This window comes from Mycobacterium paraffinicum (genome assembly GCF_025822865.1).
Classification (GTDB): Bacteria; Actinomycetota; Actinomycetes; order Mycobacteriales; family Mycobacteriaceae; genus Mycobacterium; species Mycobacterium paraffinicum.
The window spans coordinates 114,162-164,411 of the sequence record NZ_JACKUR010000039.1 but is presented as its reverse complement, the minus strand read 5'-3'; the positions used below and the strand labels follow the sequence as shown (position 1 = coordinate 164,411).

At 66.7% G+C, this 50,250-nt stretch carries 49 protein-coding genes (1 of these 49 cut by a window edge); 13 read left to right on the top strand and 36 right to left on the bottom strand.

Going from position 1 to position 50,250, the window contains the following annotated elements; translation table 11 throughout:
- Positions 1–140 precede the first annotated feature (140 nt).
- The 6 genes from H7J89_RS24510 to H7J89_RS24485 all read right to left on the bottom strand — a co-directional run bounded on the left by H7J89_RS24510 (position 141) and on the right by H7J89_RS24485 (position 6,391).
- A complete protein-coding gene (locus tag H7J89_RS24510; protein WP_264047551.1) occupies positions 141–1,172 on the bottom strand; it encodes a sulfotransferase family protein in 1,032 nt (343 codons plus the stop codon).
- Between the two features lie 408 nt (positions 1,173–1,580).
- Positions 1,581–2,816: a polysaccharide pyruvyl transferase family protein gene (locus H7J89_RS24505; protein ID WP_264047550.1), complete on the bottom strand. Its 1,236-nt coding sequence runs from the start codon at positions 2,814–2,816 to the stop codon at positions 1,581–1,583.
- A gap of 59 nt (positions 2,817–2,875) precedes the next feature.
- A complete protein-coding gene (locus tag H7J89_RS24500; protein WP_264047549.1) occupies positions 2,876–3,664 on the bottom strand; it encodes a glycosyltransferase in 789 nt (262 codons plus the stop codon).
- Positions 3,665–3,915: 251 nt separating this feature from the next.
- A complete protein-coding gene (locus H7J89_RS24495) occupies positions 3,916–4,707 on the bottom strand; it encodes an ABC transporter permease (protein ID WP_264047548.1) in 792 nt (263 codons plus the stop codon).
- Positions 4,707–5,447: an ABC transporter permease gene (locus tag H7J89_RS24490; protein ID WP_264047546.1), complete on the bottom strand. Its 741-nt coding sequence runs from the start codon at positions 5,445–5,447 to the stop codon at positions 4,707–4,709. Before H7J89_RS24490 ends, H7J89_RS24495 begins: the two co-directional genes overlap by 1 nt.
- Positions 5,444–6,391, bottom strand: coding sequence for an ATP-binding cassette domain-containing protein (locus tag H7J89_RS24485; RefSeq protein ID WP_264047544.1), 948 nt, complete (start codon positions 6,389–6,391; stop codon positions 5,444–5,446). Before H7J89_RS24485 ends, H7J89_RS24490 begins: the two co-directional genes overlap by 4 nt.
- 511 nt (positions 6,392–6,902) lie before the next feature.
- Here H7J89_RS24485 and H7J89_RS24480 point away from each other — a divergent pair.
- A complete protein-coding gene (locus H7J89_RS24480; protein WP_264047542.1) occupies positions 6,903–7,616 on the top strand; it encodes a class I SAM-dependent methyltransferase in 714 nt (237 codons plus the stop codon).
- 66 nt (positions 7,617–7,682) lie between these two features.
- Here the strand turns inward: H7J89_RS24480 and H7J89_RS24475 are convergent, their stop codons facing one another.
- The 6 genes from H7J89_RS24475 to mutA all read right to left on the bottom strand — a co-directional run bounded on the left by H7J89_RS24475 (position 7,683) and on the right by mutA (position 17,124).
- Positions 7,683–8,342 (bottom strand): class I SAM-dependent methyltransferase, encoded by a 660-nt coding sequence (locus H7J89_RS24475; RefSeq protein ID WP_264047540.1) that lies wholly within the window; start codon positions 8,340–8,342, stop codon positions 7,683–7,685.
- Positions 8,343–8,746: 404 nt separating this feature from the next.
- Complete coding sequence (locus H7J89_RS24470) at positions 8,747–10,429, bottom strand: glycosyltransferase family 2 protein (RefSeq protein WP_264047521.1); 1,683 nt, start codon at positions 10,427–10,429, stop codon at positions 8,747–8,749.
- 220 nt (positions 10,430–10,649) lie between these two features.
- The gene (lipL, locus tag H7J89_RS24465; RefSeq protein ID WP_264047518.1) at positions 10,650–11,936 is read right to left on the bottom strand and encodes an esterase/beta-lactamase LipL; all 1,287 of its coding nucleotides are present in this window, start codon (positions 11,934–11,936) and stop codon (positions 10,650–10,652) included.
- A gap of 62 nt (positions 11,937–11,998) precedes the next feature.
- Positions 11,999–12,988, bottom strand: a complete 990-nt coding sequence (meaB, locus tag H7J89_RS24460) for a methylmalonyl Co-A mutase-associated GTPase MeaB (RefSeq protein WP_264047516.1) — start codon at positions 12,986–12,988, stop codon at positions 11,999–12,001.
- Positions 12,989–15,241: a methylmalonyl-CoA mutase gene (scpA, locus tag H7J89_RS24455; RefSeq protein WP_264047514.1), complete on the bottom strand. Its 2,253-nt coding sequence runs from the start codon at positions 15,239–15,241 to the stop codon at positions 12,989–12,991.
- A gap of 5 nt (positions 15,242–15,246) precedes the next feature.
- Positions 15,247–17,124, bottom strand: a complete 1,878-nt coding sequence (gene mutA / locus H7J89_RS24450; RefSeq protein WP_264047512.1) for a methylmalonyl-CoA mutase small subunit — start codon at positions 17,122–17,124, stop codon at positions 15,247–15,249.
- A gap of 169 nt (positions 17,125–17,293) precedes the next feature.
- Between mutA and H7J89_RS24445 the strand changes: the two genes are divergently transcribed.
- From H7J89_RS24445 to H7J89_RS24435, 3 genes are all read left to right on the top strand, one after another.
- A complete protein-coding gene (locus H7J89_RS24445; protein WP_264047510.1) occupies positions 17,294–18,061 on the top strand; it encodes a TVP38/TMEM64 family protein in 768 nt (255 codons plus the stop codon).
- 134 nt (positions 18,062–18,195) lie between these two features.
- Positions 18,196–18,987 carry a S1 family peptidase gene (locus H7J89_RS24440; RefSeq protein WP_264047508.1) on the top strand — a complete coding sequence of 264 codons (792 nt, stop codon included), beginning with the start codon at positions 18,196–18,198 and terminating at the stop codon, positions 18,985–18,987.
- 126 nt (positions 18,988–19,113) lie between these two features.
- On the top strand, positions 19,114–19,350 hold the full coding sequence (locus tag H7J89_RS24435; RefSeq protein WP_264047506.1) for a hypothetical protein: 237 nt from the start codon (positions 19,114–19,116) through the stop codon (positions 19,348–19,350).
- A gap of 32 nt (positions 19,351–19,382) precedes the next feature.
- Here the strand turns inward: H7J89_RS24435 and H7J89_RS24430 are convergent, their stop codons facing one another.
- Together H7J89_RS24430 and H7J89_RS24425 are read right to left on the bottom strand one after the other, a co-directional pair.
- Entirely contained in the window at positions 19,383–20,891 is a 1,509-nt protein-coding gene (locus tag H7J89_RS24430) for a sensor histidine kinase (RefSeq protein WP_264047504.1), read from the bottom strand.
- Positions 20,888–21,601: a response regulator transcription factor gene (locus H7J89_RS24425; RefSeq protein ID WP_372513836.1), complete on the bottom strand. Its 714-nt coding sequence runs from the start codon at positions 21,599–21,601 to the stop codon at positions 20,888–20,890. The genes H7J89_RS24430 and H7J89_RS24425 overlap by 4 nt, the downstream gene beginning before the upstream one ends.
- 253 nt (positions 21,602–21,854) lie before the next feature.
- On the opposite strand from H7J89_RS24425, the gene H7J89_RS24420 reads away from it, so the two are divergent.
- The 3 genes from H7J89_RS24420 (at position 21,855) to H7J89_RS24410 (ending at position 23,080) form a co-directional block, all read left to right on the top strand.
- On the top strand, positions 21,855–22,235 hold the full coding sequence (locus H7J89_RS24420) for a hypothetical protein (protein ID WP_264047500.1): 381 nt from the start codon (positions 21,855–21,857) through the stop codon (positions 22,233–22,235).
- 96 nt (positions 22,236–22,331) lie between these two features.
- Complete coding sequence (locus tag H7J89_RS24415) at positions 22,332–22,598, top strand: hypothetical protein (RefSeq protein ID WP_264047498.1); 267 nt, start codon at positions 22,332–22,334, stop codon at positions 22,596–22,598.
- 65 nt (positions 22,599–22,663) lie between these two features.
- Positions 22,664–23,080: a nitroreductase family deazaflavin-dependent oxidoreductase gene (locus H7J89_RS24410; protein ID WP_264047565.1), complete on the top strand. Its 417-nt coding sequence runs from the start codon at positions 22,664–22,666 to the stop codon at positions 23,078–23,080.
- On the opposite strand, the gene H7J89_RS24405 is transcribed toward H7J89_RS24410, so the two are convergent.
- The 3 genes from H7J89_RS24405 to H7J89_RS24395 are packed head-to-tail and all read right to left on the bottom strand — an operon-like array spanning position 23,077 to position 25,078.
- Positions 23,077–23,433, bottom strand: coding sequence for a DoxX family protein (locus H7J89_RS24405; RefSeq protein WP_067202409.1), 357 nt, complete (start codon positions 23,431–23,433; stop codon positions 23,077–23,079). The genes H7J89_RS24410 and H7J89_RS24405 overlap by 4 nt on opposite strands.
- A 9-nt stretch (positions 23,434–23,442) precedes the next feature.
- Entirely contained in the window at positions 23,443–24,591 is a 1,149-nt protein-coding gene (locus H7J89_RS24400; protein WP_264047496.1) for an SPFH domain-containing protein, read from the bottom strand.
- Positions 24,592–24,640: 49 nt separating this feature from the next.
- Complete coding sequence (locus tag H7J89_RS24395) at positions 24,641–25,078, bottom strand: NfeD family protein (RefSeq protein ID WP_264047495.1); 438 nt, start codon at positions 25,076–25,078, stop codon at positions 24,641–24,643.
- 57 nt (positions 25,079–25,135) lie between these two features.
- Between H7J89_RS24395 and H7J89_RS24390 the strand changes: the two genes are divergently transcribed.
- Complete coding sequence (locus H7J89_RS24390) at positions 25,136–26,062, top strand: Rv1486c family protein (RefSeq protein ID WP_264047493.1); 927 nt, start codon at positions 25,136–25,138, stop codon at positions 26,060–26,062.
- Positions 26,063–26,081: 19 nt separating this feature from the next.
- Here the strand turns inward: H7J89_RS24390 and H7J89_RS24385 are convergent, their stop codons facing one another.
- The 9 genes from H7J89_RS24385 to H7J89_RS24345 all read right to left on the bottom strand — a co-directional run bounded on the left by H7J89_RS24385 (position 26,082) and on the right by H7J89_RS24345 (position 35,110).
- Positions 26,082–27,092, bottom strand: coding sequence for a ferrochelatase (locus H7J89_RS24385; RefSeq protein WP_264047491.1), 1,011 nt, complete (start codon positions 27,090–27,092; stop codon positions 26,082–26,084).
- A gap of 6 nt (positions 27,093–27,098) precedes the next feature.
- Complete coding sequence (gene inhA / locus H7J89_RS24380; RefSeq protein WP_066958259.1) at positions 27,099–27,908, bottom strand: NADH-dependent enoyl-ACP reductase InhA; 810 nt, start codon at positions 27,906–27,908, stop codon at positions 27,099–27,101.
- A 34-nt stretch (positions 27,909–27,942) separates the two neighbouring features.
- On the bottom strand, positions 27,943–28,710 hold the full coding sequence (fabG1, locus tag H7J89_RS24375) for a 3-oxoacyl-ACP reductase FabG1 (protein ID WP_264047488.1): 768 nt from the start codon (positions 28,708–28,710) through the stop codon (positions 27,943–27,945).
- A gap of 180 nt (positions 28,711–28,890) precedes the next feature.
- A complete protein-coding gene (locus tag H7J89_RS24370) occupies positions 28,891–29,898 on the bottom strand; it encodes a VWA domain-containing protein (protein ID WP_264047485.1) in 1,008 nt (335 codons plus the stop codon).
- A complete protein-coding gene (locus tag H7J89_RS24365; protein WP_067741820.1) occupies positions 29,895–30,806 on the bottom strand; it encodes a DUF58 domain-containing protein in 912 nt (303 codons plus the stop codon). The genes H7J89_RS24370 and H7J89_RS24365 overlap by 4 nt, the downstream gene beginning before the upstream one ends.
- A gap of 38 nt (positions 30,807–30,844) precedes the next feature.
- Positions 30,845–31,978, bottom strand: coding sequence for a chaperone MoxR1 (moxR1, locus tag H7J89_RS24360; protein WP_264047481.1), 1,134 nt, complete (start codon positions 31,976–31,978; stop codon positions 30,845–30,847).
- A gap of 152 nt (positions 31,979–32,130) precedes the next feature.
- Positions 32,131–32,865 carry an NlpC/P60 family peptidoglycan endopeptidase RipB gene (ripB, locus tag H7J89_RS24355; protein ID WP_264047563.1) on the bottom strand — a complete coding sequence of 245 codons (735 nt, stop codon included), beginning with the start codon at positions 32,863–32,865 and terminating at the stop codon, positions 32,131–32,133.
- A gap of 25 nt (positions 32,866–32,890) precedes the next feature.
- Positions 32,891–34,327, bottom strand: a complete 1,437-nt coding sequence (gene ripA / locus H7J89_RS24350) for an NlpC/P60 family peptidoglycan endopeptidase RipA (protein ID WP_264047479.1) — start codon at positions 34,325–34,327, stop codon at positions 32,891–32,893.
- Positions 34,328–34,567: 240 nt separating this feature from the next.
- Positions 34,568–35,110, bottom strand: a complete 543-nt coding sequence (locus tag H7J89_RS24345; RefSeq protein WP_264047477.1) for an Rv1476 family membrane protein — start codon at positions 35,108–35,110, stop codon at positions 34,568–34,570.
- Between the two features lie 189 nt (positions 35,111–35,299).
- Here H7J89_RS24345 and H7J89_RS24340 point away from each other — a divergent pair, with 189 nt between their 5' ends.
- Positions 35,300–38,119, top strand: coding sequence for an aconitate hydratase (locus H7J89_RS24340; RefSeq protein ID WP_264047475.1), 2,820 nt, complete (start codon positions 35,300–35,302; stop codon positions 38,117–38,119).
- Positions 38,120–38,128: 9 nt separating this feature from the next.
- Positions 38,129–38,710, top strand: a complete 582-nt coding sequence (locus H7J89_RS24335; protein ID WP_264047473.1) for a TetR/AcrR family transcriptional regulator — start codon at positions 38,129–38,131, stop codon at positions 38,708–38,710.
- Positions 38,711–38,748: 38 nt separating this feature from the next.
- Here the strand turns inward: H7J89_RS24335 and H7J89_RS24330 are convergent, their stop codons facing one another.
- The 4 genes from H7J89_RS24330 to trxA form a co-directional block, all read right to left on the bottom strand.
- Entirely contained in the window at positions 38,749–38,958 is a 210-nt protein-coding gene (locus H7J89_RS24330; protein ID WP_066958229.1) for a helix-turn-helix domain-containing protein, read from the bottom strand.
- Positions 38,959–39,050: 92 nt separating this feature from the next.
- On the bottom strand, positions 39,051–40,679 hold the full coding sequence (locus H7J89_RS24325) for an ABC-F family ATP-binding cassette domain-containing protein (RefSeq protein WP_264047470.1): 1,629 nt from the start codon (positions 40,677–40,679) through the stop codon (positions 39,051–39,053).
- 21 nt (positions 40,680–40,700) lie between these two features.
- Positions 40,701–41,510 carry an enoyl-CoA hydratase gene (locus tag H7J89_RS24320; protein ID WP_264047468.1) on the bottom strand — a complete coding sequence of 270 codons (810 nt, stop codon included), beginning with the start codon at positions 41,508–41,510 and terminating at the stop codon, positions 40,701–40,703.
- A 54-nt stretch (positions 41,511–41,564) separates the two neighbouring features.
- Positions 41,565–41,927 (bottom strand): thioredoxin, encoded by a 363-nt coding sequence (gene trxA, locus H7J89_RS24315; protein ID WP_264047466.1) that lies wholly within the window; start codon positions 41,925–41,927, stop codon positions 41,565–41,567.
- A gap of 257 nt (positions 41,928–42,184) precedes the next feature.
- Between trxA and H7J89_RS24310 the strand changes: the two genes are divergently transcribed.
- From H7J89_RS24310 to H7J89_RS24300, 3 genes are all read left to right on the top strand, one after another.
- Complete coding sequence (locus H7J89_RS24310) at positions 42,185–44,011, top strand: acyl-CoA dehydrogenase (protein ID WP_264047464.1); 1,827 nt, start codon at positions 42,185–42,187, stop codon at positions 44,009–44,011.
- An 85-nt stretch (positions 44,012–44,096) separates the two neighbouring features.
- Positions 44,097–44,885 (top strand): DUF5666 domain-containing protein, encoded by a 789-nt coding sequence (locus H7J89_RS24305; protein WP_264047462.1) that lies wholly within the window; start codon positions 44,097–44,099, stop codon positions 44,883–44,885.
- A gap of 109 nt (positions 44,886–44,994) precedes the next feature.
- Positions 44,995–45,732, top strand: coding sequence for a DUF5666 domain-containing protein (locus H7J89_RS24300; protein WP_264047460.1), 738 nt, complete (start codon positions 44,995–44,997; stop codon positions 45,730–45,732).
- A gap of 39 nt (positions 45,733–45,771) precedes the next feature.
- Here the strand turns inward: H7J89_RS24300 and H7J89_RS24295 are convergent, their stop codons facing one another.
- The 6 genes in view from H7J89_RS24295 to sufB are tightly spaced (at most 2 nt apart) and all read right to left on the bottom strand, a layout consistent with a single transcriptional unit that may run on beyond the window.
- Positions 45,772–46,119: a metal-sulfur cluster assembly factor gene (locus tag H7J89_RS24295; RefSeq protein WP_066958214.1), complete on the bottom strand. Its 348-nt coding sequence runs from the start codon at positions 46,117–46,119 to the stop codon at positions 45,772–45,774.
- On the bottom strand, positions 46,094–46,594 hold the full coding sequence (sufU, locus tag H7J89_RS24290; RefSeq protein WP_264047457.1) for a Fe-S cluster assembly sulfur transfer protein SufU: 501 nt from the start codon (positions 46,592–46,594) through the stop codon (positions 46,094–46,096). Before sufU ends, H7J89_RS24295 begins: the two co-directional genes overlap by 26 nt.
- On the bottom strand, positions 46,591–47,838 hold the full coding sequence (locus H7J89_RS24285; protein WP_264047455.1) for a cysteine desulfurase: 1,248 nt from the start codon (positions 47,836–47,838) through the stop codon (positions 46,591–46,593). Before H7J89_RS24285 ends, sufU begins: the two co-directional genes overlap by 4 nt.
- A gap of 2 nt (positions 47,839–47,840) precedes the next feature.
- Positions 47,841–48,623: a Fe-S cluster assembly ATPase SufC gene (gene sufC / locus H7J89_RS24280; protein WP_264047453.1), complete on the bottom strand. Its 783-nt coding sequence runs from the start codon at positions 48,621–48,623 to the stop codon at positions 47,841–47,843.
- Entirely contained in the window at positions 48,620–49,774 is a 1,155-nt protein-coding gene (sufD, locus tag H7J89_RS24275; RefSeq protein ID WP_264047451.1) for a Fe-S cluster assembly protein SufD, read from the bottom strand. Before sufD ends, sufC begins: the two co-directional genes overlap by 4 nt.
- Positions 49,771–50,250 carry the end of a Fe-S cluster assembly protein SufB gene (gene sufB, locus H7J89_RS24270; protein WP_264047449.1) on the bottom strand. The gene runs 969 nt beyond the window's last position, so 480 of the gene's 1,449 nt are visible here — the last part of the coding sequence; the start codon falls outside the window, past its right edge — the gene reads right to left on this strand; its stop codon occupies positions 49,771–49,773. Before sufB ends, sufD begins: the two co-directional genes overlap by 4 nt.

Genomic DNA, 50,250 nt, shown 5'->3' with positions numbered 1-50,250 from the left:
CATAACCAACACGGCGTGTCACCGAAGTGGGGCCAAATCAGACCGTCACAACAACGCCCCGCCGCCATCCAGGCGGGGCCAAATCAAGCCGTCCTCCTGGGGCCAAATCAGACTGTCACGGCCAATCAGAGGACAGCCGCCTAAGCCCAGGTGCCTTTTCGCCGATGAGCCATCGCTCCTAATTCCATCAGCGGTTTCATGACGGATGGCCGGAAAATGCGCGAGCGGACACCGCCGGAAAGTTTGCGGTAATCCTCGACTGCAGAACGGAAATCGCGCTCGCTCGCCCGATAGGACTCGAAAATGCGATCGAGCATCGCCTCGTCAGGACACTCGTCTCGCGCGGCCATGCACTCAGCGTCGTAGACTGCAGATATCCAATCTGTGCCGAAACGGTTTGTTACCGACCCGCGATTTCTCTGGCGACGAAGATCAGGTGTGAGGAACTCATCGATCGCGTCCTGTTCTAGGGTATTGAGATCGATTGACAACGCCGTGGAAATCCGCTTAATCTCCCTGCGCCAGTCCTCGAGGAGGCTGGTGTACTCAACGAAGACACGCGGAATGCCACGGGTGTGCCGCTCGGCCAGCAGGTTGTATTTGAGCCATAAGGCACTGGACAACTCCGGTGAGATTTTCCAGGATGCCGCGACCGATGATATGACCTCATGTGGGTGACGCACCGCAATGACAGCTGCAACATCGCGGCCGGCTAAACATGAGGACTCGAACCACAAGTCGGACAGGATCGTTATCCGGGGATCTTTGATCACCACGAGTGGTGCGGCGGGCATCGTCTTGAGATAACTGCTGATCTCAGCGATGCACGCAGTCTTCTGTTCGGCAGTCATTGCCTCGTCCTCCTGCAAGCGCAGCGACGGGTCGAACCATGCACTGCCATTGCGGTGCAGGATCGCTTCGTTGAGGACGATGGCTTTCCGCGGCTCCCAATTGCCACGCGGATTGCCAGCGTCGGCGCCCAACATTCCGGCCGGAAGCGTGCCGCCGCACAGGGAGAGAACCCGGGTGATTGCCGAGGTGCCGGAACGTTGTGTCCCCAACACGAATAGGACGACCGGGCGAGTCTCACTCCCGGAGGCGGCGCCTTTGTGCACCGCATCCCCGGCGGTGGCTACGCTTTCGGCGGGTTGAGCACTCCGGGCAATCTCCATTGGCGGATCCAACCTTTCATTCATTGTGCGGATAGGCGATGAGGGATACGGCGGCTCTATATCACTGGCTGTTCAAACTTTACGCGCATGTCAACGTCGGCTGAATCTAGACTTTGCACGTCAACGTGGTTTGTGGTTCTCGATGCAAACAGGCACTGCGAAATGGGACGTCGCCGGGCTCGGCGGCCCGCGCGTCAAGGCAGGCGCAGCTGGAGGGCCCGACCTGCCGCCCTACAACTACCCTAGGTTCGACGCCGCGGAGATCCGCTGCGTGGAGTAGTCGGGCACGTAGGCCACCTCGTGGGCCTTGTACCGTTGGTAGTCGCCGTCGGAGGTTGTGGCCGCCAATCCGGCGCCCGCTAACAGCCGGGTATCTAAGACGGTGCATAGTTCCGGCCACGGCGCAACCTAACTGCGCGCCCCGGCCACTAGTGATCCAAACCACCTGTATGCCTGATCTGCTTGCGCAACTTGGGCTTGAGCAACCGAATGCAGTCTGTCGCGATCAGATTCGCTAATATCCCAGGCTCGCTCGATGGCGTCGGACAAGTCGCGCTCAAAACCCAGCCCCGGCCGCACAATATGACAACCGCCCGGGAACTGCATGCTCAGTCCCTTGAATTTGAGGTCGTAGTAGATTGAGTTGGTTATGCAAACCGCCGGCACTCCGGCCGCAAGACCGAAGATGGCGGCGTGGTAGCTTCCAGTCACAATCACCCGGCAACGCGCGGCTCGTTCTGCAAGTTCCTCGGGATTGCGAATATCATCGGAGTTGTCGTCCGCCACTATATGCGCATCTTGAGTGCCACCCGGATTCATCGCTTCCAGATCCGCCGATCCTTTGTAGCGCGATACTGGTAAGGCCAGCGTGGGAACGCTGCGGCGACTGGCGAATTCAGATGCAGCGGCGACGGTTTGGCCAGCGACGGTCTTATCGATTGAGCTGTAGAACGCGACGCGTATGTTCAGCCCGACCGCGGTTCCCGTCGGGGGCCTTGCGACCCCAGTCGCCAAAAGGAGTGCGTCGTCCCCAGTTATCCGGATTCGCTCGGGGTCAACCCGGCAGGACCTCAAAATCGGAGCAGAGCCCAATTCTTCGCGGAGTCCGATCATCAATAGCCGTGGCATTGTATACGTTGATAGGCGGGTCAGAAGTGGATGCGTAAGTGGGCCAATTCCTTGGCTAAACATTGCGGTCGGCTTGCCAAATCGTTGTGCGATAGCCAGAAAACTCAGAACCCGAGCCGCATGCCGCCAAAAGATATCGTTGATAAAGCCTCCCCCGCTGCATATAACGACATCTGCCCGACGAATAGCTCGCATCCGAGATGGTTCCCAGTTCGGCTGAATGTCGCAGTTAAAGCGATGCTTCAATCGGGCGGAAGATGGTATGGCGCTGCTCCGCATTTCCTGAGCCGGCCGATACGGCAGCGCGGCAGTTGACGAAGTCAAGCGGCGGATGACCGAGGGCGCGACTCCAGTAAGCCTCGGGCAGTACTGCTCAAGTCTCTCTGGTGAATCCGTAAGCACTTGTATATCGGCGTCCGGCCACAGGCTTTGTAGCCGGAGGATGCATGCTTGAAGCATTGCGATGTCGCCAATATTTAACAGGGCGTATCCGCTCTGGTCGACTAGTATCCGCACCGAGGTATCCTCTCGACGGCTTTTGTATAGTAAAAAGATGAGCTTGCACTGCGTGAATATCAGAACCCAGCCTGAAAGGCAGATGGTTCATTCGCACCAAACCCTCCCGAGGGAACGACATGGCCGTACTGCCGCATTAATTCGCGGAGCGAGCGCTGATTTCCGCACCGTCGTTGGATACGACGCAGGCGAGCTATATTAGTGCGGGCAAGACGACGAGTTTGCCGATCCGCGTCAGACCATACTGGTTGGTGCCATAGGTGCAAAGCTGTCCCTTGTTGCCATTCCACACCCGCCGTGAAAGTCTCGAATAACACTTTCATCGATGCATCTTCAGCGCCCCATCCATCCATCTCGATAAATCCACCAACTTGCTCCCAGGCGCGGCGTGGTATGATTTGCACTCCCGAGTAATGGTGATAGCGCAAAGTGTGCTCATAAGGCGCATTGCGAGCCCACGGAAGCTTGGGCAAATCCTTGCGAGGAAAAGGACAGAGAAACATCCCGTCTCCGCTCATTAAGCGACTAGTCGAGTGCTCATCGAGATACATGTACGCTTGGTACGGAAAAACAACTTTGCCAGTTTGATCTGCACGGTTGACCGCTGCGCGAACTTGGTCTGGATCAGCAATATTATCAGCATCATGGACAATGGCAATGTCCCAATCTGTTTGCGCGGCAGCTTTATTGATCGCACGGCCACGATTGAATGGTCCATCGCCGCTATCGTCTGAAATATGAGGATAGTCAGGATGGTGGTCAATGAGCCAATTGCGCGTGAAGTCCCATAGCTGATCTCGCCTTCCGCCTCCATCGCTGCGCCACGGGATCAAGACGACCGTTCTCATGGCATAAGCCTTTCCGATTACGCATTTACTTGTCTCACGCACTCCACTTGACCTATACCCAAGTGTATCCAGCTGCGGCCCGTGGAATGCTATCAAGCTTTGACGGTGTGCAGCTGCCGTCCGGCCCGTCGGTATCCAAATTCGAAGCAATCGGAGTGCAAGCGGTAAGGGTGGTTACGCAGCTTGGCCCCGCGAACGATTGGCTGATCCACGGGGACGCACGAGCCTGCGAGTCATCGAACCGCCACGCCTCAAGCATGGGACTCTGCGGCTAGACGATAACCGCGCACCGCTATGGGAATGAATGCGGCTAGCAGAACAGCCCCCCAGGCGAGAGTCATCATGAGAGGCCATGCGATTGGGCCGCCGTGGGCCAAGCCCCACATCGCCTCGATAGGCGGCGACATAGGTTGTAAGCGCACGAATGGCCGAAGCCAGTCGGGGTAGAGCATGATCGGAGTGGTACCGGGATTGAGAAAAGCCAGCGCGACGGTACCAGCTGCCAGCCAGGTCATCACGGCGGCGCCGTTAGTGCGAATGGCCACCGCCATCACCAGTGCCGTGAATCCGACCACCACGATTGGCGGGATCAGAATGTACGGAACTGCTGTCGGCCAGCCGTGGTCGAAACGTAGGCCCAGTACCACCCCGAGGACAGTTATCAGGACCGTTCCGATGAGAGCACGCGCCGCCTCGGCCGTCAGCCGCCCGGTGATTGCGCTTGCTCTGTGTACCGGCATTACCCACATTCGGCTCAGTAACCCGCAATCCCGCTCCATTCCAATGCTGACCGAAGTGCTTAGCGCACCGAACAAGCCCGACAGCACAGCGCACACTGGAACCAGGCCGTAGACGCTCTCGACGCCGGTGACCTTTTGCACCCGATCCTCCAAGACCGCTTCGTACACGAGCAGGAGGCATACGGGGAAGATCAGCGACCCCACCAGGACCGCGCGCTCACGCCGCCATTCGGTGAGGAGCCGACCGGCTTGCACCCAGCTCTGCGTCAGCAGCGAGGCTTGTGTCCCGAGCCGATGTGTCACTAGCCGCGCCTCTGCATCCGCAGCGTAATCGTCCCGAACACCAATACCATCCCCCCGCACCAGGACAGACTGGATGCGAGGTGGTCAACCGCGACGTGGCCAGATGCCAGGCCGCGCAATGCTTCCGCGACCTGTGAAACTGGCTGGTTTCGGACGTATGGGCGTAACCAGCCAGGAAAATTCTGCTCGGGCGCAATCCCAGTGGACAGCAGAAACAGGAGCAACTGCGGGATAAACAGTAAGTGGCTGGCCCCTCGGGGACTGCTTGTACTTGACCCCAATGCGTCGGCCCCCAGCGCCACCGCAAGGCATAGCAGCAACGCGATGAGCACAAAGGGCACCGCGTACCACAGTCCGCTGGTCATACGGAATCCGAACGCGTAGCCAGCGGCCATCGCCACTGATAGGGCAAGCACGGCCCTGACCAGAGTAGCTACCATTCGGGCACTCACCGGCACCGCAGCGGCGATCGGCAGCGTATTCAGCCGCTCTCCCAGGCCGAACAGGTGATCACGTGCCGCGCGGTCCGCTGTGAGCAAGGCGACCAAGATCACTGACTGGACGACCACTGCCGGGACGAGATATTGCGAGTAGCTGACGCGTCCGGTGTCGACTAGCCCGCGCAGCGCAACAGTGAACCCTGCTAAATATGCGATCGGTGAGAAGATCTCGAACAGCAACCCGCCGTCGCGCGCCGCCGCGACTAGCGAACGTTCGGTGAGGGCGGACAGGGCGCTCATGTTCGGGTGACGGTCTGTTCGGTCAGGTGCAGGAACGCCTCGTCGAGCGAGGGTTTGCGCAACGAGATGTCGGCCAATTCGATGCCGATCCCATCGACCCGCCGAAACATCTCACTCAGGGTGGCCACGCCGTCGGGGGCGGGTACCGACACCGAGTTCATATCGACGTTGATATCGATCCCCTCGAGCCCGGTCAGCGCCATAGCGACCCGAGGCAGATCGGCTGGATCGGCCGGGGTCACCTGGCAGTAGCTGATGCCGACCCTGCGCTTGAGGTCCTCGGCGGTGCCGCTGGCAATTACCTCTCCATGGTCGATGACGACGATCGAGTCACTCAGCACGTCGGCCTCTTCCAAGTACTGCGTAGTCAGCAATACAGTGATCCCCTGGAGGGCCAACGAACTCACCAGCGCCCATACGGTACGGCGGCTGCGTGGGTCCAGCCCTGTGGTCGGCTCATCGAGGAATAGAACATTGGGCAACACCACTAGGGCACTGGCGAGATCGACGCGCCGCCACATTCCTCCCGAATAGGTGGATACCCGCCTGTCGGCGACGGCCACGAGGTCGAACTGTTCGATCAACTCGTCGGCGCGAGCCTTTGCTTGCCGGCGACGCAGGCCGCGCAGCCTGCCGTACAGCACCAGGTTTTCTCGGGCGGTGAGCATTGGGTCCATCCCGGTGAATTGCCCGGCCATCCCGATGCTGGCACGTACCTGGGCCGACTGACGAACGACGTCGTATCCGTTGACGCGGGCAAAGCCCGAAGTGGGGCGAATCAGCGTCGAAAGAATGTTGATGCTGGTGGTCTTGCCCGCACCATTGTGGCCGAGTAGACCGCACACTGTCCCGGCCGGAACTGAGAAGTTCACACCGTTGAGTGCAGGGGGATTGTCCCCGAATGTCTTTGTGAGGCCAACGACCTCGATCGCCAGTGGGCTCACGGGAGTGAGTATTTCATGGGAGTCCGTATGCGTTAGCAGTATCGGCAAAGGTGACAGGTCAGGGGGCGGAAGGCCTCCACTGTGTTGGGCCTGTTGGGGCACCAGCGTGGTGAATGTGCGCCTCGTCACACCCGACTGCGGCGCCATTTGCGCCTAACCGCGGTGCGATGTTACGTGAGGCTGGCTACCGATTCGTCGCCCGTGAGAAGCCCCTGCTCAGGTTGAACACCAGGCGTGACCCAGAGAGTCCGCTCCTGCGGCCCGTATGCGCGTGAACTCAGGGCGCCCGGTAGCTCGCCGATACAGATCACTTCATGGATTCGACGCCGTGCTGCGGACCGAAGACGGCGATATGCCATCGGCACCCACACGATGCTATCGGGCGAGGTGGAAGACCGACCCCGCGAACGTCCGAAGTGTTGCCTCACTGGTCGTTGCAGCAAGGATCGAAGTGAACGTATGACGTGGCCCCCAACCCAGCTGAGGGCAGGGGCCGCTATAAGCTTCCGCCGTGGCCCGTCGCTTCGTTCTCTTCCCGACGCTTTTCAATTCTTCACGTTGGTACCTGGACCGATGGGTGTTTGACGCTAGCCGCGTGGGTGCCGGAAAATCATTCCGCGTGCTTGATGCTGGGGCAGGAATTGCACCGTATCGCAAACACTTTGAACATGTCACCTACGAGACGGCCGACTTCGGCGCGGTCGACAAGGAGTACTCCCAGCTCGATCACATCTGCAGGCTTGAGGAGCTGCCGATGGCCAACGAAACCTACGATCTTGTGCTGTGCACCCAAGTGCTGGAACACATCCCCGAACCGCTGCCTGTTCTTCGCGAACTTAGACGTGTCCTGAAGCCCGGTGGGCAAGCATGGGTGAGCGCGCCACTCTTCTATGAGGAGCACGAGACGCCCTATGACTTTTGGCGCTATACGCAGTTTGCATGGCAGCGAATGGCCGCTGAAGCCGGCTTCACCGTTGAGTCACTCGAATGGCTAGAGGGGTACTACGGCACGATCAGTTACCAGCTGATGATGGCCAGCAACGAGTTGCCGATGGTGTGGTTGCCCCTACAGCTGGTTTGCTTCGTGCTGTCCTTGGTGTTCGGATTCCTAGACACCAAATTCAAGATCACTACGACGGGTATGCCGAAGAATTACCGCTGCATTCTCCGCCGTCCTCTTGATAACGCGCTAGACGGTTGCGAGTCCCGTCCGATTCCCGACTAGCGTTGCGACTGAGCAGCGACCTTGGATTTTTCTGCACGACAGAACATCGAAGTTCCAAACTCGCGATTACTTCTGGGCTAATGCCCACACTGATACCGGAAAATTGGCTTCGTTGCGGAGAGAACGCCATGGCCAGTGCCAAGCCCAGCGAGTAAAGTTAGCGCGAACGCATGCACGATTTCCCCATGAGCCGGTCTGGATCCGCTCCAAGTCGAACCCGCACTCAGCGAGGAAATATCGGATACCCGTTTCCGTCCAGCGTGAACAGTCGTAAGGTGCTGCGTGAATTCGAATCAAAAAGGGCGTAGTTATCAGAAAATGGCCGCCCGGACGAAGCATCTCGAAGACATTCTTTCCAGCTCGGTACGGCCACAACAGATGTTCGAACACCTGCTCGGCAATGATGAGGTCGAACTGCTCGGGCAAGGGCGTTGCACAAATGTCGAATTCGGGATAGTGAATCGAGCGATACGTCTTGAATTGCTCGGTGTGGCCCCAGTAGTCACCGGCTATCTCGAGCGCGCTAAGTTCGTGAGGCTGGAGCGCCTGCACCATTTTACGGGTTTCACGGTTCATCACTGTCCGGACCCAGTGTCGCGATGAGGTATACGATGCGATGGTCCAGGACAGCCGTGCTAACAACGCGTAGCCCGGCAAGGGCTTGGCCGGCTCTGATGTTGCTACGCGCTCGCCATAGCCAGTACCGTGAACTGCTCCCTGGTCCAAGTCCCAATCTCCCTCGTCGCACCACGAACCACCGAATGCTACCTTTTAGCTCTCTCATCCGATGCCGCGATTGCGAACCGGCAATCTAGCGAAGCTCCCTCTGCAGTGCACCCCGGTTCCCGCCCACCAGCATCGACTGCGAACACTACTGTGCTCCGGCGAAGGACACCAGCAAGAGACCCCGGCCGTCACGGAGCAGTTCGACCCAACGAACTGCTCGGTGGGCCGAGCGCGGTCGATATCGTCTTTTGGGCATAGGTGCCGTCTTAACCATATTCCGCGATGCGTCAAGGATACTCAGAAGTTGAAGCCGCAATGCGTGCCTTGATCGACAAGTACGTCGAACGCCCCAAGTCCCTCACGCAACAATGTATGGCAACCCTCTCAAACAAAGCCGATACATATCATTCCAAAACGCGCGATATCACAACACGTAGGTAAGCATTTGCCTTCGCCACGGCCCGAGAATCCCGATGGGCCAACAATTTAGCCTCTTCCCCAACAAACGAGTGAGCGATAACCGCCGGCCGTTGCTTGTTCCGCTTGGTCGATTCTGGCTCGAGCTCCATCAGGCGTTCGCGCGCAATTCCGGCGTCCCCAATCTCGCGTGTGAGCACCACGAGGCTGCTGCGAAACACTGGAAAAGTCGAAAGTGATTGCAGTGTCAGAGAATCGAAGAGGCAGGGGCGCCATCCGGCTGACGCAAACAAGTCGAGCCAGTGCGACATCGGCGACCCGCTGAAATGGCCTGCTCCGGACCGTCCCGGGGCGCCGGACAGGACGATGCGGTCACGCGCATGGCGCAGCATGTTGCCGACGAGTGCGGATTCCGACTCCGCGGGAACATGTTGCGGGGGCTGGACACACATCACCAGATCGAAGGTCTCCGCCAGGTCTCCCGGCTCGCAGCCGTCGACGCTCGTTGCCCGCTCGGCTCCATGAGCAGCGAAATATTTCAGGTACGCCTCGGAACCCCCGCCGATCGCCAGAACGGATGTGGGGCAATAGCGCTCCGCGAGATAGCGAAAAGGCGGTAAATCCACATATAACGCCGTTTTCGACCCTGCGCCCCCGAACGGCCGCTTCAGGCGTCGCCATGCCCCCATGCTCCGGCGCGAATTCTCCAGAAACTGGAGGTCAGACGCCAGACCGGAGGCGTCGGCCTCCGGGTTGAATATCCTGTCGATGGACCTCACGACTTTTTGCAACGGCGTGCAGCTGATGGCCGGCTGCGCCGTCAACCTCCCGTAACCAGGCGTCACGGGGTCACGGACGACATCGCTTGGCCACGTCAATTCCGTTCCGGAGAAGTCCGCGTATTTGAGCGCTTCGTGCGTTAAATCCTCCCGCGTAAACGCGGGTCCGCGAATAATGCGCTCGTATACGACTTTCCAGTGAATCGCGTGTGCGAAATCGAGCCGATATCTATTCCGCTCCAGATTGGCGATCCAGCCGACCAGGATCTTGCTGGTGAACTGGTCCACGCTTCGGACCGGAAAGTGGGCTATCGTGACGTCGGTCAGCTTGACCTTGCGGAGTGACCGACCCAAGTACGTGGCGCCGTGGTTGCCTTGCTTGATCCGAAGTTTCATATCGATCTTCGGCTTGGTGACGATGATCGGTTTCCACCAGGCGCCCTCCTCCGCCTTCCGATGGGTGATGCTCCGTAGGGGATCTGACGCGTCGCCTTCCGGACCCGTGGGAGCGGGAATGTAGGTGCGCCAACAATATTGGGCCTGCGTACCGGGGCGCATCGCACGCAATTGGGTATACAGTGCGTCCCGCGACGGCGTCACGATGAATTCGTCGGCATCCAACAAGAACACGAAGCGCGGCTTGAACTTGGGCACTACCTTGCGATACACCGCGGTCACAATCTCTGCCTGGAAGTGACCCACGATCGGATCGTCGAAAAGTATTACCGGTAATCCTTCTCGCTGCAGCCGCACGAGAATTTCCCGCGTGTCGTCGACCGAGTCGTTATCGACAATGGCCAGCGCATCCATGAAGTTCAAATTGTGTCGGACGAATGCCTCAATGACGTCCGCCTCGTTTTTCACCATCGCGATCCCGAGCGCTTCGATCATGCTTGTAGCGCCAGGTCAAAGTGCATCGCGGATCAAACCTTTCGGAGGTCGTGCGCGCCAGGGCACCGGACATTATTCCCGGTTCTTCAGCACTTCGGGCCATCTTCGATCCCATCGGCGCGCAGAACCTCAAGCGCACCGACGCGTTCCGCGGGCGGTGAACGGCGAACAACGCACTCGGCTTGGTCGTGGAAACCCTTGAACGCAAACCGAAACCGCTTTAGCCGGCGACGGCTCCCGGCTCGAAGAACGGCGCGCCATACTCGGTCACCGGCTCGAAGCCGCGTTTGCGCGCCTTCTCGGCGGCCTTACGAATCAGGGCGTAGATGCCGACGAACGCCGCGTGATCGGTCATCACGAACGGTGTCAGCAGCCGGTTGTGCACCAGCGAGAAGGCCACACCGCTCGCCGGGTCGGTCCAGCCGAGCGAACCGCCCAGCCCGACATGGCCAAAGCCGGGCATCACGTTCCCGATGGGCAGGCTGTGGTAGCCCAGGTGGAACGCCAACGGCACGAACAGGTTCCGGTCGGGCCGCAGGCTCCGTCGACCGGTCAGGCCGGCCACCAGCTCGCGGGACAGGAACCGGATGCCGTCGACCTCGCCGCCGTTGGCGATGGCTCCGTACATGCGTGCCAGCCCACGGGCCGTCACCACCCCGTTGGCCGCCGGGATCTCCGCATCCAGCAAGGGGGTGTCGCCCTGCACGGCGGCGACCATGCCCGGGAAGTACATGGACCGGAACCCGCCGGACAGCTCGTTGGCCACCTTGCGGGTCACGAAGCTGAGGACCGGGTTCCGCACGAGGTTCTGCGGCGCGACGATCTGGGCGACCCGGGTCGGCGCGGCGGCCGGCGGGCGACCCAGGTACAACCCGTCGGTGCCCAGCGGCTCGGCGAGCTCTTCGCGGATCAGCGCGCGCATCCCTTTTCCGGTCACGCCCCGGGCGAGGCCGGACATCAGCCAGCCGAAGGTCAGCGCGTGATAGGCCGACTTGCCCAGCAGCCGTCCCGGCGCCGCCGCGGCCAGCCGTTCCTCCATCACGACGTGGTCCAGCAAGTCTTCAGTGCTGGCGCCGCGCAGGCCGGACAGGCCGGCAGCGTGCCTCATCACGTCGCGCACGGTGAGGTTCGCCTTGCCGTTGGCCGCGAACGCCGGCCAGTACTCGGCGACGGGCGCCTCGTAGTCGATCAGCCCCCGGTCGGCGAGCCGGTGAATGACGGTGGCCGCCATGCCTTTTGTCGCCGAGAACACCATCGGCGCGCTGTCGGCCGACCACGGCGTGTGGCCACCCCGATCGGACCACCCGGTCCAGACGTCGACGACGGGCTGGCCGTCCAGATACACCGCCAGCGCGCCGCCGCCGAAGCGGCGGGCGGGAAACATGCTGGAAAAACTGCGAACGACGCATCCAAAGTGTGAGTCCGCCGCGCCGGACACACGGTGACCTGCGTCAAGGTCATCGTGGACAGGGACCGCGCGGCGATCGACTCGGGTTTCCACCGTCACATTTTTGAATTTACTTGGATTTCACACCTTCCCGGAGCGAAATCGGATTGTTTATCTATCCGTTATTCTGACGCAGCCGTTAATATTTGCTCGGCTGCCAGCGCGGGGGTCAGCTCCCCGGCCTTGACCTGACGTTCGATGTCGGCGCGCATCTTGCGCACCTTCGGGTTGGACAGCACCCGATCCAGGACGGTGTCGCGCACCATCTGCCACGTCCAGTCGACCTGCTGGGCGCGCCGGCGCGCCTCGAACTCGCCGGCCTCGGTGAGCACCTGACGATGACGTTCGATGGTGTCCCACAATTCCTGCAGGCCGGTCCCCTCCGTCGCGCTCATCGTGAGGACCGGTGGCCGCCAGAGTGTTTCACGCGGATGTATCAGCCTGATCGCCGAGGACAGCTCGCGGGCGGCCATCCGCGCCTCCGCGAGGTGGTCCCCGTCGGCCTTGTTCACCACCACGATGTCGGCGAGCTCCAGCGCGCCCTTCTTGATGCCCTGCAACTGATCGCCACTACGCGCCAGGGTCAGCAGGACGAACGTGTCGACCATGTTGGCCACCGTCACCTCGGACTGACCGACGCCGACCGTCTCGATGATGATCACGTCGAAACCGGCGGCCTCCAACAACACCACCGTCTCGCGGGTGGCCTTTGCTACACCGCCCAGAGTGCCCGACGTCGGCGACGGGCGGATGTACGCATCCGGGTGCACGGCCAGGCGGGCCATCCGCGTTTTGTCGCCGAGGATCGACCCGCCGCTGCGGGTCGACGACGGGTCGACGGCCAGCACCGCCACCCGGTGGCCCTGCTCGATCAGATGCATGCCGAGGGCCTCGATGGTGGTGGACTTTCCCACTCCGGGGGTCCCGGTGATGCCGATGCGGTGCGCGTCGCCCGAGTCCGGCGTCAGCGCGAGCAGCAGCTTCTGCGCCTTCTCGTGATGGTCGGCGCGGGTGGACTCCAGCAGCGTGATGGCCCGCGGCAGCGCCGCGCGGTCGCCGCCGCGCACGGCGTCGGCCAGCTCGTCTACGGTGTCGCTCTTGCGGGCTGCCATCTAGTCGAGCGTGTAACCCAGCCGCTCGGCAAGCTTGTGCAGCAAGCCGATCGCGGCCTCGGCGATCACCGTCCCGGGCGGGAAGATGGCGGCGGCCCCGGCCTCGTAGAGCTCGTCGAAGTCACCGGGCGGGATCACCCCGCCGACCACGATCATGATGTCGGGCCGTCCCACCTCAGCGAGCGCGTCGCGGAGCGCCGGTACCAGCGTCAGGTGGCCGGCGGCCAGCGACGAAACGCCGACGACGTGCACGTCGTTGTCGGCGGCCTGCCGGGCGACCTCCTCGGGCGTGGAGAACAGCGAGCCGACGTCGACGTCGAAGCCGAGGTCGGCGAAGGCCGTCGCGATCACCTTCTGGCCGCGGTCGTGACCGTCCTGGCCCATCTTGGCCACCAGAATCCTGGGCCGGCGGCCGTCGGCCTCGGCGAACTTCTCGACTAGTTCGGTGGCGGTTGCGATGTTCTGGGCCTTTCCGGCTTCGTCCCGGTAGACGCCGGCGATGGTGCGGATCTCCGCCTGGTGCCGGCCGTATACCTTTTCCAGCGCGTCGGAGATCTCCCCGACCGTGGCTTTGGCCCGGGCGGCGTTGATCGCCAGCGCCAGCAGATTATTACCCAACCCGTCCTCGCCGGCGCGACCATGCGCGGCGGCGGCCCGGGACAGGTCGGCGAGCGCGGCGTCGACCGCGGACTGGTCACGGCCGGCCCGCAGCTCTTCGAGTTTGGCAAGCTGCTCGGCGCGCACCCGGCTGTTCTCGACCTTGAGGACCTCGACCTCTTGGTCCTCTTCGACCTGATACTTGTTGACGCCGATCACCGGCTGGATTCCGGAGTCGATGCGCGCCTGGGTCCGCGCGGCGGCCTCCTCGATGCGCAGCTTCGGAATGCCCTCGTTGATGGCCTGGGCCATGCCGCCGTGCTCGGCAACCTCGGCGATGTGCGCCCGGGCCCGCTGCGCGAGCTGGTGGGTCAGCCACTCCACGTAATACGAGCCGCCCCACGGGTCGATGGGCCGCGTGGTGCCCGACTCCTGCTGCAGCAGCAGCTGCGTGTTGCGCGCGATCCTCGCGGAGAAGTCCGTGGGCAGCGCCAGCGCCTCGTCGAGGGCGTTGGTGTGCAGCGACTGGGTGTGCCCCTGGGTCGCGGCCATCGCCTCGATGCAGGTGCGCGCGACGTTGTTGAACGCGTCCTGTGCGGTCAGCGACCAGCCGGAGGTCTGCGAATGTGTGCGCAGCGACAGCGATTTGGGGTTCTTCGGATTGAACTGGGCCACCAGCTCGCTCCACAGCAGCCGGCCCGCCCGCAGCTTGGCGACCTCCATGAAGAAGTTCATCCCGATGCCCCAGAAGAACGAGAGCCGCGGCGCGAACTTGTCGATGTCCAGGTCGGCGTCCAGGCCCGCCTTGATGTAGTCGACACCGTCGGCCAGCGTGTAGGCCAACTCCAAATCGGCTGTGGCCCCGGCCTCTTGGATGTGATAGCCGGAGATCGAGATGGAGTTGAACTTCGGCATCTTCGCGCTGGTGTAGCCGAAGATGTCGGAGATGATCCGCATCGACGGCTTGGGCGGATAGATGTAGGTGTTGCGCACCATGAATTCTTTGAGGATGTCGTTCTGGATGGTGCCGGCCAATTTCTCCGGCGGCACCCCCTGCTCCTCGGCGGCCACCACGTAGAGCGCCAGGATCGGCAGCACGGCGCCGTTCATCGTCATCGACACCGATACCGTCGACAGGTCGATGCCGTCGAACAGCTGGCGCATGTCGAGGATGGAATCGATTGCCACGCCGGCCATTCCGACGTCGCCCTGGACACGGGGATGGTCGGAGTCGTAGCCGCGGTGGGTGGCCAGGTCGAAGGCCACCGACAGGCCCTTCTGGCCGGCCGCCAGGTTGCGGCGGTAGAACGCATTCGACTCCGCCGCGGTGGAGAACCCGGCGTATTGGCGGATGGTCCACGGCTGGTTGACGTACATCGTGGGGTACGGGCCGCGCAGGAAGGGCGGTTCGCCGGGAAAGCTGTTCAGCGGGTAACCGCCGGCCACCGCGGCGGCCCGGTCGGCGCCGATGTACACCGGTTTGACGGCGATGTCTTCGGGCGTGTGCCACTCGAGCTGATCGGGCGTGTACCAGTGCGCCGCCGCGGCAGCCGCGACGTGCTTTTCCACCGCGGCTTCGGTGGGCGGCGGCAGCGGGCGTTCGCCGTTCAGCGGGACGTCGGCGAAGTTACCTATCACGGGTGCGGTTGTGGTCATTGCGGTTACGCTCCCAGTCGAGTGAGCAGGTTCGAAAGGGCCTCGACCGCATTGATTTTCGCGGTCAGGAATTCGTCGGGCCGGTGCTCGGCGTCGCCAATGGCCTTCTCCGGTCCGGCCAGGTAGACCCTCGACACACCGGCGGTTCGGGCCGCCTCGACGATCGCGGCGGCCTCGTCCTGGTAACGCTTGTCGGTACCGCAGATGACCGCCGCGCCCGGTGATCCCGCGTCGGCGACCGCCTTCGCGACACCGGCGGCGTCGACCGTGCCCGGGTTGACGGTTTCGATGCCACCCGATGCCAGCAGGTTGGCGGCGAATGTGGCCCGGATGTTGTGCTCGGCCAGTGGGCCCAACGGAAGCAACAACGCCTGCGGACGCGCGCCGGTGCGGGCCAGAAATGCGTCGGAACGATCGCGCAAGGCCTCGAATGCGGCGGCGTACCGCTGCAGGTTTCCGGCAGCCAGCGGCGAATCCGACGAATCATCATGCGGCAGAGCCGGTTCGGTGAGATTCGGGAACTCATTGACACCGGTGATCGCGGTGCGGCGATGCGCGATGTCGTCGGCGCGTCGGGCCGCCACCTCGGCGATCTGGTCGGCGATGTACTCGCGCGCCTCGACGAACCCGCCGCGCGCCTCGATGGCCTGGAAGTGCTCCCAGGCCTGCTCCGCGAGCCGGGCGGTGAGGTCCTCGACGAACCAGGAACCGCCGGCGGGGTCCAGCACCCGGCCGACGTGCGACTCCTCTAGGAGCAGCAGCTGGGTGTTGCGGGCGATCCGGCGCGCGAAGCTTCTGGCCGTGCCGGGGAAGCCGCCCGGGATCGCCACGTCGAACGGGAGCACCAGCACGGTGTCGGCGCCGCCGACGCCCGCACCGAACGCGGCCAGCGTGCAGCGCAGCATGTTCACCCACGGGTCGCGTTGGGTCATCATCGGCAGCGACGTTTCGGCGTGCAGGGTGACGGCGCCGCCGTCGGGGTCACCGACGACCTCCGCGACCCGCGCCCACAGGTGGCGCACGGCCCGCATCTTGGCGAGTGTCACGAACTGGTCGTCGTCGGCGGCCAGCCGGAAACTGATCTGCCGCAACGACTCCCCGACCGACATGCCCGACCCGGTGAGCGTCCGGAGATAGGCCACCCCGGCAGCCACGGTGCCGGCCAGCTCCCACGTCGCGTTGGCGCCCAGGTTGTGGAAGGCGGGCCCGTCGACGGTGATCGCACGCACGCCGCGCTCCCGGGCCGAGCGCTTGGCGATCGCGACGACCTCGTCCACCGAGGGCACGGGACGATCGCTCAGTGCCGCGGTGAAGGGGTCGCCGCCCAGGTCGATCGAGAGTATTTCGCGCTGGTCTGGTTCGACGCCGGCCGCCAACGCCAACATGACGTCGGCTGCGGCGGAGTAGTCCGCGCCCGCGTCGACGATGACCGGCGCCATGCTCAGGTGCACGCCCTGCAGGGCGTCCGCGAGCTGGTCGACCGTCACGCCGGATTCGCCCACCCGCAGGACCAGCGCGCTGGCCCCGTTGCCGAGTGCCTCGAGCACCGCCGAGTTGACGTCCTCGGCCGCGACCCCGGCGACGCGGTCGGCGGGGAACGCTTCGGCCACCCTCCAGCCGGACTTGACGTCGCGCAGCGCGTCGGCGCCCCGCACGAAAGGCCACTCGCCGGGCAACGGCGGTTCCGGCAGCTCGTCCAGCGCCGTGTACAGCGCCCGGACGGCGATGCCGTCATAGGTCGGGGTTTCCAGCAGCCGCTCGGGCTGGTCGCCGAGCTCCTCGGGGTCCTTCCGGGTGCTTTTCGATAGCACGCCGGCGACCGCACTGCGCCAACGCCCGCGAACCTGTTCTAGTTCGGCGAGGTCGGGTACATCAATGGACACCGATTGCTCCCTTTTTTGCCAGCAAATGGGGCCTGCGACTTACTGATGAGGCTAATTGATCGAGCCTGTCGGCTGAAAACCGCGCGGCGTGACCGGCGAGGCAGGCCGGTGATGAAACGCCAGCCTCGGGAAACGAGTTATTCATCTGCGCCCCGTAACCTTTACAAGCGTGACGGCTTCCGCCACCTGCAGAATCAACCGGACGCTGCGCGACCTCGGCGGCACGCTGGGCGCGGCCGCGCGTCTGCTGTCGCGTCCCCGGGCGATTGCCACAGTGGTCGGTATCACACTGTTGATCGCGGCCGCCTCATGGCTGCCAGTGCCCACCCCGGTGCAGATGCGCGATTGGGCGGAGTCGGTCGGACCCTGGTTCCCGCTGGCATTTCTCGCCGCGCACATCGTGGCCACCGTGGTGCCGGTCCCGCGGACGGCGTTCACCCTGGCCGCCGGGCTGCTGTTCGGCCCGTTGACGGGTGTGGCGATCGCGGTGGTTGCCAGCACCGCGAGCGCGGTGATCGCGATGCTGCTGGTGCGCGCGGTCGGCTGGCGGCTGAACCGGCTGGTTCGCCACCGGTCGATCGACACCGTGGACGAGCGGTTGCGGCAACGGGGCTGGCTGGCCATCTTGTCGCTGCGCCTGATCCCCGCCGTACCGTTTTCAGCGATCAACTACGCCGCCGGTGCGTCGACGGTGCGCGTCCTGCCGTACACGCTGGCCACGCTCGGCGGCCTACTGCCCGGCACCGCCGCCGTGGTGATCCTCGGCGACGCCCTCGCCGGGCACCCCAGCTCGCTGCTGTACCTGGTGTCGCTGTGCACGGCGACCCTGGGTCTGACGGGCTTGGTGGTCGAGATCCGCCACTACCGCCGGCACCATCGCCGCGCGCACAGTTCCGTCGGGGACCGGCCCTCCCCCGAGCCGGCCGCCATCAGCTGAACTCCCGCAACGAATCTGACTAATCGCCCCGGCCGCCCGGGCCGAAGCTGGCAAGCTGGGGCGCAGAACTGCCGGCATCGCTCAAAGGGGGGCTGTGGGCCGGAACCCAAGCGCCGTACCCGCCGCGGTCCAGGATGCATTCCGCGTTGTTGGTCATCGCGTCGCTTTTCTGCGCCACCGCCTTCATCACCGCCGTCTACACGCTGTCGAGAAACACCGGCCCGGCCCACGAACCCGCCCTGCCGCCGCTCCTGTCACCGATCGATCTGCCCGCGTCGACCGCCGTCGGTCCCGGTGCGGGCATCTACGTCCAGTACGCCGATGGGTCGGGCGGAATGGGCTGCACCGCTGGGTTTTTGGTGCGCACCAGCACAGGCCAGGCCGGTGTCCTCACCGCGGGCCACTGCAACCGCCCCGGCGGAGCCAGCAGGGTGACGATGAACTTCGCCGGCATCCTCCCCTACGCGACGCTGGGCACGTTCAGCCAGACGGTCAGCGAGGGCGTTCACAACGAACAGCACGACATCGGCCTCATCGTGCTCAACGGCGACAACGTTCCCCAGAACCCGGCCATCGGTGCCTCCTTGCCGGTCTCCGGCGTCGCCACCAACCTGCAACCCGGCCAGGAACTCTGCAAATTCGGCATGGGCTCGGGCGAAGCCACCTGCGGACAGATCACCGAAGTCACCGGCAGCAAGGTCGTGTTCATGGCGCCCGGCCAGTGCGGCGATTCCGGCGGCCCGGTCTATCTCGATGAAGGCAACGGCACCGTTCGCGCCGTCGGCATCCTGATCCGCGGGGGTAACCCCAACAGGCCCAAGTCCGGATGTTCGGTCCCGGCGAAGTTCTCGGTCGCCGAACTGATCCAGCCGTGGCTGGACAAGTGGCATCTCACCGCCGTGACCGCGGCAACCGCGTCCGGCTGACGCTCCGCGCCGTCTTCAGGCTGGCTTCAGGCTGACTTTCTACGGTCGCAGCACCGATGCGGTGCGCGTACTCGAATGCGCACACAACGGGTGAATGACCGTCAACAGCAAGGAGAGATGGGCCCAGTGAAGATCAAACAACTCATTGCCGGTTCGCTGCTCGCAGGCGCCCTCGGGGCGGGCGTGGCCGGCTTCGGGGTCGCGGTGGCGAGTGCAGATCCACCGCCGCCACCGCCGCCGGGGCAGCCGGGACCGCCGCATCCGGGGGGACCGTTCGGCGGGCCGCCGGGACCGGGTGGACCGGTTGGGCCGCCACCACCCGGGCCGGGCGACCCGTTCCGGCCACCGCCGCCGGGATTCTGACGTCGCGCTAGCCGCACCGAGCGGTGGCCGCCTCACCCGGGGCGGTCACCGCTCACCTGCGCCACCGGCACGCTGAGCTGGAATTCGGCACCGCCGTCGTGCGGCAAACACGCCAGCTCGCCGCCGTGGGCGCGCGCCAGCGCCCGGGCGATCGGCAGGCCCAGCCCGGCGCCGCCGTGGTCGCGGGCACGCCCGGCGTCCAGCCGCACCAGGCGCTCGAAGATTCGCTCCCGCTCGTCGTCGGGAACGCCGGGCCCGCTGTCGGTGACGGTCACCTCGGCGGCGCCTTCGTGCGCGCGGACGTCGATCGTGATGGCGCCTCCCGGCGGGGTGTAACGGCGGGCGTTGTCGAGCAGATTGGACAGGATCTGCGCGAGCCGGGTGGGGTCCGCGTTGACATTCAGCCCGGCCAGGCCCGTGCGACGGACGGCGAGTTGCGGCGCCAGCATGGCGGCTCGGTCGGCCTCGGAATCCGCGATCGCGACCAGATCGACGTCGTGGGTGTCCAACGGCAGCCCGGCGTCGAAGCGACTCAGATCAAGCATGTCCGAGACGAGCCGGCTTGCACGGCGAGCGTCCGAAAGCAGCAGGCTGGCCCGGCGGTATTGAGCGCCTGCCGCGTCGTCGCCCTGCTGCTGGGAGGCGCTGTTGGCGAGCTGCTCGGCGGCGACCTGAATCCCGGCGATCGGGGTGCGCAGCTCGTGGGCGGCGTCCACCAGGAAACGCCGGATGGCCGTCTCGGCGCGCTGGGCCGCGTCGGCGGCCCGCTGCGCCCGGTGCTCGGAGGCTTCCAAAGCGTCCAGCATTCCATCGAAAGCGATTGCGGCGCGGCCTAATTCGGTATCGGCGCGGTCGGGGCGCAGCCGCCGCCCGCGATCACCCGTCCTGATGTCGTTGGCCAGCGCCGTCAGCCGGTCCAGCGGGCGCAGCGCCACGCGGCTGACCGCCACCAACAACAGCGCGGCGACGACCAGGGTTGCCACGCCCGCCCCGATCATCAGCAGACGCAGCTGGTGCGTCACCTGTGTGGTTTGGGTGGTGTCGGCGACGAGGATCACCCGGGCGCCGTCGGGTAGCGGACGCACCAGGGCGGTCGCGGTGGCGTCCGGCGGGGGTGGCGGGGGCGGGGGCGGCCAGGGTGGCAGGCCGGGCGGGGGGAAATTCGGGCCGGGTGCCATCGGCGGCATCATCGGCGGCGGCGCAAAAGGCGGTGCGGGCGGAAAGGGCGGCGGGACCACGGGACCGGCGACGGTGTCGGGACTGATGCCGCGATCGCCGTAGGTGGCGCCGTCGGCGGTGACCAGCAGCGCGCGCACGCCACCGCCGTTCAGTTCGGCGGCCAACAGGTCGGGCGAGGTGTGCGCGGCGTCCAGCGCCTCGGCGCGCGACGCCGCCGCGAGCAGCCGGCCGTGCAGATTCCTGCGGGCGAGGACTCCCAGGCTGACGTCGACGGTGACGCCCAGCACCACCAACAGCAGGGCCAGCAACGCCACCACCACCAGCGTCACCCGCCGCTGCAGGGAGGGAGTCCGAGTCGTCATGATCGCTGGGGTTGCAGCCGGTAGCCGATGCCGCGCACGGTGTGCAGTATCCGCGGCCCGTGCGCTTCGAGCTTGCGCCGCAAACCGCTCACGTGCACCTGGACCAGGTTGGGGTCGTAGGCGTCGTATCCCCACACGGCGTTCAGGATTTGGCCGGCGCTGACGATGCGGCCGCGCTGCTCCACCAGGAAGGCCAGCAGCCGCAGCTCGGTTGCCGTCAGGTCGAGGCGACGACCATTGCGCGCGGCCAGGCCGGCGTCGGAGTCGAGCATCAGGTCGCCGAGCTGAACCACCTGCGGCAGCCGCCCGCGCCGGCGCAACACCGCACCGACGCGCGAGACCAGTTCGGCCAGCTCGAACGGTTTGATCACGTAATCGTCCGCCCCGCCGTCCAGGCCGCGCAGCCGATCTTGCAGGCCGTCGCGCGCCGTGATCAAGACGATCCCGACATCGCCCCAGTCGCGGATGACGCCGATGAGGTCGAATCCATCGCGCCCCGGCAGCATGACGTCGAGCACCACCAGGTCCGGCCGCAGCCCGTCCAGCGCCTCCTCGAGCCCGTCGCCGTCACGGCGGCCGACGGTGTGATAGCCGACGTCTATGAGCGCCTCGCTGACCATTTCGCGAATCGTCTCGGAGTCCTCGACCACCAGGACCCGGGGCGCGCCGACGCTGAACTGGCCGGCGGCGACCCGGGGGCTGTTCGTCATGCCTCCCATTGTCGGCGCCGGTTCTGAAACCAACCTGAAGCGCCTGTCACCGCAGCCCCACCAATCCCAAGAACGTAGGGATGCGACGAATTGCCCGCCTCAGAGCGCCAAGCCAAGCTCCCCGGGATGGCGTCCTCGCGTTGTCGCTCTGAGACGGGCACGACGTCGCTCACCTTCGCTGGTGACCCAAGTGACTCACGGGGTGACAGTTTCTTCAGGTCCACTTCAGTTCCAACTCCTACCTTCCGGTGCCATGACCACAAACGACGACATCGACACCCATCCACCCGCACCGCCACCGGCCGCCCATCCCCCGCGTGAGCCTCGCCGCCACTCGACCCCAATGGTGGTCGGCGTCGGGGTGGCGGGCGCGCTGATCGGCGCGGCCGGCACCATCGCGGCGATCGCCTTCGCCTGGATCATCAGCGCCGGGCCGCCCGGACCGCCGCTACCGCCCGGGCCACCGCCGATGATGGCGCTGCAGCACGGACCGCCTCCCCCGCCGATGGGCGGGCCCATGGGCGGCTTCGGGTTTGCGCCGCCGCCCGGCCCGCCCGGGCCGCCGCACGGGTTCGGGCCGCCCGGCGAAGCTTCCCCGCCAACCCCGCCGGCGCCACCGTCTCCGCACAGCTGACCAGCCTGCCGCCGTCACGTCAATCAAATCGTGACGGCGGCAGCCGTCTCGCCAGTAGCGTCTGGATCACCGACATCCGACGACAGTGGAGAACGCATGACCTCGGACAACATCGGAACCCGCCGCTTCCCGGCCGGCGTCGCCGCCGTCGCCGGGCTGGCCGGCCTGGTGCTCGGCGCGCTCGCCGCCTTCGCGATCACCGGCTTGGTCTGGACGGTCCGGGTCCAGCTTCCGCCGCCGCCCTACCCGCCGCCGCTGTCGTCGCAGGCGGGCGGCGGGTGCGTCTACCCGTCGCCGCCGGCCCCTACGTCCGCGCCGGGCGTCGTCCCCGCGCCACCGCTGCCGCCGGGAACGCACGCCTGATGGCTGGGCGACCCGCGCCTTTTCTGCCCAGGCTCGGCGCACACGTGCTGCGGTCGCGTCGACTGATGCGCGCGCCGATCTGGATCTACAAGGCCCGCGCGGGCGCGCTGTTCGGCTCGCGCCTGCTGATGCTCGAGCATGTTGGCCGCAAGTCCGGCGCGGCGCGCTATGTGGTGCTGGAGGTGGTCGGTCACTCCTCGCCGGACACCTACGTCGTCGCCTCCGGATTCGGCCGAAAGGCGCAGTGGTTCCGCAACATCCAGGCCAACCCGCGGGTGCGTGTCTACGCGGGCAGCCACGCACCCAGGCGCGCCACCGCGCGCATCCTCGACCAACAGGAGGCCGACCGCGCGCTGGCCGCCTACGTCAGCCGTCATCGCCAGGCCTGGGAGCAGATGAGGCCGGTGCTGGAGGAAACGCTCGGGGTACCGATCACCGAAACCGGCACACCGCTGCCACTGGTCGAGTTGCGCCTGGACTAGTTGCGGTCCGGCCCCTTCGCCGTCATCACCGCGAAGGTAGCGAGGAACACCGCGGCCGGGAGCGCGTTGACGACCTTGTCGCGGACGCGGATGTGCGCGCCGAGCGCCAACACGAAATAGACCGTCAGCATCGCCGTCGTCACCCGCGCCAGGACCGGGAACCGGCTGACCGACAGCAAGCCCACGGCGGCTGCCCCCTTCACCGCCGGCAGCACCGGGCGAACGTTCTCCGGCAACCCAACGTCATCGAGAACCTTCCTGATCGGTGCCACCTGGACACCGCACAACACGGCGTCCACGGCGTGGAAGGCGCCGAGCGCCACGTAGGTCTTCGGCGAAGTGAAAAGGCTCATCCGGCAATCCTATTGGGCCAACTGCGGCGGCGTCCCCGGCAGCGTGCCGTCCACCGGCTGGCGGGCGCTCGCTTCGGCCTTGGCCACCGCCTGGGCGATCGCGGGGTCGGTCTCGGTGGAGAACCAGTCGGCGATGTCCGCGTCGTCCGATTCAGCGGCGTGTTGAGGCGTGTCGTCGACCGGGGAGGGCTCGAACCGGAACACTCCGTCCTGACCCGGGGTGCCCAGCATTCTGGTGAATCCCTGTAGCGCCGCGTTGAAGTCGCTCGGCACCACCCACACCTTGTTGGCGTCACCGCGCGCCATCTCCGGCAGCGTCTGCAGGTACTGGTAGGCCAGCATCTCCGGGGTGGGCCTGCCGGCCTTGATCGCGGCGAACGTCTTCTCGATGGCCTTGGCCTGCCCCTGTGCCCGCAGGTAGGCCGCGGCGCGCTCACCTTGGGCGCGCAGCATGCGGGACTGCCGGTCGGCCTCGGCAGCCAGGATCGCGGCCTGCTTGGCGCCCTCGGCGGCCAGGATCTGCGCCTGCTTCGCGCCTTCGGCCTGGGTGATCGCGGCCTGCCGGTTACCTTCGGCGGTCAAGATCATCGCCCGCTTCTCGCGGTCGGCCTTCATCTGCTTTTCCATCGACGCCTGGATGGACGGCGGCGGGTCGATGCTGCGCAACTCGACCCGGGCGACCCGCAGGCCCCAGCGACCGGTCGCCTCGTCGAGCACGCCGCGCAATTGACCGTTGATCTGGTCGCGTGACGTCAGTGTCTGCTCGAGCGTCATGCCGCCCACCACGTTGCGCAGCGTGGTGGTGGTGAGCTGCTCCACGCCGACGATGTAGTTGCTGATCTCGTAGACGGCCGCCTGCGGCACGGTGACCTGGAAGTAGACCACGGTGTCGATGTTGAGGGTCAGGTTGTCCTCGGTGATCACCGGCTGCGGCGGGAACGACACCACCCGCTCGCGCAGGTCCACCCGCGCGCGGACCCGGTCGATGAACGGCACCAACAACGTCAGCTGACCACTGACCGTCCGGCTATATCGACCCAGCCGCTCGATCACAGCGGCCTCAGCCTGCGGTATCAGGGCCACCGACTTCGCCACCACGACGATGGCGAATATCACCAAGACGACCAGCAACACCAAACCAGCAACCGCACCTTGCACGGGACTTCCTTTCTCTACCAGGGTCTCTGGCAGCGTCCTCGCGCGGCCGTCATGGACCGCTCTTGAAGACCACCGCCGTGGCGCCGTCGATCTGCAAGACGGTCACCGACTCCCCCGGTTCGTAAACATCCCCATCGTTGAGCGGACGCGCCGTCCACACCTCGCCGTCGAGCTTCACCTGGCCCCCGTCGCGGGCGATTCGCTTGAGCACCAATGCGTGCTTGCCCTCCAGCGCCTCGATACCCATCTGCGGCACGTGCGCGGGCGTCAGTTGCCGCCGCAGCGCCGGCCGGACCAGCACCAGGAGCAGCACCGAAACGACGAGGAACACGATCCCGTCCGCCCAGCCGGGCCAGTCCGTCAGCCAGCTTGTGATCGCCGCGGCCAGCGCACCGCCGCCGAGCATCACCAAAAACATATGGCCGGTGAGGGCCTCCGCACCGGCAAGCACCAGCGCGAATATTAGCCAGAGCACCGCGGCGTGCATGCGGCCAGAATACGCGTGATCCGCCTTTGCCGGGCAAAACAACTACACTGCGGAATCGTGTGGTGTCCCAGTGTCTCGCTGTCCCTGTGGGCCAACGCCTGGCTCGCAGGCAAGGCCGCGCCCGACGACGTCTTGGACGCGTTATCGGTATGGGCGCCAAAGCAATCGGTCACCGCGTATGATGCGGTCGCCGCCGGTCACACCGGGCTGCCGTGGCCCGACGTGCACGACGCCGGAACGGTGACGCTGCTGCAGACGCTGCGCGCCGCGGTCGGCCGGTCGGCACCCACACCGGACGGCCCGGGCCGGCTGCGCGGGACGATCAATATGCTTTTGCCGGTGCCCGGCGACGTGCGCGGGCTGGCCCCCGGGACGCAGTTCCAGCGGGACGCCCTGGCCGCGGGCGAGGCGATCATCATCGCCAACCCACACGATCCGGCCACCACCGTCGGGCTGGTCCCCGAGTTCTCCTACGACGAGGAGCCGGAGGACTTCCCCGAACTGTGCGCGCTGTCCTGGACGGTGTACTCGCTGCCGGGCGCGCCGGTCCTCGACCATTACGAGCTCGGCGATGCCGAATACACGCTGCGGTCCGCGGTGCGGTCGGCCGCCGACGCGCTCGGCGCCATCGGGCTGGGAACGGCCGCGGCCGACATCGACGATCCGCGGGGACTCGTCGAGCAGCTGCTGGAATCCGCACGGCAGCACCGGGTTCCCGACCATGCGCCGACCCGGGCGCTGCGGGTGCTGGAGAATGCCGCGCACGTCGACGCCATCATCGCGGTCAGCGCTGGCCTCAGTCGGTCACCCGACTACCCGGAGCGCTTCACCGCGCCCGTCGCAGCCGGCCCGGAACCGTTCGGCACCCAGTCCTCTTCGGAGGCCCGCATCGCCAGCGACGCGCTGCGGCCGCTGACCGCCGTGGTGCGCTCGGCGCGGATGGCCGCCGTCACCGCGATCCTGCACTCGGCGTGGGCCGACTAGCCCTGATGGCGGCGAACCGCTAAGCCTCGTCTCGCCTTGCGCAGTGCGGCGGACGGCACGGCGCGCCGTCGACGCTGGCCAAACAACCGGGCACCGGGTCGGGGCCGGCCACCCGGGCCGGATGCCGGCCGGTGCGCAGCTCATCGATGAGATCGGCGGCCAGCCGGGCGAATCGGCGATCGGCGTTGGGCGTGGCGGCCCGGGCGAACGCCAGCCCCGCCGCCTCGGCCTGGGCTCGCAACTCCTCGTCAAGATCCCAGACCACCTCGATGTGGTCGGCGACAAACCCGATCGGGCAGACGATGACGGCCTCAGTGCCCGCCGCGGCCAGCGCGGAGAGATGATCCTCGACACTGGGCTCCAGCCACGGCACCTGCGGCGGGCCCGAACGCGACTGCCAGGCCAGATCGAAATCGGAGTAGCCCGCCGCAGCCGCGACAAGCCTTGTGGCATAGGCGACTTGACGGCTGTACAGCCTCGGGCCCAGGCGCTGGTCGGCGGCCACCGGAACCGAGTGGGCGGTGAACACCAGCCTCGCGCCATCGGGCACGCCCTGCGCCGCCGCCGCGACGGCGCCGGTGAACATCTCGACGAAGAGCGGGTGGTCGAAGTAGGGCCGAAGCTTGACCAGCTCGGGCGCATCGGGTCCGGCCGCGCGGCGCGCCCGGGCGATGTCTTCGGTGTACTGCGTGCAGCTCGAGTAGCCGCTCCACGCCGACGTGGTGAACACCGCGGCACGCCGAACACCGTTGTCACGCATGCTCTTTACGGTGCCTTCAACATAGGGATCCCAGTTGCGGTTGCCGAAGTAGACCGGCAGATCCTGCTCCGCCTGGAGCTCGGCGATCAGGGCGCGGTTGATCCCGTTGATCGGTGACACCCCACCGAAATGCAGGTAGTGCTGCGCGACGTCGTCCAGGCGTTCGGGCGGCACGTTGCGCCCGCGGGTGACGTTCTCCAGGAACGGCCGCACCTGCTCGGGCCCCTCCGGGCCGCCGAAGGACAGCAGCAGGACGGCATCGAATTCCATTGGCACCTATAGCAATTGGGTGCTGGCGCCGCCGTCGGCGAAGATGATTGTGCCGGTGGTGGCCGGTAGCCAGTCCGAGAGCAGGGCGCACACCGTCTTGGCGACCGGCGTGGGGTCCTTCATGTTCCAGCCGATCGGTGCGCGCTGGTCCCAGCCCTCTTCCAGCAGCTGCATCTGGGCGCCGGCCTCTTCGCCGAGCGCGCCGCCGACGATCGCGCTCATCGCCAGCGTCCGGATGGGGCCCGCCGCAACGAGATTAGAGCGCACCCCGAACTTGCCCGCCTCGCGGGCAACGAACCGGTTCACCGATTCCAGCGCGCTCTTGGCCACCGTCATCCAGTTGTAGGCCGGCATCGCCCGGCTGGGGTCGAAGTCCATGCCGACGATGGACCCGCCCGGGTTCATGATCGGCAGCAGCGCCTTGGCCAGCGACGCATACGAATACGCGGAGATGTGGATGCCCTTGGAGACATCCTCGTAGGGCGCGTCGAAGAACGGGTTGATGCCCATCCCGGTCTGCGGCATGAAGCCGATCGAGTGCACCACGCCGTCGAGCTTGTTGCCCTCACCGATCTCGGCGGTGACCCGCTCGGCGAGGCTGTTGAGGTGCTCCTCGTTCTGCACGTCGAGCTCGATCAGCGGGGCCTTCTCCGGCAGCCGGTCGGCGATGCGCTGAATCAGGCGCAACCGGTCGAACCCGGTCAGCACCAACTGCGCCCCCGCTTCCTGGGCCGCCTTGGCGATGTGAAACGCGATCGACGAGTCGGTGATGATCCCGGAGACCAGAATCCGTTTGCCGTCGAGCAGTCCTGCCATGTCAGTCCTTAATATCCTTGTGTCGTGGGTGAATTCAGTGGCCCATGCCCATGCCGCCGTCGACCGGGATGACCGCGCCGGCGATGTAGCCCGCATCCTCGGACGCCAGGAAGCTGACCGCCCCGGCGACGTCCTCGGCGGTGCCGACCCGCTTGGCCGGAATGAATTCCAGTGCGCCCGCCTGGATCCGCTCGTCCAGCGCCCGGGTCATCTCGGTGTCGATGTAGCCGGGGGCGACAACGTTCGCGGTCACCCCGGCCTTGGACAGCTCGCGGGAAATCGAGCGGGCCATGCCGATCAGGCCGGCCTTGGCGGCCGCGTAGTTGGCCTGGTTGCCGATGCCCCACATGCCGGACACCGACCCGATGAAGATGATGCGGCCGAACCGCTTGCGTTGCATGCTGCGCGACGCGCGCTGGGCCACGCGGAACGCCCCGGTGAGGTTGGCGTTGATGACCTCCTCGAAACGCTCCTCGGTCATCCGGATGAGGAAGGCGTCCTTCGAGATGCCGGCATTGGACACCAGCACCTCGACCGGACCCTGATGCTCCTCGACCTCTTTGAACGCGCGGTCGACCGCATCGTTGTCGGTGACGTCACACACAACGCCGAACAGCCCCTCGGGCGCCCCGGATCCGCGGTGCGTGACGGCCACCTTGTGGCCGTCGGCGGCCAGCCGCTGCGCGATCGCCAGTCCGATGCCCCGGTTTCCGCCCGTCACCAGGACTGAGCGGGATACGAATGCGGGTTTGCCGCCGGTGGCGGCACTTTCGGTGGTGTTCTCGGTGGCCGTGTCAGTCACCCCGTCAACCTAGCGCCTGGGCTCGGCGTGGTTGAAATGTCCCCCTGGGATGCAGCCCGAGTCCCCCGCAAGCGGGCGGTACCCCCAGCTCGGGGGCGACGGCCACGCTGGCGTGACGCTCGACGACGACAGCCACGCTGGCGTGACGCTCGCGGGCAAGGGCCGAGGGGCGAAGGGCGGCTATGTCGGCAGGCGGCGGTTGATGAGCAGCGCCGCCAGGGCCGCCAACGCCAACACCAGCGCACCCAGCCGCACCCAGCCCACGCTGGCGTCGCCTTTGATCGTCTCGTAGCCGATCTGCTGCTGCAGCGTCGCATACACGTTTTTCAGCTCGGCCAGGCTCCCGGCGCTGTACCAGCTCCCGCCGGAGAGCTCGGCGACCTTCTTCATCGTGGAATCGTCGACGGGCACCGGCTGGCGCTGGTCGTTGATCTCGACGAAGCCATACGGGGTGCCGAACGAAATCGTCGAGATCGGCACGCCCTGGTCCTTGGCGGTGCGCGCGGCGGTGAACGCGCCCTTCGGGTTGTCCGGGTTGGTCGGCATCGTCTCCTTGCCGTCGGAGAACAACACGATGCGCGCCGGCGGCGGCTTGTCACCGCCGCCGATCACCGCGCCGACCGTCGCGATGGCCTGCAGCGCGGTGAAGATGCCCTCGCCCGTGGCGGTGCGGTCGGCGAACTGCAGCTTGTCCAGCCCGTTCTTGGTCGCCTCGCGGTTGGTCGTCGGCTGCACCAGCACCGTGGCGGTCCCCGCATACTCGATCAGCCCCAGGTTGATGCCGGGCGTCAGCTCGTCGGCGAACTGCTTGGCCGCCTCCTGCGCGGCCGCCATCCGGTTCGGCTGCACGTCGGTGGCCCGCATCGACTGCGACACGTCGATCACCAGCATCACCACCGCGCGGTTGCGTGGAATGCGGATGTCGTGCGTCGGCCCGGCCATCGCGATCGTGAACAGCACCAGCGACGCCACCAGCAGGATCGCCGGCACGTGCCGCCAACGCGAAGGCCGTTTGGGCGCAACGCTTTCCAACAGCTCCATGTTGGCGAATCGCAGCATCCGCCGCTGTCGCGCCAGCTGCATGAGGACGTACATCGCGGCGAGTCCGGCGACGACCAGCAGGAACAGGAAGAACCACGAGTGTTCGAAGCCCGACAAGGACATCGGGCCGAAGAGCGGCAATGTCACTGCCGCCCCGCCAATGCACCGCGCCTGCGGGACTCGACGAAACGGACGATGTCGGCGATCCAATCGCGGTCGGTGCGCAGCGTCAGCACCGGGGCCCCGCAGCTGCGAATGGTGCGCGCCACCTCGGCGCGGTGTGCCGCGGCCGCCTTGGCGAAATCGTCACGCAGCTGCGCATCGATGGTGAATTCGCGGGTCACGCCGGACTCGGCGTCCTGCAGCACGACGTCGCCGATGTCGGGCAGTTCGACGTCGCGGGGGTCGAGCACCTCAATGGCAAGCACCTCGTGCCGAGCCGCGATCGCCCGCAGCGGGCGCATCCAGTTGATCGGCCCCAGGAAGTCGCTGATGATCACCGCCATGCCGCGGCGGCGTTCCGGGCGGCGCAACGCGTCGATGGCCATCGCCAGGTCCCCGCGCACCCCGACCGGCGCCCTGGGGGTGGTGGCGATGGTGCGCAGCAGCGTCTGCTCGTGCTGGCGCCCGGAGCGCGCCGGAACCCGGACCATCGTCTCCCCGTTGGCGATCAGCGCGCCCAGCCGGTTGCCGCCGCCGCTGTTGAGGAACGTGATCGCGGCCGCGGCCGCCACCGCCAGGTCCCGCTTCTCGCACCCGACGGTGCCGAAGTCCAGGCTGGCCGACATGTCGACGACCATCCAGGTCTCCAGCTCGCGGTCGGCGATCATCTGCCGGACGTGGGGATGCATGGTGCGCGCGGTCACGGCCCAGTCCATCCGGCGGACGTCGTCGCCGGGCTGGTATTCGCGTGACTCCCCCGGCTCCGAGCCCGGCCCGGGGATCAGGCCGAGGTGGTCGCCGTGCAGGACGCCGTCGAGCTTGCGCTTGACCGTCAGCTCGAGCTGCCGCAGCGCCGCCGCCAGCTTCGGGTCGACGATCTGCCCGCGCTGCATCGATGGCGGATGCGGCACCGCCGGCTGCTGGGGGTCGGTCACCGACCGCTAGCCGCGCCGGCGGCCTGCATCACCGGGGGCACCGACTGCCCTTGCTGCGGAACGGCGTTCACCTGGGGCAGGGCGACCGTCTGCAGGATCCGGTTGATGACGATCTCCGGCGAGATCTCGTCGGCGAGCGCGTCGTAGGTGAGCACCAAGCGGTGCCGCAGCACGTCGGGAATGACGTCGACGACGTCTTGGGGGATCACGTAGTCGCGGCCACGCACCAGCGCCAGCGACCGGGACGCGGCGATGATGCCCAGCGAGGCACGCGGGGACGCGCCGAACGAGATCCACGTCTTGACGTCGTTCATACCGAGCTGCTCGGGATGGCGGGTGGCGGTCACCACGCGCACCACGTAGTCGACCAGCGCGTGGTGCACGAAGCCGTTGGCCGCGATGTCCTGCAGCCGCAACAGGTCGCCGGTGTTCAGGATCTGCTTGGGCTCCGGCGGCCGCACGCCCATCCGGTAGATGATCTCCCGCTCCTCTTCCGGGGACGGGTAGCCGACGTTGATCTTGAACAGGAAGCGGTCCCGCTGGGCCTCGGGGAGCGGGTACACGCCCTCGTGCTCGATCGGGTTCTGGGTGGCCATCACCAGGAACGGGTTGGGCAGCGGGAACCTCTTGCCACCGATGGACACCTGGCGTTCCTGCATGACCTCCAGCAGGGCCGACTGCACCTTGGCCGGCGCGCGGTTGATCTCGTCGGCGAGCAGGAAGTTCACCACCACCGGGCCGAGCTCGGTGTCGAACTCTTCCTTGCCCTGGCGGTAGATGCGGGTACCGATGATGTCGGTGGGCACCAGGTCGGGCGTGAACTGGATGCGGGCGAACGTGCCGCCCACGACCTTGGCGAAGGTCTCGACGGCCAGCGTCTTGGCCACGCCGGGGACACCCTCGAGCAACACGTGCCCCTTGGAGAGCAGACCGACCAGCATGCGCTCGACGAGCTGGTCCTGCCCGACGATGATCCGCTTGACCTCGAAGATGGCCCGCTCCAGGGTGTGGACCTCGGCGGCCAGGCCGTTGCCGCCGCCGGACGGCGCGTCAGGGGCCGGCGAGCCGGAAGGACCACCCGGGCCCGAGTAACCGCTGGCGCCCGGAGGCGGCCCACCTGCTGCTGTCATCAATAACCCTCCACAGCTCAATCGGACACGACTGCTTGCACCACGACTGTCGTGGGGCCGCGACGTGCCCGCGTCCAACTATTCCAGGCCCGCCGGATTCCGTCGACGCTGGTGGTTCGCCCCCGGGATCCCGCCGGGCGAACACACCTGGATCAGTACTCGATGATCCTAGTCAGGAAGGGCGTCATGCCGGGCTTTCGAACCGGGCTGACGGTCACCTTGCCGGCGAGACTGGACGCCTCCAGCATCTGGCCGTTGCCCAGATACATGGTGACGTGCTGGCCGCCGTTCGGCCCGTAGAAGATGAGGTCACCGCGCCTGGCCTGGTCCTGCGGGATGTGCCGCCCCGCGTTGTACTGGTCGCCGGAGAACCGCGGGATCAGCACGCCGACCCCGGCGAAGCCATAGCGCATCAGCCCCGAGCAGTCGAAGCCGTTGATGTCGGCGCCGTCGCCGACGCCCTTGCTGGGACCGTCCAGCGAGCCACCACCCCACGAGTACGGGACGCCCATCTGCGACCCCATCCGCTTGATCACGTACTCGATGGCCTGCCGCCCGTAGACACGCGGGATCTTGCCGCCGGGATTGGTGGGGCTGGCCGCGGTGGGAGCCGGGTCGCCCAGGATGTTGATTCCGAGGCCGCCGAGGAATTGCCTGCCCAGGTCCATCGTCGTCTGGGTGGCCTGTGCGGTGGCCTGCAGCGAGGCGTTGGCGACCGAGAGCGGGTCCCCGGGGGCGCCGGCGCTGATCGTCGCCGGCAGGGTGGGATCCCACCCGCCGGGGTCGGCCGAGGCGATGGGCGTCGGGGCGGCGACAGACAACATCAGCCCGGTCACCACGGTGGTGATCCAGGCGAAGTTGATCAGACGAATCCGCTTGCGGCGCATGGCTCCCCGTTCAGTTCTCATTCGTTCACCACTCGATGTAGCGGACCACGTAGGGCGTCATACCGCTGGTGCGCACGGGCGCGACGCGGACTTTCAGACCGATGTCCGGGGCCTCGAGCATCTGGCCGCCACCGAGGTAGATCGTCACGTGCTGGCTGCCGCCGGGGCCGTAGAAGATGACGTCGCCGCGGCGCATCTGCGAGGACGGAATCTTGCGGCCCAGGTTGTACTGCGAGCCCGAGTAGTGCGGCAGCTTGATGCCCACCCCGGCGAACGAGTAGAGGACCAATCCCGAACAGTCGAAGCCGGTGATGCCGGCCCCGGAGTCGATGCCCTTGCTCGGCCCGGCCGCGTTGCCGCCGCCCCAGGAGTAGGGCACGCCGATCTGCGACATCCCGCGCCGGATCACGTATTCGCTGGCCTGCCGCCCGTAGACCCGGGGAATGCGCCCCCCGGTCCCGCCCGGAGCGGCGTTGGTGATGCCGGTGTCGTCGGGCTTGAGGATGCCCATCTGCTGCAGGAAGTTGCGGCCCAGTCCGGCGGTGACCTGCGTCGAGGTGGCCGAGATGCCCAGCACCTGGTTGATCACCGCGATCGGGTCGCCGGGCACGTTGGCGCTGGGGATCATCGGCAGGGTGGGGTCCCACACACCGTCCCAGCGGCGGGCCCCGGCCTGCGGCGCCGGCGCGCCCGGCGAGCCGGTCTCCCATCGGTCGCCCGAAGCCGGAGCCGCGGGACCGCCCGGGCCGGCAGCCCATTGCCGTTTGGCCGCTTCGAGTTTGGCCTGGGCCTCGTCGCGTTCGGCGGCCAGGCGAGTGACCTGGTCGCGCTGTTCGTCGAATTTGCGCTTGGAGTCGGTCAGCGCCGCCACCGCGGCGTCCTGGCTGCCCTTGGCGTCGGCCGCGGCCTTTTCGGCCTTCTGCTTGGCCAGCCGTGCTGCCGATTCCTTGTTCACCTGTTCGGTCCGCGCCCGCTGCAGCTTGGCCATCACCGTCTGGGAACTCGCTGACAACGTCTTGGCGGCCGCCTCGGTGGCGATGATGTCGTCGGGGCTGCTGGCGGTCAGGTAACCGCTCGACGGGCCGTTCATATAGGTGGCGGCCGCGAACGTGTCGAACCGCTGCTGCGCCGCGGCGATCGCGGCGTTGGCGTCTTTGACCGACTGCTGGCTGGTCTCCAGATCGTGTTGGGCGGCGGCGGCGTTGTCACGGGAGGTCTCGACGTCGACGAGTGCCTTGTTGACGCTCTCCTGTTCGGTCTGAATTTCGGCGCTCAGGTTTTCCAGGCGCTGGTTGGCCTTGGCGACGTTGGCGATCAACCCGGCCAAGCTGTCGGCGGCGGGATCACCGTGTGCCAGCCCGGGCGTGCACAGCAGCAGGGCCACGCTCACGACCGACGGCACGACCGGCCGGACCAGCCTTGCGACCGGCTGCGCAGTAGAGCCCCGGTGTGTGCGTCTCATTCGACTCAGGTCTCCTACGGCTCAACGCGACGGGCGGCGCCGGCCACAGAGTTCGTCAAGGGCGCCAAAGACAACACCAGCATCATTTGCACCGTACGTCACACCTTTGGGCGTGCAAACGCTCCACAGAAATCGCACTCTCTACGTGCGTTTAATGTGACCGAACGGTTATCTACCGTGTTTGCCGCGACGACGTTTCGCGGGCCGACCGATGGGGCCGACGGGGGCGGATGCGCGTGGCTAGGCCGTGTTGGTGGGCGTCACTTCCTGCGCTCCGGCCGAATCCGCCGGGGTTGCTGAGCGTCGGCTGCGCACCTGCAGGATCCGGGTCCCGACGGCCGCCGCGAGCACGGCGAGCAACAGGAAGATGGTCAGGCCGGTCCAGGGAAATTCCGGGGAACTCAGCTCGTTGACGAAGTCTTGCGCCGAGACCACCGGGTTGCCCGTCTTGGCGATGTCCTCGCCGGCCTCCAGCGTGACCCGCGGGAACTGGGTGCTGTAGCTGCCGACGTAGTTCGGGCTCAGCGTCAGGACGGTGGAGTCGTGGTAGTCGGCGCCGACCACGGTGGAGATGTCGCGCAGCGGGGTGTCGTTCGGCGGGTTGTGGTCGAGCAGCACGATCTTGAGGTTGATGCCCTTGGCATGGGCCTCGTCGACGATGTGCAGCAGGCCGGGCATGTCCGACGCCGGCGCGCTGACGCCGGTGGCGGCGACCTGCGCCTTGACCGCGGTCATGTCGACGTCCTGCGGAATGTAGACGGGTAGGACCGGGTGCAAGGTCATGATGTCCCTCCTGCCGTAGCGCTACAGGCACCGTACGCGACTTCATTTCGGGGGGTTTAAACCGCCGACTTACGCGATAAGACTGGACCTACGCGCACCCCGCCATAATGCAGGACAAGCGTACTGTTAAAGTAGCACCGCACCGCCGACACGGCCCGTCGGCGGGAGAACTTAATCCCGGGAGTTGAAGTGACTAAAGAAGATTCTGTGAACTCGTTCGGAGCACGCGACACCCTCAAGGTCGGCGACAAGAGTTATCAGATCTATCGCCTCGACGCCGTCCCCAACACCGAGAAACTCCCCTACAGCCTCAAAGTCCTCGCCGAGAATCTGCTGCGCAACGAGGACGGCGCCAACATCACCAAGGATCACATCGGGGCCATCGCGAACTGGGATCCCAAGGCGGAGCCCAGCATTGAGATCCAATACACGCCCGCCCGCGTGGTGATGCAGGACTTCACCGGGGTGCCGTGCATCGTCGACCTGGCCACCATGCGTGAGGCCATCGGCGACCTCGGCGGCAAGGCGGAGAAGGTGAACCCGCTGGCGCCGGCCGACCTGGTGATCGACCACTCGGTGATCGCGGACCTGTTCGGCACCGCCGACGCCTTCGAGCGCAACGTCGAAATCGAGTACCAGCGCAACGGGGAGCGCTATCAGTTCTTGCGTTGGGGCCAAGGCGCTTTCCGCGACTTCAAGGTGGTGCCGCCCGGCACCGGCATCGTCCACCAGGTGAACATCGAGTACCTGGCAAGTGTCGTGATGGAGCGCGACGGGGTGGCGTATCCCGACACCTGCGTGGGCACGGACTCGCACACCACGATGGTCAACGGCCTCGGCGTCCTGGGCTGGGGCGTCGGCGGCATCGAGGCCGAGGCCGCGATGCTCGGCCAGCCGGTTTCGATGCTGATCCCGCGGGTCGTCGGGTTCAAGCTGACCGGTGAGATCCAGGCGGGCGTCACCGCCACCGACGTCGTGCTGACCGTCACCGAGATGCTGCGCAAGCACGGCGTGGTCGGCAAGTTCGTCGAGTTCTACGGCGAGGGTGTGGCCGAGGTGCCGCTGGCCAACCGCGCCACCCTGGGCAACATGAGCCCCGAATTCGGCTCCACCGCAGCGATTTTCCCGATCGACGAAGAGACCATCTCCTACCTGCGGTTCACCGGCCGCAACGAAGAGCAGCTGGCGCTGGTCGAGGCGTACGCGAAAGAGCAGGGCATGTGGCACGACCCCAAGCACGAGCCGGCCTTCTCCGAATACCTCGAACTCAACCTGTCCGACGTGGTGCCGTCGATCGCCGGGCCCAAGCGCCCGCAGGACCGAATCGCGTTGTCGGACGCGAAGTCCACCTTCCGCGCGCAGATCGGCGACTACGTCGGCGACGACCCGGACAAGAAGGAGTACTCGAAGCTCGACGAGTCCGTCGACGAGTCCTTCCCGGCCAGCGACCCGGGGGCGCTGGAGAACGGTCACGCCGACGACGCCCCGAAGTTCGAATCGGCTGCGGCACATGCCAAGGGCCGGGTGAGCAACCCGGTGCGGGTAAAGTCCGACGACCGTGGCGAATTCGAGCTCGACCACGGCGCGGTGGTGATCGCGGCCATCACGTCGTGCACCAACACCTCCAACCCCGAGGTGATGCTGGGCGCGGCGTTGCTGGCGCGCAACGCCGTCGAGAAGGGGCTGGCGTCCAAGCCCTGGGTGAAGACGACGATGGCGCCCGGCTCGCAGGTGGTCCACGACTACTACGACAAGGCCGGCCTGTGGCCGTATTTGGAGAAGCTCGGCTTCTACCTCGTCGGCTACGGCTGCACCACGTGCATCGGTAACTCCGGCCCGCTGCCCGAGGAGATTTCCAAGGCGATCAACGACAACGACCTGTCGGTGTCGGCGGTGCTCTCCGGTAACCGCAACTTCGAGGGCCGGATCAATCCCGACGTGAAGATGAACTACCTGGCGTCCCCGCCGCTGGTGGTCGCCTACGCGTTGGCCGGAACCATGGACTTCGACTTCGACAAGCAGGCGCTGGGCACCGATAAGGACGGCAACGACGTCTTCCTCAAAGACATCTGGCCGTCGCAGAAGGACGTGTCGGACACCATCGCCTCGGCGATCAGCCAGGAGATGTTCACCAAGAACTACGCCGACGTGTTCAAGGGCGACGAGCGCTGGCGCAACCTGCCCACCCCGAGCGGCAATACCTTTGAGTGGAACCAGGATTCGACCTACGTGCGCAAGCCCCCCTACTTCGAGGGGATGGCGGCGGAGCCCGAGCCCGTCGGCGACATCACCGGCGCGCGGGTGCTGGCCCTGCTGGGCGACTCGGTGACCACCGACCACATCTCCCCCGCCGGTGCCATCAAGCCGGGCACCCCGGCCGCGCAGTACCTCGACGAGCACGGCGTCGAACGCAAGGACTACAACTCCTTCGGCTCCCGGCGCGGCAACCACGAGGTGATGATCCGCGGCACCTTCGCCAACATCCGGCTCCGCAACCAGTTGCTCGACGACGTCTCCGGCGGCTACACCCGCGACTTCACCCAGGACGGCGCCCCACAGGCGTTCATCTACGACGCCGCGCAAAACTATGCGGCGCAGGACATTCCGCTGGTGGTGCTGGGCGGTAAGGAATATGGGTCCGGCTCCTCACGCGACTGGGCGGCCAAGGGCACGCTGCTGCTGGGCGTGCGTGCGGTGATCGCCGAGTCGTTCGAGCGCATCCACCGCTCCAACCTGATCGGCATGGGCGTGATCCCGCTGCAGTTCCCGGAGGGCAAGTCCGCCAAGGAATTGGGGCTGGACGGCACCGAGGTGTTCGACATCACCGGCATCGAGGCGCTCAACGACGGCAAGACCCCAAAGACGGTGCGCGTCAAAGCCACCAAGGATGGCGGTGACCCTGTCGAGTTCGACGCGGTGGTCCGCATCGACACCCCCGGGGAAGCCGACTACTACCGCAACGGCGGCATCCTGCAGTACGTGCTGCGCAACATGCTGAAGTCCGGCTAGTCCCCGGTCGTGCCCAAGGTAAGCGAGGGCCATCTGGCGGCGCGCCGCCGCCAGATCCTCGACGGTGCTCGCCGCTGCTTCGCCGAATACGGATACGACAGGGCCACGGTGCGGCGGCTGGAACAGGCGATCGGGATGTCGCGCGGTGCGATCTTCCACCACTTCCGCGACAAGGACGCGCTGTTCTTCGCGCTGGCCCACGAGGATGCCGAGCGGATGGCCGACGTGGCGTCGCGCGCGGGCCTCATCCAGGTGATGCGCGACATGCTCGCCGCCCCGGAGCAGTTCGACTGGCTGGCGACCAGGTTGGAGATCGCACGCAAGCTGCGCAACGACCCGGAGTTCAGCCGCGGTTGGGCGGAGCGGTCCGCGGAATTGGCGGCGGCGACCACCGATCGGTTGCGCCGGCAGAAGGAGGCGCACCGGGTCCGCGAGGACGTTCCCGGCGACGTTTTGCAGTGCTACCTGGAGTTGGTGCTCGACGGCCTGGTGGCCCGGCTGGCGTCAGGCGAAGATCCTCGCCGGTTGTCCGCCGTGCTCGATCTGGTGGAGAATTCGGTGCGCCGCAACGACTCTGGGCCGCAGGCATAGCGTCACTGCGAACAAGGGGACGTGATTTCGCAGTGACGCTATACCCGCGCGGATCGCGAGGTGTGGTTGGGCCCGCCGCGGCCGCGCATCGTGGCGCCGGCCTGCAGCAGCATGCTGTGCACCGATCCGTACGACCTGCCGGTGGACGCGGCCAGCGTGCGGATGCTGGCCCCGCCCTCGTAGGCGTTGCGCAGCTCGAACAGCAACTGTTCCCGGGTCTGCTTCGACCTTTGCGGTGTCCTTTTCATGGATGCCCTCCGCGCCCGAACACGATCGACAAGCACCCAGAGTAAGAACCCGCCGTCGGCCGCGGGCGGAATTGGCGAAAAGCACCCAGAAGTCAGGCGAGCTCGATCAGGTCGCGGTATTCGTCGGACCAGAAATCCTCGGTGCCGTCGGGCAGCAGCACAACGCGCTGCGGGTCGAGGGCTTCGGCTGCACCCGGGTCGTGCGTCACCAGCACCACCGCACCCTGGTAGCTGCGCAGCGCGTCCAGCACCTGTTCGCGCGAGGCGGGATCGAGGTTGTTCGTCGGCTCGTCGAGCAGCAGGACGTTGGCCGTCGACGCCACCAGGCCCGCGAGCGCGAGCCGGGTTTTCTCACCGCCCGACAGGGTGCCCGCCGGCTGGTCGAGTTGGGGCCCGCTGAACATGAAAGCGCCGAGCAGGCCGCGCAGATCCTGCTCACCCGAATCCGGTGCGGCGTGCCGGATGTTCTCCCAGACGCTCGCGTCGTTGTCGAGCGTGTCGTGCTCCTGCGCGAAATAGCCCATGCGCAAACCGTGTCCGGGCTCCAGCCCGCCGGTGTCGGGCTCCTCGGTGCCGGCCAGCAGACGCAGCAGCGTGGTCTTGCCGGCGCCGTTCAGCCCCAGCACCACCACCCGCGAACCGCGGTCGATCGCCAGATCGACACCGCTGAACACCTCCAGCGATCCGTATGACTTGCTCAGCCCCTTGGCGACCAGCGGCGTGCGCCCGCACGGGGCCGGGGTGGGGAACTTGATCCGGGCCACCTTGTCGGCGGCCCGCTCCTCGTCCAGCGCGGCCATCATCCGGTCGGCGCGGCGCAACATGTTCTGTGCCGCAACGGCTTTGGTGGCCTTGGCGCCCAGCTTGGCGGCCTGCGTGCGCAGCGCGGCGGCCTTGCGTTCGGCGTTGGCGCGTTCACGACGCCGCCGCTGTTCGTCGGTGGCCCGGGCGTCCAGGTACTTCTGCCAGCCCATGTTGTAGACGTCGACCTCGCCGCGCACGGCGTCCAGGAACCACACCCGGTTCACCACATCGGCGAGCAGCTCGACGTTGTGGCTGATGATGACCAGGCCGCCGGTGTGCGACCGCAGGAAATCGCGCAGCCAACCCACCGAATCCGCGTCCAGATGGTTGGTCGGCTCGTCGAGCAGCAGGGTGGTCGACGACCCCGCCCCGGTGTCGGACGCGGCGAACAAGATGCGCGCCAGCTCCACCCGGCGGCGTTGCCCGCCGGAGAGCGTGCGCAGCTTCTGCGTCAGCACCCGGTCCGGCAGGCCGAGGCTGGCGCAGATGCGGCTGGCCTCGCTCTCGGCGCCGTAGCCGCCCAACGCGACGAACCGCTCCTCCAGCTGCCCGTAGCGGCGGATGGCGCGGTCCCGGGCGTCGTCGTCGGCGACCTCGGCCATCAACGCCTGCTGCTTTTCCAGATCGGTGAGCAGAACATCCAGGCCGCGGGCCGACAGCACGCGGTCGCGGGCCAGCACCTCGAGGTCGCCTTCTTTGGGATCCTGTGGCAGATAACCGATTTCACCGGCACGCACGACGGATCCGGCATACGGCTCGGTCTCCCCCGCCAGGATGCGCAGAGTCGTCGTCTTGCCCGCGCCGTTGCGGCCGACCAGCCCGATGCGATCGCCCGGCTGAACGCGCAGATCCGGGCCGTCGGGTGAGAGCAGGATGCGCGCACCAGCGCGGACCTCGAGGTCCGTGGCAGTGATCACATCTTCTCCCTTTTGCTGTGGCTACTTGTCGTCGGTGAATGCCGGCGGGCGTCGCTCCGCGCGCGCGGCAACCGCTTCTTCGAAGTTGGCGGTGAGCAGACGAACGAACAGCTGACCCAAGCCTTCGGCTTGCATGTGCCCTTCCAGGCTACCGGCGTCTAGTCCACTCCACAGTGTGCGCTTGGTCAACTCGATTCCCGGCCGTGAGAACGCCGCTATCCGCGCGGCGATGGCGTAGCAGGTGTCCAGCAGCTGCTCGTCGGGCACCTGGCACGACACCAGCCCGATGCGCTCGGCCTCCTCGGCGGTGACGTCGCGGCCGGTCAGCATGATGTCGAACGCCCGCGACGAGCCGATGGCCCGGGGCAGCAGGTAGCTCAGCCCCAGTTCGCTGGCGGTCAGGCCGTTGTTGATGCCGGCCGCGCGAAAGTACGCGCCCGTCGAGGCGACCCGGATGTCGGCGGCCAGCGCCAAACACAGGCCGCCGCCGATGGCCGGGCCGTTGACCGCGGCGATCACCGGCTGATGCAGGCGGCGCAACCCCAGGATGACCTCGTCGAGGATCTCCATGGAACGCAGCGCGTAGGTCGGGCGGGTCAGCCCCTCGACGTGGGGCACAGAGCCCGCGGACTTGTGGTCGGCGCCCGAGGAGAAACCCCGGCCGGCCCCGGTCAGCACGACGACGCGCACCGAATTGTCATACCTGACCTTTTCCAGGGCCTCCTTCAGCGGCACCATGACGTCGAACGCCATGGAGTTCATCCGCTCGGGCCGATTGAGGGTTATCAGCGCGACGCCGGGCCGCGGGTGCTCTACCAGTACCAGACTCACCCAAGCAACCTAGCGCGTAGCCGGGCGCCGCCCTGCGCGCGCAGCGGCGTCGGGCTATTCGGCCTGACCGGCCTGGGCCGCGTCGACGTCGAACGCCTTGATTTGCTGCACCAGGTCTTCGAGAGCCGCCGGCGGCAGCGCCCCGGCCTGGTTGAACAGCAGTTTGCCCTTTTTGAAGGCCATCAGCGTGGGGATGGAACGGATCTGGGCGGCCGCGGCCAGCTGCTGCTCGGCCTCGGTGTCGACCTTGGCGTGCACGATGTCGGGGTGCTTCTCCGCGGACGCCTGGAAGGTGGGCCCGAACTGGCGGCACGGCCCGCACCAGGACGCCCAGAAATCGACGAGCACGATGTCGTTGCCCTCGATGGTTTCGTTGAACTTCTCAGCGGTGAGATCGAGTGTTGTGACATTTGCCATAACGCCCGACCGCGACGTGATGTTCCCCGGTTGCCGGGCCGCTGATACCCGACCACGCCGGACCCGCCGGGCCATCCGCACCCCGTTCCCGGGTTTGCCTGCCGCGCAAAGGATGCGGGCTCGCGACCGGTTCGCCGCGACGACATCGACGCATAACCGGGCCGCGGCCCGCCGTAGGTTACGGTTGCGTACGTTTTCCCACGTCGGAGACACTGAGCGGACGATCCGCCGCCTCAAGGACCAGTGAGGGAATCGCGTTGGGCCACTACATCGCTAACGTCCGTGATCTCGAGTTCAACCTGTTCGAAGTGCTCGACGTGGGCGCCGTGCTGGGCACCGGACGCTACAGCGACCTCGATGCGGAGACGGTGCGCACGATCCTCGAAGAAGCCGCCCGCCTGGCCGAAGGTCCGGTGGCCGAGTCCTTCGCCTTCGCCGACCGCAATCCGCCGGTCTTCGACCCGGCCACCCACACGATCAGCGTGGCGCCCGAACTGGCGAAGACCGTGCAGGCGATCAAAGAGGCCGGCTGGTGGCGACTGATGCTGGACGAAGAGATCGGCGGCATGGCCGCGCCGCCGCCGCTGGCCTGGGGCGTCAACGAGATGATCATCTGCGCCAACCCGTCGGCGAACTTTTTCAGCCTCGGCCCGTTGATGGCCCAGGCTTTGTACGTCGAGGGCAACGAAGAGCAGCGGCGCTGGGCTGCCGAGGGCGTGGAGCGGGGCTGGGCGGCGACCATGGTCCTCACCGAGCCCGACGCGGGCTCCGACGTCGGGGCCGGCCGCGCCAAGGCCATCGCGCAACCGGACGGCACCTGGCACATCGAGGGCGTCAAGCGGTTCATCTCGGGCGGCGACGTGGGCAACACCGCCGACAACATCTTCCACCTCGTGCTCGCCCGCCCGGAGGGCGCCGGGCCGGGCACCAAGGGACTGAGCCTGTTCTACGTGCCCGAGTACCTCTTTGATCCCGAAACGTTCCAACTCGGGCCCCGCAACGGGGTTTTCGTGACCGGGCTGGAGCACAAGATGGGGATCAAGTCCTCCCCCACCTGTGAATTGACCTTCGGCGCAACGGATCTGCCCGCGGTCGGCTACCTCGTCGGGGACGTGCACAACGGGATCGCGCAGATGTTCACCGTGATCGAGCACGCGCGCATGACGATCGGCGTCAAGGCCGCGGGCACGTTGTCCACGGGTTACCTGAACGCGCTGGCGTTCGCCAAAGAGCGGGTGCAGGGCGGCGACCTGACGCAGATGTCCGACAAGACGGCACCGCGGGTCACGATCATTCATCACCCCGACGTGCGTCGCAGCCTGATGACGCAGAAGGCCTACGCCGAGGGTCTGCGGGCCCTCTATATGTACGCCGCGGCCCATCAGGACGACGCTGTGGCCCAACATGTTTCGGGCGCCGACCACGAGATGGCGCATCGCGTTGACGACCTGCTGCTGCCGATCGTGAAGGGCGTGAGCTCCGAAGGGGCCTACGAGATCCTGACCGAGTCGCTGCAGACGCTGGGTGGTTCGGGCTTCCTGCAGGACTACCCGCTGGAGCAGTACATCCGGGATTCGAAGATCGATTCGCTCTACGAGGGCACCACGGCCATTCAGGCGCTGGACTTCTTCTTCCGCAAGATCGTTCGCGACCGCGGCCAGGCCCTGCAGTTCGTGACCGCTCAGATCACCGCGACGATCGATGCGTGCGACGACGCGCTCAAACCGCAGGCCGAGCAGCTGCAGACCGCGCTCGACGAGGTCATGGCGATGACGGGCGCGTTGACCGGATACCTGATGTCCGCCTCCCAGCACGCAGGCGAGATCTACAAGGTGGGGCTCGGATCGGTGCGCTACCTGCTCGCGGTGGGCGACCTGCTGATCGGCTGGCGATTGCTGGTGCAGGCGGGCGTCGCGCACGCGGCGCTGGCCGACGCGGCCGGCAGCGACGCCGCCTTCTATCGGGGCAAGGTGGCGACCGCGACGTTCTTCGCCAAGAACATGCTTCCGAAGCTCACATCCCTGCGCAAAGTCATCGAGTCCATCGACGGCGAGATCATGCGCGTTCCGGAACAGGCGTTCTAACCGCACCGCGTTACACACAGGTTAGCTACAGCTTCGACGGGTAATACCCATTCCGTTGGGTCCAACCATGATTGGAGAAACGTTGATGTCTGCCAGCTGTCCAACGCCCCGGCGCACCCGGTTCGCGATCCTCGCGGTCACCGGGGTCGCCGCGTTGTCCGTCGCCGCGTGCAGTTCGTCCAACAAAGCAACCCCGACGACGTCGACCTCGACGTCCACCTCGGTGGTGACCTCGACGACCACGTCGCCGGCCCCGGCCAGCGGCGAAGCCCGGGTCAGCGGGCTGATCGCGTCGGTCGCGGGCAACTCCATCCAGGTCACCAAGGAAGACAAGTCGACCGCCGCGGTCAACTTCACCTCGACCACCAAGATCACCGAGACGATCCCCGCCGCGCTGACCGACGTCACCTCCGGCAGCTGTGTGACCGTGCGGCCGACCCAGCCGGCCCAGGGCGGGCAGCCCGTCACCGCGGCGTCGGTGAAGGTCAGCCCCTCCGTGAACGGCGCCTGCCCGGCCAAGCCGGCCGGGCAGGGTTCCGGCCCAGGTTCCACCACCCCGGCCCCCCCGGGCTCGCCGGCGCCGGCCCCGAAGCCGGCCCCGGTCCGCGGGTCGGTGGCGTCGGTGTCGGGTAACACCATCAACGTCACCGGCACCGACCCAAGCGGCAACACCACGCAGACCGCGGTGACGGTCGATGGCAAGACCAAATACAGCAAGCAGGCTTCCGCGACCACCGACGCCATTGCGCAGGGCAAGTGCTTGTGGGCCCGCGGAACCATGGACAACGGCACGCTGCAGGCGACCAGCATCAACGTGCGGCAGGCCAACGACGGCAAGTGCGGCAAACCCAAGCAGCCCGGGCAGGGCGGCTGAGCGCGGCCGAGACCGGCTGAGATTGCCGTCACACCAGGCGGCGCGGTGGTGATAACCGCGCTCGCCTGGGTATTCGCTGGCGACGGTATACCGCGCGATCGGAGAAACGATGCCCGCCACCCCGGTGAAACCCCGGCTCGCCCGGCTCGCGCTCGTCGCCGTCATCGCGGTGATCCTGCTGTGCGTCGCCATGTGCCGTTCGAGCGACACGAAATCCAGCAGCCCCGCCAAGCCTTCGGTGCCGGCGGCCGCGCCGCCCAGCGCGGCGCCGAGCGCGGTCCCGCCCCCGGCACCCCCGCCGGCGCCGAAGGACTACGTGGAGGGACTGATCGAGTCGGTATCGGGCGGCACGATTGCGCTCAGGACACGAACCGGAAGCGCGACGGTGGACTTCGCGCCGTCGACGCGGGTCGTTCAGGTCGCCCCGGCCAAGCTGGCCGACGTCATCCCCGGCAGTTGCGTCAACGTTCGGGCCACCCCGCAGAGCGCGCCGACCGGTGGCGCGATCACCGCGCAGGCGGTGACCATCACCTCCGCCGTCGACGGCAAGTGCCCGCCGCCGGCGGGCTTCTACGGCACGGTCACGTCGGTCGCAGGTGACACGATCGCGGTCAACGGCATCGGCGCGCAGGCCAACCCGACCACCGTGACGGTCGCCAACTCGACCTCATACCAGCTGCAGACGCCGTCGGACGCCCAGGCGATCACGAACGGTAAGTGCATGGGGGCTCAGGGAATTCAGGACGCCGGCGTGCTGCACGCGATGACCATCAGCCTGCAGACGTGCCCGCCGATGGGGCATCCGCACCACCACCTGCACCTGCCACATCTGCCCTTCCACCTTTAGCGGCGATCGCAAGCGCGGCGTGGCGCTCAGGGCTCAGCCTTAGACGGTGAAACCGAGGGCACGCAGCTGTTCGCGCCCGTCTTCGGTGATCTTGTCGGGCCCCCACGGCGGGTTCCACACCCAGTTGATCCGCAGCTCGTCGACCAGCCCGCTGCTGACGAGCGCGCTGCGTGACTGGTCCTCGATGACGTCGGTCAGCGGGCAGGCCGCCGAGGTCAACGTCATGTCGATCAGGGCGACGGTTCCCTCGTCGCCCTCTTCCACGTTGAGGCCGTAGACGAGTCCGAGATCGACGACGTTGATTCCCAATTCGGGGTCGACGACGTCGCGCATCGCCTCCTCGAGGTCGGCCAGGAATTCGTCATCCGGTGCGGCGGTCTCGCTCATTTTCTTCCTCCTCGAAGTCCGCGCCCCTGTCAGTGCAAGCCTGGGCCAATGCGTCCTTGAACGCCATCCATCCCAGCAGTGCGCATTTCACCCGGGCCGGATATTTGGCCACTCCGGCGAATGCGATCCCGTCGCCGAGGATGTCTTCGTCGCCCTCGATGGTGCCGCGCGAGGACACCATTTCGGTGAAAGCGGTGATGGTGTGCAGCGCCTCGGGCACCGTCTGACCGATCACCTGCTGGGTGAGCACCGAGGTGGCCGCCTGGCTGATCGAGCAGCCCTGGCCGTCGTAGGAGACATCCGCGACACGCCGGCCGTCGTCGGACAGCGTCACCCGCAACGTCACCTCGTCACCGCAGACCGGATTGACGTGGTGGACCTGCGCGCCGAACGGCTCCCGCAGCCCGCGGTGCTGCGGATGCTTGTAGTGATCGAGGATCACGTCCTGATACATCTGTTCCAGGCGCACTGTCATTGTCTCCCAAAGAATTCGAGCGCGCGCCGCACTCCGGCCACCAGCCGCTCGACCTCGTCGGGGGTGTTGTAAACGGCGAACGACGCCCGGGCGGTGGCCGCTACGCCGAACCGGCGGTGCAGCGGCATCGCGCAATGGTGCCCCACGCGCACCGCGACGCCCTCGTCGTCGAGCACCTGCCCGACGTCGTGCGCGTGCACGCCGTCGACGACGAATGAGATAGGCGAGCCACGGTTTTCCATGGCGGCCGGCCCGACGATCCGCACACCGTCGATGCCCGAGAGGCCCTCGAGGGCCGCGGCGACCAGCTCGCGCTCGTGCGCCTCGACGGCGTCCATGCCGATGGCGCCCAGATACCTTGCGGCCGCGCCCAACCCGACGACCTGGGAGGTCATCGGCGTGCCGGCCTCGAACCGTTGCGGCGCGGGCGCGTAGGTCGACGCCTCCATCGTCACCGTCTCGATCATCGACCCACCGGTGAGAAACGGCGGCAGCTGCGACAACACCTCACGACGGGCGTAGAACACGCCGACCCCGTTGGGGGCCAACATCTTATGACCCGAGAAGGCGGCGAAGTCGACCCCGAGCGCGTGCAGGTCAACCGGCTCGTGGGGCACCGACTGGCAGGCGTCCAGCACCGTAACCGCGCCCACGGCGTGAGCGCGACCGACCAGTTCGGCCACCGGCGCCACCGCGCCTGTCACGTTCGAATGATGGCTGAAGGCAATGACTTTCACGCGCTCGTCAAGCTCCAGCGAGTCCAGGTCGATGCGCCCGTCGTCGGTGACCCCGTACCAGCGCAGCGTGGCGCCGCTGCGGCAGGCGAGCTCCTGCCACGGGACGATGTTGGCGTGGTGCTCCAGCTCGGTGGTGACGATGACGTCGCCCTCGCCCACGGCCCGGTCAAACCGCTTGTCGCCCAGCACATATGACGCCAGGTTCAGCGCCTCGGTGGCGTTGCGGGTGAACACCAGCTCGTCGGCATCGGCGCCGACGAACGCGGCGATGTCCGCACGACCCTGCTCGTAGGCGTCGGTCGCCTCCTCCATCAGCTGGTGCGCACCACGATGCACCGCGCCGTTAGAGGTGATCAGAAACTCGCGCTCGGCGTCGAGCACCTGCAGCGGGCGCTGGGACGTCGCGCCGGAATCCAGGTACGCCAACTGCTTTCCGCCGCGCATCACGCGCTTCAAGATGGGGAAGTCGGCGCGAATCGCGTCGACGTCCAGTGCTGTCCCCGTCACGCTTAAGCCCCTGCGGCCGCCGCTTCGGTGAAGCGCACGTAGCCGTTCTCCTCGAGCTCGTCGGCCAGCTCCGGGCCGCCCGATTCGACGATCCGTCCCCCGACGAACACGTGCACGAACTGCGGCCGGATGTAACGCAGGATCCGGGTGTAGTGGGTAATCAGCAGGATGCCGCCGTGCTCGGCCTCGGCGTAGCGATTGACGCCCTCACTGACCACGCGCAGCGCGTCCACGTCCAGACCGGAGTCGGTCTCGTCGAGGATGGCGATCTTGGGCTTGAGCAAGCCCAGCTGCAGGATCTCGTGGCGCTTCTTCTCGCCGCCGGAAAACCCTTCGTTGACACTGCGTTCGGCGAACGCCGGGTCGATGTCGAGGTCGCTCATGGCGGCCTTGACCTCCTTGACCCAGTGCCGCAGTTTCGGCGGCTCGCCGCGGACGGCGGTCGCGGCGCTGCGCAGGAAGTTCGACATCGAAACGCCCGGCACCTCGACGGGGTACTGCATGGCCAGGAACAATCCGGCGCGGGCGCGCTCGTCGACGCTCATGTCCAGGACGTTCTGGCCGTCCAGCGTGATCGACCCGGACGTCACCCGGTACTTCGGGTGACCCGCGATCGCGTAGGACAGCGTGGACTTGCCCGAGCCGTTGGGCCCCATCACCGCGTGCGTCTCACCTGAATTCACGGTCAGGTTGACGCCGTTGAGGATTCCGATCTCGCGGCTTCCCTCGGGCGCGTTCGGGTCTTCGACGCTGACGTGCAGGTCTTTGATTTCCAATGTCGTCATGACGCTGTTGTCTTCTCCGTGATTTCCAGTTCGTGTTCGATGGCGGCGGTCAGGCGCTCCCGGATGTCGGGCACGGCGATCTTCGAGATGATCTCGCCGAAGAAGCCGCGCACCACCAGCCGGCGCGCCTGGTCTTCGGGGATGCCGCGGGCACGCAGGTAGAACAGTTGCTCGTCGTCGAAACGCCCGGTGGCGCTGGCGTGTCCGGCGCCGACGATTTCGCCGGTCTCGATCTCCAGGTTGGGCACCGAGTCGGCCCGCGCCCCGTCGGTGAGCACCAGGCTGCGGTTCACCTCGAAGGTGTCGGTGTCGGTGGCCTCGGCGCGGATCAGTACGTCGCCCACCCAGACGGTGTGCGCGTCGGGCCGCTGCGATGCCGGATCCCCTTGCAGGGCACCCTTGTAGAGCACGTTGGACTTGCAGTTGGGCTGCGCGTGGTCGACCAGCAGGCGCGACTCCAGGTGCTGCCCGTCGTCGGCGAAGTACAACCCGAGCAGCTCCGCGTCCCCGCCCGGGGCGGCGTAGCGCACGTTGGCCGACATCCGCACCACTTCGCCACCCAGGGTGACGGCGACGTGCCGCAGCACCGCGTCCTTGCCCAGCCGGGCGTGCTGCGCGGAGAGGTGAACCATGTCGTCGGCCCAGTCCGCGATCCACACGACGGTGAGCCGGGCGGCATCGTCGACGATGAATTCGACGTTGTCGGCGTAGGTTCCGCTGCCCCGCTGGTCGATCACCACGACCGCCTCGCCGAGCTCGGCGACGCTGATCTGCAGGTGCCCGTACGCCACCGCACCGGCGCCGGGGCCCGTCACGGTGATGTTGACCGGCTCCGCGATCTGCGTGTCACGCCCTATGCTCACCAGCGTCGCGGAGTTGAACGACGAAAACGCCTGCGCCGCAACGCGGTCGGTGGGCGCGCCGCCGCGGCCGAGCCGTTCGTCGCCGCGGCGGACGGTCTCGACCTGCACGCCCGGCTGTTCGCTGACGCTGATCTGCGCCTTGCCGGTCGCTTGAGCCGAGCCGTCGTGCAAGCCGCGCAGCCGACGCAGCGGGGTGAACCGCCAGAGTTCGTCGCGCCCGCTGGGCACCTCGAACGCGTCCACGTCGAAGGACGCGAACAACTCGCCCTTGTTGATCGCAGCGGTCATCCGACCGCGCCCTCCATCTGCAACTCGATGAGCCGGTTGAGCTCGAGGGCGTACTCCATGGGCAGTTCCTTGGCGATCGGCTCGACGAAGCCGCGCACCACCATCGCCATCGCCTCGTCCTCGGTCAGTCCGCGGCTCATCAGGTAGAACAGCTGGTTGTCGCTGACCTTGGACACGGTGGCCTCGTGGCCCATCGTGACGTCGTCCTCGCGGATGTCGACGTAGGGGTAGGTGTCGCTGCGGCTGATCGTATCGACCAGCAGCGCATCGCATTTCACGCTGGAGCGCGACCCGTGCGCGCCCTTGTTCACCTGGACGAGGCCGCGGTAGGAGGTGCGGCCGCCGCCGCGGGCCACCGACTTGGAGACGATGTTGCTCGACGTGTTCGGCGCCAGGTGCAGCATCTTGGCGCCGGCGTCCTGGTGCTGGCCCTCTCCGGCGAAGGCGACCGACAAAACCTCGCCCTTGGCGTGCTC

Excerpts from the sequence above, each read along its gene's own strand:
- H7J89_RS24490 (WP_264047546.1), bottom strand. The coding sequence starts at position 5,447 with ATGAGCGCCCTGTCCGCCCTCACCGAACGTTCGCTAGTCGCGGCGGCG.
- meaB (WP_264047516.1), bottom strand. The coding sequence starts at position 12,988 with ATGGCAGCCCGCAAGAGCGACACCGTAGACGAGCTGGCCGACGCCGTG.
- H7J89_RS24300 (WP_264047460.1), top strand. The coding sequence starts at position 44,995 with ATGCCCGCCACCCCGGTGAAACCCCGGCTCGCCCGGCTCGCGCTCGTC.
- H7J89_RS24425 (WP_372513836.1), bottom strand. The coding sequence starts at position 21,601 with ATGACGAACAGCCCCCGGGTCGCCGCCGGCCAGTTCAGCGTCGGCGCG.
- inhA (WP_066958259.1), bottom strand. The coding sequence starts at position 27,908 with ATGGCAGGACTGCTCGACGGCAAACGGATTCTGGTCTCCGGGATCATC.
- H7J89_RS24500 (WP_264047549.1), bottom strand. The coding sequence starts at position 3,664 with ATGAGAACGGTCGTCTTGATCCCGTGGCGCAGCGATGGAGGCGGAAGG.
- H7J89_RS24365 (WP_067741820.1), bottom strand. The coding sequence starts at position 30,806 with ATGCAGCGCGGGCAGATCGTCGACCCGAAGCTGGCGGCGGCGCTGCGG.
- H7J89_RS24385 (WP_264047491.1), bottom strand. The coding sequence starts at position 27,092 with ATGGAATTCGATGCCGTCCTGCTGCTGTCCTTCGGCGGCCCGGAGGGG.
- trxA (WP_264047466.1), bottom strand. The coding sequence starts at position 41,927 with ATGGCAAATGTCACAACACTCGATCTCACCGCTGAGAAGTTCAACGAA.
- H7J89_RS24295 (WP_066958214.1), bottom strand. The coding sequence starts at position 46,119 with ATGAGCGAGACCGCCGCACCGGATGACGAATTCCTGGCCGACCTCGAG.
- ripB (WP_264047563.1), bottom strand. The coding sequence starts at position 32,865 with ATGCGCCGCAAGCGGATTCGTCTGATCAACTTCGCCTGGATCACCACC.
- sufC (WP_264047453.1), bottom strand. The coding sequence starts at position 48,623 with ATGACGACATTGGAAATCAAAGACCTGCACGTCAGCGTCGAAGACCCG.
- H7J89_RS24405 (WP_067202409.1), bottom strand. The coding sequence starts at position 23,433 with ATGAGCCTTTTCACTTCGCCGAAGACCTACGTGGCGCTCGGCGCCTTC.
- scpA (WP_264047514.1), bottom strand. The coding sequence starts at position 15,241 with ATGACCACAACCGCACCCGTGATAGGTAACTTCGCCGACGTCCCGCTG.
- ripA (WP_264047479.1), bottom strand. The coding sequence starts at position 34,327 with ATGAGACGCACACACCGGGGCTCTACTGCGCAGCCGGTCGCAAGGCTG.
- sufU (WP_264047457.1), bottom strand. The coding sequence starts at position 46,594 with ATGACAGTGCGCCTGGAACAGATGTATCAGGACGTGATCCTCGATCAC.
- H7J89_RS24345 (WP_264047477.1), bottom strand. The coding sequence starts at position 35,110 with ATGACCTTGCACCCGGTCCTACCCGTCTACATTCCGCAGGACGTCGAC.
- H7J89_RS24430 (WP_264047504.1), bottom strand. The coding sequence starts at position 20,891 with ATGACGACTCGGACTCCCTCCCTGCAGCGGCGGGTGACGCTGGTGGTG.
- H7J89_RS24330 (WP_066958229.1), bottom strand. The coding sequence starts at position 38,958 with ATGAAAAGGACACCGCAAAGGTCGAAGCAGACCCGGGAACAGTTGCTG.
- H7J89_RS24395 (WP_264047495.1), bottom strand. The coding sequence starts at position 25,078 with ATGCACGCCGCGGTGCTCTGGCTAATATTCGCGCTGGTGCTTGCCGGT.
- H7J89_RS24420 (WP_264047500.1), top strand. The coding sequence starts at position 21,855 with ATGACCACAAACGACGACATCGACACCCATCCACCCGCACCGCCACCG.
- H7J89_RS24410 (WP_264047565.1), top strand. The coding sequence starts at position 22,664 with ATGCGCGCGCCGATCTGGATCTACAAGGCCCGCGCGGGCGCGCTGTTC.
- H7J89_RS24415 (WP_264047498.1), top strand. The coding sequence starts at position 22,332 with ATGACCTCGGACAACATCGGAACCCGCCGCTTCCCGGCCGGCGTCGCC.
- H7J89_RS24470 (WP_264047521.1), bottom strand. The coding sequence starts at position 10,429 with ATGATCGAAGCGCTCGGGATCGCGATGGTGAAAAACGAGGCGGACGTC.
- moxR1 (WP_264047481.1), bottom strand. The coding sequence starts at position 31,978 with ATGACAGCAGCAGGTGGGCCGCCTCCGGGCGCCAGCGGTTACTCGGGC.
- sufD (WP_264047451.1), bottom strand. The coding sequence starts at position 49,774 with ATGACCGCTGCGATCAACAAGGGCGAGTTGTTCGCGTCCTTCGACGTG.
- H7J89_RS24305 (WP_264047462.1), top strand. The coding sequence starts at position 44,097 with ATGTCTGCCAGCTGTCCAACGCCCCGGCGCACCCGGTTCGCGATCCTC.
- H7J89_RS24510 (WP_264047551.1), bottom strand. The coding sequence starts at position 1,172 with ATGGAGATTGCCCGGAGTGCTCAACCCGCCGAAAGCGTAGCCACCGCC.
- H7J89_RS24440 (WP_264047508.1), top strand. The coding sequence starts at position 18,196 with ATGCATTCCGCGTTGTTGGTCATCGCGTCGCTTTTCTGCGCCACCGCC.